The organism is Wocania ichthyoenteri Th78, from assembly GCF_000789235.1.
In the GTDB taxonomy this organism is placed as follows: domain Bacteria; phylum Bacteroidota; class Bacteroidia; order Flavobacteriales; family Flavobacteriaceae; genus Wocania_A; species Wocania_A ichthyoenteri.
In genome coordinates, this window is the sequence record NZ_KN525716.1 from 3,429,529 (window position 1) to 3,487,199 (window position 57,671).

Below are 57,671 nucleotides of genomic sequence, written 5' to 3' on the forward strand. Positions count from 1 at the left end.
AACTGGTTTTGAATGTGTAGTTAGTAAGGTAACAGGGCAAATAATCTCACTTAAAAAGAACAATAGCTTAGTTTTAAATGGTGGACCTTGGTTAATGGCATTGCCTTTAGATGGCGAAGGTTGCGAACCAGATCATGATGCCAATATACCTCCATTTAATGACTTAGCTGCAAACTGGAAAGCCACATCAGTCCAAGCCCAAAAAGAAGGAAGTGACATTAAAGTATCAGTAAAGGGAGCTTACAATGAATTTATTGGAGATTATACTTTAATGATTAATGCTAATGGCGAATTAACAATAGACTATTCATTTACAAGTAAAATTGATGTAAATCCAAGACAATGGGGAATGGTGTTTAACGCGCCAAAGAGCTACAACACGCTATTCTGGAATAGAGAAGGCAGATGGACGTCTTACCCTTCAAAACATATAGGGAGAACTTTTGGTGAAGCACCGATATTTTATGAAGGTGTACCCGATAAAATAAATCCTAGAGAAGAGCCTTTATGGCATTGGAGCATGGATTTTAATAAGTTAGGAAGTAATGATTTTAGGTCTACTAGAAGAAATTTTAATTATGCAGGATTAAAAAATAATAACGGTCAACAAGTAATGGCTATATCAAGTGATGCTACACAGCATTGGCGTTCATGGCTTAATGGTGATGATGTGCAATTTTTAGTTGCTAAATTTGTTACTGCGGGTAATGAGCTGTTTTTAGGAAGTTATTATGAACCAACCAGAGTTCCATTAAAAGTAGGAGATATCATATCTGATGAGATTAAAATTCAGATAAAATGAATTATCTTTCGCGAGCACATTAATATCATTAAACATTTAGAAAATCTAAATTCTAGATCATGACGAAGTAAAGTTGAATTATTAATGGCTGACTATGATAGTCATTTGGGGAAACAATTTTAATATCTCAGGCCAAAAGTTAAGGGTAAAACAAACAAGAAGAAATGATGTTGTTTTTGGAAGAGTAACATTAAATCATTAACCATAAAATAAATAATAGTGAAAATAACCGATGTAAAAGTTTGGCTCGTTGAGGGTGTTAAGTATAATTGGACCTTTTTAAAGATATATACAGATGAAGGTTTAACTGGAGTTGGAGAAGCTACTAATTGGCCAGGGAGCCAAATAGTAGAAGCAGCAGCGAAAGAACTTGGTCAAAGAATTATTGGATTAGATCCAATGAAAATTGATTTTATTTGGACAAAGTTGTATCGAGATATGAACTGGGTAGGGCCTTATGGTGCGAGCATGTGTGCTATTTCTGGTATAGATATGGCGCTGCTCGATTTAAAAGGAAAAAAATTAGGAGTTCCAGCCTATGATCTATTGGGCGGATCATACAGAACCAAAATTCAACTCTACGCCAACTATTGGTTTACAAATGGAGGTCATAATGTTGAAGATTACGCAAAACAAGCCGTTGAGGTAAAAAATGCTGGCTTTACTGGTTTAAAGTTTGACCCGTTTGCCCACACTAATTACTTTTATGGAGAAGATTTAGACACTAACCTATCTCTAACAAAATCACAACAAAATAGAGCATTCGAAGTCAGTAAATCGGTAAGAGAGGCTGTTGGCGAAGACATGGACATTATGATTGAAACCCATGCCATGCTTAATTTTAAGGTAGCAGTTACCATGGCAAAGCGTCTTGCGGAATTAGATATTACTTGGTACGAAGAACCTGCTGGACCAGAAAACCCAAATACTTTAAGAGCCCTTAGAGAACGAATAGATCCAAGCGTATCTATTTGTGTTGGTGAAAGACATTATACAAGACATGGGATAAGACCTATTTTAGAAAAACAAATTTGTGATGTGATTATGCCAGATATTACACGTTGCGGCGGACCATCAGAAATGAAAAGAATGGCAACCATGGCAGAAGCCTATAACGTGCTTGTAGCACCACACAATCCAAATGGGCCTTTATCAACATTAGCATCAGCTCATGTATGCGCTTCTATCCCTAATTTTTTTAGGCAAGAATTTATTTTTAAAGACGTACCTTGGAGAGATACAGTAATTGATCATCCTTTGGATATTCAAAACGGACAATTAATTTTAAGTAAAAGACCAGGATTAGGAGTTGATTTAATTGAAGAAGAAATGGAGAAACATTCAGGGATAAGAGAACATAGAGAAGGCTTTTATATTTAATTAAATAACAGAATTATGCTAGCTATCAATTTAAAAGGAAAAACAGCTCTTGTTACAGGAGTTAGTAGTGGAGTAGGGCTTGGTATAGCAAAAATATTGGCAAGAGCTGGCTGTAATATTTCTGGGTGTGGAACATCTGCTGAAAATTCAGAAGGTGTAGTTACTTTTTTTAAAACAATAAAAGAAGAAGGGACACAAGCTTTGTACACAAAATTAGATATAACTTCTAAGTTGGATCAAGAACTTTTAGTAAACAAAACAATAGCAGCTTTTGAAAAAATTGATATTCTCGTATCCAATGCAGGAGTGAATGTTTTTGAAGGAGCAGAACGTTGTTCTGAAAAACAATGGGACTTTAACATGGACCTAAATTTAAAAGCACATTGGGGGTTAAGTAGGTTATGTAAACCTTATTTAGAATTAAACGGTACTGGTGTTATTGTTTTAATGACTTCAAATCATTCTAATTATACTATACCGGGGTGTTTTCCTTACAATGTTGCTAAAACCGCTATAAAAGGACTAGTGCAATCACTTGCTATAGAATGGGGGCCAAAAATTAGAACCGTAGGAATTGCACCAGGGTTTATTGAAACGCCTGGTAACCAAAAATGGTTTGATAGCTTTCCAGACGCTGAAGCCGAAAGGCAAAAAACAATTGATTTACACCCGGTAAAAAAACTGGGAACAACAGAAGAAGTTGGACAATTTTGTGCATTTTTAGCTTCAGATTTGGCAACTTTTATTACTGGAACTACCTACTTAATAGATGGAGGTAGATCTGCACTCATGCAAGATACTTGATAATAAATACTTAGATATATTCTTATGAAAAGTAATGCGCTTATACTCATTTTATTTATAGCTGTTACAAGCTGTGATTTTTGGAATAAAGAGATTCCTGAAACAACTAATAAGTTAACTACTCAATCCTTAACCTTTAATAAGTTGCCAAAGTCTTGGGACGAGGCAATACCTTTAGGCAATGCGACCATTGGTGCATTGGTATGGAAAAAAAATAACAAACTACGGTTTTCATTAGATCGAGCCGATTTATGGGATTTGCGTCCTATGGAAAATTTAGAATTTGATAAGTGGAATTTTGAATGGGTTAAAACACAATGGGAAAATAATACGTATAAAAATGTACAAGACAAATTTGATGCGCCTTATGACAATTCACCAGCACCATCTAAAATTCCCGCTGCTGCATTAGAGTTTGACATTGAAGCTCTGGGAGAAGTTAAAAGTGTAGAACTAACATTAAAAGATGCATTATGTACTGTGACTTGGAAGAATGGTACAATTCTTAAAACTTTTGTGCACGCTACCAAACCCATAGGTTGGTATGAATTTTCTAATTTAAAATCAGATATAAATCCTAACATTATTGCGCCAGATTATGCCCTAAAGAAAGACTCTGGAGTAGAAAGTCCAGTTACAGGACAAGATTTACGTAGATTAGGTTATCCCAAAGGAGAAGTTTTAGAAAGTGATAATGAAATAACTTACAATCAAAATGGATGGAAAGACTTTAAGTATCAAGTGCATACTGAATGGAAAAAAACTGAGAATAAAATAACAGGAAGCTGGAGTATAAGTTCAGAGAAAAACAAAGATGACAAACAAACAGCTGCGAAAGAATTGGTTTCAGTTGCAACAAAATCAGGTATGGCAAATCAAATGAATTCCCACGAATCTTGGTGGCAGAATTATTGGGAAAAATCATCAGTAACCCTGCCAGATTCCATTTTGCAACGTCAATGGTACTTAGAGATGTACAAATTTGGTGCAGCAGCACGACAAGGGGCACCTCCAATTTCATTACAAAGTGTATGGACTGCAGATAATGGCAAGCTACCACCTTGGAAAGGAGATTACCACCACGATTTAAATACACAGTTAAGCTATTGGCCAGCATATGCTGGAAACCATTTAGATTTAGAACAAGGTTTTTTAGATTGGTTAAACGCTTATAAACCAGTATTTAAAAAATATACTAAGGAATTTTATGATGCTGATGGTATGAATATGCCAGGGGTTACAACCCTTACCGGAGAGCCTATGGGCGGATGGATTCAATATTCTTTTGGACCCACAGTTAGTGCTTGGATTGGTCAGCATTATTATTTGCATTGGAGGTATTCTTTGGATAAAATATTTCTAGAAGAACAAGCTTACCCATGGATAAAAGATGTTGCAGTGTTTTTAGATGAGATTTCGGTGCATGACGAACATAAAAAAAGACGATTACCATTAAGCTCAAGCCCAGAAATAAATGATAATTCAAGAGAAGCTTGGTTTCATGAAATTACTAATTATGATTTAGCGTTAATTCGTTTTACTTTTAGTAAAGCTTCAGAACTTGCTTTGGTTCTCGGTAAAAACGAAGAAGCAGATAAATGGAAAACTATTTTAAGCGAATGGCCAGAATATGCAGTTGATGATACAGGGTTAATGTTTTCTAATAAATTACCGTACAAGGAGTCTCACCGCCATTTTTCTCATTTAATGGCTATACACCCATTAGGTCTTATAGATGTTTCCAATGGTGCTCAAGATCAAGAAATCATTTCGAAAACTATAGAGAACCTTGATAAAGTGGGGTCTGGCTCTTGGGTAGGTTATTCATTTAGTTGGCTGGGGAATTTAAAAGCGCGCGCATTAGATGGGGAAGGTGCCGCTAAGGCCCTTACGGATTTTGCAACATCTTTTTGTTCAACGAATTCTTTCCATGTAAATGGGGATCAGTCAGGAACTGGAAAATCAAATTTCACGTATAGGCCTTTTACCTTAGAAGGGAATTTTGCTTTTGCTTCGGGCATACACGAAATGCTAATTCAAAGCCATACAGGTATCATTAATCTATTTCCTGCAATACCAAATTCATGGGAAACGGTTTCCTTTGAAAATTTAAGAACAGAAGGTGCTTTTCTTATTTCCGTAAAGATGGAAAATAGCAAAGTGAAAGAAGTGAGAATAATTTCAGAAAAAGGAGGGATGTTGAGATTAAAAAATCCTTTTGGTAAAGACAAGTTTACATTAAATGCCAAATTTATAATTCAAGATAATGTTATAGTTATCTCAACTATAGATGGTCAAAAAATTGATTTAATTTTGGAGCATTAAAATGATATAAGAAGCTTTAAGTTTATTCATATAGTTAATTCTATAACTTTTTTGCGTTAGTATAAAATTCAGAAGGTGATACTTTTTTGATAAGACGAAATTGTTTGTTAAAATGAGAAGGGCTATTATATCCACTTAAATAGGCAGCTTCTGTTATGCTATATTTTTCTTCATGGATTAATTTGCAAGCATAACCTATTCTAATTTCATTTAAAAAAGAAGTAAAAGTTTTATTGGTTTTATTTTTAAAATACCTACAAAAAGCAGTCTTGTTCATAGAAGCTTGTTTGGCTGCATCATCTAATGTTATTGGATCTGAAAAATTATCCATTACAAACTCAAAGACACGATTTATTTTTAAATCACTTTTAAATATAGTTTCTTTATATAATGGAGATGCCAATAACTTATATTCATTTGATTTTGATGCAATATGTAAAATTTCTAAAAATAATAAAAGGCGCTCCATACCATTAAGAGATAATAATTTTTTTATTTTTTTTATTAATATTTTTGAAGTTTTATTTATAAAACATATACCCATTTCAGCATTAATAAAGAGCTCTTTTAGTTTTTTTGATTCAGCCAAACTTAAAAAATCAGATCCTAGAAAGCTTGGTGAAAATTGTATTATTATTGAAACACACTTTGTTTTAACTTTATCAATATCCTGTGGAGGATTACTTCTCCATACATGAGGGAGTTTAGATCCTACCAAAATAACATCTCCTTTCGAAAAATTTTCAATAGAATCACCAATATAGCGTTCTCCTTCACCATTCAATATCACTACAAGTTCCAACATTTCATGAAAGTGCCAATTGTCATAAAAATGTGTTCGTTCATCTTTTCTGATATGGAAGGCTTGTTCAATTGATGAATTGATTTTTCTAAAATTTGCTTTCATAGAGGTTAAAAATTAATTTAAGCAAATATAGAGAATGTATTTGATAATAATAAGGAAGTAATACATCAATCCTTGCTATAATTTTGAAAAAGTATTATAAACATTTTATTAATACAGATATAATATCCTATTAAAAGAAGTTGTGATCTCTTTTCTTTATTGAATTAGTATCGAGAGCCTATATAACTATTATAGATAGTGATTCCATGTAGCAATAATATAAAAAGAATTATTTAAAAAACACTTAAAATAAATTTATGATACTAATTAATCAACGAACTAATTAAATAACTAAATATTAACTAAAGTATGAAAACAAATTTACTTAAATTTTTTACTTTGTTAGCTATATTCTCTGTTAGCTTGGGGTATTCCCAGAGTAAGAGTATTAGCGGCAAAGTCGTGTCTTCAGAAGGGCAATTGCCAATACCTGGAGTGAATGTGGTGATCAAAGGCACGCAGAATGGTACCACAACAGATTTTGACGGAAACTTTAACTTGTCAAATGTTTTGTCTAGTGAAATTTTAGTATTCAGTTACATTGGACTGAAAACACTAGAGGTTGAAGTAAATAATCAAACATCTTTTTCTATTTCTATGGAAGAAGATACATCTCAATTAGATGAAATAGTTATTGTAGGTTATGGTACTCAAAAGAAAGAAAATCTAACAGGTTCTATTTCAACAGTTAAACTGGATGAAGCTCAGAACAGACCTATTGCTAATTCTACTCAAGCTTTGGCGGGTAAGGCTGCGGGCGTTACTGTAACGCAAAATTCTGCAAACCCTGGAGAAGATGGAGCAACAATAAGAATTAGGGGAATAGGTACCTTGGGGAATAATAATCCATTAGTACTTATTGATGGTATAAGAGGGAGTCTTGGAAATGTTAATGTGGCAGACATTGAAACGATAACTGTTTTAAAAGATGCTGCTTCTGCTGCTATTTATGGAGCTAGAGCAGCAAATGGTGTGATATTAGTTACAACTAAAACTGGTAAATCGGGTAAAATGACAGTTAATTATAACGGTTATACTGGGATTCAAAAACCTACAAGATTAACAGAATATGTTACTAATTCTGTACAATTCATGGAGTTGCTTAATCAAGCTAAATTTAATGAAGATCCTACTTCTACACCTGAATTTTCTGATGCTGAAATTAATGAATTTAGAAACGGTACGGATCCTTACTTGTATCCAAACACAGATTGGCAAGATTTAATGTACAGAGATGCCAAAATCACAACTCATAACTTAAGTGTAAGAGGAGGTAATGAAAATACAACATATTCTTTTTCATTAGGGCATACAGACCAAGAGGGAATTGTATTAGGCACTAGCACTAAACAGTATACAGCGCGATTAAACTTAGACACTAAAGTGTCTGATAGATTTAATTATTCTATAAAACTATCTGGAAGGCATGACGATGTTAATCAGCCTATTGCTGGAGCTAGTACAGTAATTGGCTGGATTGAAAGAGCTAATCCAATGCAAAGCCCTCGTACGGAAGATGGAAACTATGCGTTTCCTTGGATTGGGTTCCCCAATGCTACACATGCACTTGCTGGAGCTTTGGAGGGAAAAAACCATAATGCATGGGATAACTTATTGGTTAATTTATCTGGAGAGTATGAATTGATTGAAGATTTAAAAGTAAAAAGCTCAATTGGTATAAATACATATCATAATCTACATAAGGTTTTTAGACCTCAAATAGACCTCGTTAATCCTAAAACTTTAACAGTTTCAAATTTGGGTGTAGCAGGAAATCCACTATCAGCTTGGAATGGTTATAATACAGGAAGAACTATAACATTTTTAACAACTTTAAATTATAACAAAACTATTGCTGAAAAGCACAATTTTGGTTTACTTGGAGGTTTTAGTCAAGAAACTACAAAAGCGAATCATCTATCCGCATTAAAAAATGGATTGCCAAGTAATGCACTACAAGAAATTGATGCTGGAGCTGATGACCCTGCAGCTTCTGGATATAGTATTGATTATGGACTTCAATCTTTTTTCGGGAGACTTACTTATGATTTTAATAGTAAATATCTTTTTGAAGCTAATGTAAGATATGATGGTTCTTCAAATTTTGGGCCAGGTAATAAGTGGGGTGTTTTTCCTTCTTTTTCAGCAGGTTGGAATATTTCAAATGAAGATTTCATGACTAATGTTGATTTTATTGACAATTTAAAAATAAGAGCTTCATGGGGACAATTAGGTAATCAAGCTATTGCTCCCAATCAATATAGTTCGATTTATAACTTAGGACGTATTTATTCTTATGGAGGCAGCTTAGTTGGTGGTGCTGCACAAACTAGCCTGCCAAATCCTGATGTAACTTGGGAAACTTCAACGCAAACTGATATTGGGTTAGACATATCATTGTTTAACGGTAAGCTTGATATAGTTGCAGACTATTATTTAAAAGATACTGAAGATATATTAAGAAGCATAAACATTTCTAGTGTAGTTGGAGGCTTATCTCCCCCAACAGTAAATTTAGCTTCTGTTAGAAATAAAGGGTTTGAGTTTTTGGCTGATTATAATAATACTATTGGTGATTTTGAGTATGGTATTAGTGCAAATTTCACTACTATCGATAATGAAGTTACAAAACTACCAACTCCACAAATAGGAGGTATTTCTAGACTTGTTGAAGGTAGTTCTATAAACGAGTTTTATACTATTAGAATGTTAGGCATCTTCCAAAATCAGGCAGAAATTGATGCTCATGGAGCTCAACCTACTGCACAGCCAGGAGATATAAAGTTTGAAGATTTTGATAATAGTGGTGATATTGGTGATGGAGATAGACAAGCTATGGGCAGATCTATACCAAAATTTACGTACGGTTTTAATCTAACTGCTGCTTACAATGGATTTGATTTTTCTATGCTTTGGCAAGGTGTTGAAGGCATAAATGCCATAACAGAAGAAGAGCAAAAACCTTTTTTTAATAGTGCAGGGATTCCAAAATTTTGGGTAGATAATGCTTGGACACCACAGAACCCTAATAATAGTTATCCAAGATTAGTTAGAGCAAGTAATTATGTGAATAATATCTGGAGAAATTCTTCATTCTTAATTCAGGATGCATCCTTTTTAAGATTAAAAAACATTCAATTAGGATATTCTTTACCTAGTAAGGTATTAGATAAAATAAAAATAGCTAAACTAAGAGTTTATGTTAATGCTACTAACCCGATAACAATCACTAAATATAGAGGATTAGATCCTGAAAAAAATCCTTTTGGGGGTAGAGGGTCTTATTCTAATGTTCAAGTATATTCTTTAGGTGTTAACCTTTCACTATAATTAAAAAAAATTGTGTCATTATGAAAACATATATAAAATTTATTTTGGGATTATCCCTTATATTAACCTCCTGTACAAAAGATGTCCTTGAGGTAGCTTCATCTACAAATATTTCATCAGAAACATTTTGGAAAACAGAAGCAGATGCTCGCTTAGCTTTAAATGGTATCTATAGTACTTTATCTGGCTTAGAGCAAAATTATATCTATTATGATGTAATGTCTGATAATGCTTATAACAATTATCCTTGGGAAGGCTATAAAGCAGTTGCAGATGGAACCCATGACGCCCGCGGACCAGGAGTAATTAGTTGGATATGGTCTGCTTGTTTTCAGGGTATTGGAAGGGCTAATGTGTTATTAGATAACATTGATAATGTGGAAGGGTTAGATGAGGACTTTAAAAATTCTTCTAAAGGAGAAGCTTTATTTCTTAGAGCATATTTTTATTTTAAACTAACAGACTTTTATGGTGGAGTTCCTTTGATTTTAGAAAGTCCAAAAATAGAACATTCTGAATTACCTAGAGATACAAAAGATGCTGTAGTAAGTCAAGTTATTACTGATTTAGATCAGGCATTTACTTTATTGCCTTCTAATCAATCAGAAAAGGGTAAAGCAACTAAGGGAGCTGCCAAGGCTTTAAAAGCAAGGGTTTTGTTATATAATAATCGTTGGTCAGAAGCAGCAACTGTAGCTCAAGAAGTAATGGGAATGGGATATTCATTATTCCCTAATTATAGAGACCTTTTTCGTGAGGCAAATGAAAACAATGAAGAAGTTATTTTTGATGTGCAATATAAGTCTCCTGAGCAAGGTAATTTTATAGAACTATACTTAGGTAGTTATACTGTTGGAGGTTGGTCTTCTGTGGTGCCATTACAAAATATGATTGATGAATATAAAATGACAGATGGAATGTCTATAGCAGATTCTCCTTTATATGACCCTGCAAATCCTTACGATAATAGAGATCCAAGATTAAAACAAACGGTTTCCGTACCAGGGGCTACTATTAACGGAATAGTAGGTCATGTGGGTGAATTTGGAGGATATATGTTTAAAAAATACACTGAATATGACGAAACTGGAGTGGTTTCTCCAACGCCTTACCCTACTAGAACAGGTCAAAATGTTATCATAATGAGATTAGCTAGTGTATTACTAACTTACGCTGAAGCTCAAAATGAAGCTGTTGGACCAGATACATCTGTATATAATGCGATTAATGCGATTAGGGCTAGGCCAAGTGTTAATATGCCCCCATTACCATCAGGGTTAACTAAGGAGCAAATGCGTGAAGCAATAAGACATGAGCGTAGAGTTGAGTTGCTTCTTGAAGGGACAAGATATTCAGACATAAGAAGATGGGGTATAGCTGAACAAGTAATGAATGGATTAGTAGATCCAGGTGGTACAAGAACATTTAATCCTAACAGAGATTATTTATTTCCAATTCCAGCTGCAGAGTTTGATATAGAAGGAACGGCATTACAACAAAACCCTAATTATTGATTATTTAGTAACCAAATTTTTTAGAGTTAGTTTTATTTGATAAAAATGAGGTTTGTATTTATACAGCCTCATTTTGTTTACATATTTTGAGGACAATTATTTTATTATGTATATAAATCGCAATTTATTATTGGGGTTCTGTTTGATGATTATATTTTCTTGTAAAAAAGAAGATAATAATAAATCTCCTATTGATAAAAATATTCCTAATTCTCTTTTTACAATTGTTTCTTCTAATATATCTAACATTAATTTTAAAAACGAGTTAAAGGAGTCAACAACTATGAATGGTTTGCTTTACGAATATTTTTATAATGGAGGAGGAGTAGCTGTTGGTGATTTAAATGGTGATGATTTACCTGATATTTATTTTATTTCAAATTTAAAATCAAATAAGCTTTTCTTAAATAAAGGAAATTTGAAGTTTGAAGATGTTACTAAAATTACATTGACTAAAGGTAAATATGGCTTTCCCACTGGAGTAACTATGGTAGATATTAATGCAGATGAGAAATTAGATATTTACATATCTAAATCAGGAAAATTCAATGATCCAAATAAAAGACGGAATGAATTATACATTAATAAAGGAAATAATTCTGATGGAATCCCAATATTTGAGGAGAATGCTAAAGAATATGGATTAGATTTACCACATTTTTCAACCCAAGCATCTTTTTTTGACTATGATAGAGATGGCGATCTAGATATGTTTCTAATTAATCATGGTATTTTATTATATCCAGATGAGGCTATTGAAGAATTAATGAATACCGAGTCAAAATTTCAAGGTGAACGTTTATTTAGAAATGACAATGGTAAATTTACCGATGTAACTACAAACAGTGGTATTATAAATAACTTAATAGGTTATGGTTTAGGGCTGTCAATAGGTGATTTAAATAATGATGGTTGGCCAGATATTTTGGTTGGGCATGATTACTCTGAAAAAGATCATCTTTATTTGAACCAAAAGAATGGAGCTTTTAAAGAAGTCATAAAAGAAACTACAGGACACATCTCTAATTTTTCAATGGGAAATGATATCGCAGATTTTAATAATGATGGTTTATTAGATTTTATTTCTCTTGATATGATGTCTGAACATAACTATGATATTAAAACAAGTATGAGTGGGATGAATCCTGATAGGTTTTATAAACATGTTAACTCAGGATTACATCATCAATATATGTATAATGCTTTGCAAGTTAACAATGGGGTTCATAATAAGTTGCCTAGATTTTCAGATATTGCGCAATTAGCGGGTGTTTCAAGTACAGATTGGAGTTGGGGACCATTATTCTTTGACATGGATAATGATGGATTAAAGGATTTATTTGTTGCTAATGGCATTAAAGGTGATTTTAGAAATAATGATTTTGTAAATTATAGAAAGAAAAAGCAAAAGGAGATATTACAACTAAAAAAAGAAGGAAAAAGCTTCGATCAACAAGCATATGTTAGAGATATTATCTCACATATGCCACAACGAAAAAAGATAAATTATTTTTTTAGAAACAATGGCGACCTTACTTTTAAACATGATAGTTTACAAGGTAAAAATAATATTGCAGTCAATTCTAATGGAGCTGCTTATGCTGATTTTGATAATGATGGAGATTTAGATTTGGTAGTGAATAATTCTGATGATAAATCATTCATTTATAAAAACAACACATCTGAGAAAGGGTTAGGGAACTTTTTGAAAATTAAACTAATAGGATCAGAGTATAATTCTTTAGGTATTGGATCTAGATTGATTGCTAAAGATGAAAACGGTAAACAGATATTAGAGCAATACCTCACTAGAGGGTTTCAGTCTTCTGTTTCCGAAATATTACATTTTGGTTTAGGTAAAAAAAATAATTTAAAAGAGTTACAGGTTATATGGCCAGATGGGAAAATTCAATATGTTAATAATATAAAAGCTAACCAAACAATTACAATAGATTATAAAGATGCTATAGCTAAAGAGTTACATATTGAAAAAACAACACCAATTTTTAAAGATATTACAAAAGATTCTAAAATAAGTTTTAAACATTTTGAGAATGAATTTGATGATTTTGAAAAAGAAAGTTTGTTGCCTCATAAAATGTCAAACTTTGGACCTAGTTTAGCCGTAGGCGATGTTAATAATGATGGGTTAGAAGATTTTTATTTAGGAGGTGCCAAAGGCTATGTAGGCAAATTATATATTCAAACAAGTAATAAAGATTTTGTTGAAAAGACAAGCAAAGTTTGGGATAAAGATATTAATAGTGAAGATATTGGAGCAGAATTATTTGATGTTGATAATGATGGTGATTTAGATTTATATGTTGTAAGCGGAGGAAATGAATTTAAGGAGAATGACATCAGTTTACAAGACAGACTTTATCTAAATGATGGTAAAGGCAACTATATAAAAGCACATGGTGTGTTACCTAAAATGCTAACCAGTGGTTCTGTTGTTAAACCTTGCGATTTCGATGATGATGGCGATACAGATTTATTTGTTGGAGGTAGGTTAATTCCTGGAAAATACCCTTATCCTGCTAAAAGCTATATTTTAGAAAATAAATCTGAGAGCGGAAAATTAATATTTAAAGATGTCACTGAAAAAGTAGCTCCATATTTTAAAGAATTAGGATTAATAACAGATGCTGAATGGGTAGATGTTACTGGGGACAATAAAAAAGACTTAGTTGTAGTTGGAGAGTGGACACCTATTTTAATATTTAAAAATGAAGAAAATAACTTTGTAAATATTACTGCAAGTTCTGGGTTAAATGATAAAACAGGTTGGTGGTATAGTGTAGCTTCTGCAGATATGGATAATGATGGAGATATGGATCTTGTGGTTGGTAATTTAGGTAAAAATTATAAATATAAAGCAAGTGTTGATGCTCCTTTTGGTGTTCACACTACAGATTTCGATAATAATGGAACTTTGGATATTGTTTTATGCTATTATGATTTAGGTAAAAACTACCCTTTGCGTGGGCGATCATGTAGTTCTGCTCAGATGCCTTTTATTAAAAAGAAATTTCCAACTTATAACGATTTTGGTCAAGCAACATTAGTAGATGTTTATGGGGATATTTTAGATAACTCGCTTAAATATTTAGCTACCACATTTGCTTCATGTTATATTGAAAACCTTGGAGATGGCACTTTTAATGTAACTGATTTACCTAATAAGGCTCAGTTTTCTTCTATAAATGATATCATTTTAGATGATATAGATAATGATGGGTTTAAGGATATTATATCTGTCGGTAATTTATATGCTTCCGAAATTGAAACACCAAGAAATGATGCAGGTTACGGTTTGCTACTAAAAGGTAATGGTCAGGAATATTTCACTCCAGTTTCATCAACAGAAAGTGGTCTTTTTATTAGAGGAGATACAAAAATAATGAAACCTATTAAGTTAGGAGATAGTATGGAACGGGGAATAATTTTTGCTAAAAATAATGATTTTATTCAACTTATTAATCTTAATAAATAAGTGGAGTTACTACATTTACTCGGACAGAGTTTTAAGACTGTTTACTTAAAAACATAAAAATAAGAAGAAGTCCATTAAGTTATCAGCGAGAAAGCGTTAAAAAAAATAGCAGATGAACTAGGGGTTCAAGTGCAACGTATTTATAAATAGAGAGCAGTTCAAAAAACAAATCCAACTTCAAAGATTATCCAAAAACCATCACCAGATATTCTTTAAAAGTAAAACAATTGCGCAAAGCACTTAAAGAAAAGGTTAAAACACTGCAATTTCATTACAGTTACTTTAGTTTCTATAAATGTTTTAGGTTTGTTGAATAGCAAACAACCGAAGTAATTTCCATTCGATAAGTAATTTAAGTTGTAACATAGTTTGAGCGACAAAGTATAGTTATCAAGTTCTCCAAGGCGATTTACAAAGTAGAAGTCTAGTATAATAGAAAGCGTTTGTATTCTTCTTTGGGATATAGAACACCATTTATTGAATACCTAAAGCAGCATTATAAATTAGTTTCAGTAGAACAAAAATAGAAGTTACTAAGTTCGACATTTCCTGAAAATCTCTTTTTTGAATAAAGAAAGTAAATGTCGAACGACTAGAATCAAATGATGTTTTAAGGTTTATTTTATTTTGCAGATATACAGTGATTTAGATAATAAAAAAGAGGACAATTTTCAACTAAATTGAAATTGTCCTCTCTAGTGGAGCCGGAGAGAATCGAACTCTCGTCCAAACAAGTAACCAAAGAGCTTTCTACACGTTTATTCTTTTCTTGAGTTTTCGATTATAAGCTGGTTAAAGACAACCCACTTATAACTTATCTTTTTTAGTTTCAAAAAGGCATCAAAGCGCTACCCAATCTATATTGACATTTACGATGCCTCAAAATGGAACGCCGCCAATCAAGGCTTTCCAGAGACATAAAGCTTGTACACCTTGTGTACCTAGGCTAATCTTACTATAAATTCAGATTATGCAGCTAAAGCGTAGTTATTCTCGCCGTTTAAAATTTGGTCTAGCCTTTTACGTGTTTCAATGCCATTACACGACGTGCTTACCATTCAATTAATCTCGCTGTCAAAACCAGTCGACCCCATTATTTTAATGAAATAGTAAATTTTAATTTATGTAATTGAATTAATCCCGAACTTGCTAGTGCTGAATTTATTTCAGTATTTCGGGAACTCATCAAATATAGTAAACTAATTATTTGGGCGTTACCCACTTTTGCTTTTAATGGCAAAAGTGCGTCAGGCTTTCGGCAGTCGCTTTTTTTATGAAAAATAAAAAAGAGCTCCAACAATGCCTCAATCCTTAACGTGGGCAGCAAAGGTATCAAAAAGTTTTAATAACTAAACAGATACATAATTATATATGCAAAATTTATACCAAATTAATATACCATTCACTAGTTGTCAGTTAATAAAAATTTTATCAAATTAGCACAAACAAATTAAACAATGCCTATAAAATTTGCTATTATAAAAGAACGTAAAAATCCACCAGACAGACGCGTCGTGTTTTCACCAGAAAAATTTGCAGAAACCAAAGCAAAATTTCCCCAAGGAGAATTTAAAGTCGAAGCGTCCAATATTCGTGTGTTTCCAGATAATCAATATAAAAACAAAGGATTTGAAGTTTTAAGTGATGTGTCAGATTGCAATGTTTTAATTGGTGTAAAAGAAGTACCCATAGAAAATTTAATACCTAATAAAAAATACTTTTTCTTTTCGCATACCATTAAAAAGCAACCTTATAATCGTAAGCTACTTCAAGCAATTCTTGATAAAAATATTGAGCTTTACGATCACGAAACCATTGTAAATAAAGAAGGTTTTAGATTAATTGGTTTCGGACGTTATGCAGGTTTAGTTGGTGCTTACAATGGGTTTAGAGCTTTGGGATTACGAGATAACTTATTCAACTTGCCAAAAGTAGAAACGCTTGCTGATTTAGACGCTGTTAAAGCAGAATTAGATAAAATTAAGCTTCCAAATATTAAAATTCTACTTTCCGGAACTGGAAAAGTAGCCCATGGTGCAAAAGAAATTTTAGATCATTTAAAAATAAAACAAGTAAGTGACGCTTTGTATTTAACATCAAAATTTACCGAACCTGTATATTGTTTGGTCGATGTTATGGAATACAGCAAACGTAAAGACGGTAAAGTAGGCGATAAGTGGGAATTTTATAAAGATCCAACAGGTTACGAAAGTAATTTTATGCCCTATGCAAAGGAAGCCGACTTTTTTATTGCGGGGCATTTTTATGGTAATAATGCACCATATTTATTTACTAGAGAAGATGCAAAACATCCCGATTTTAATATCAATTTAGTAGCCGATATCTCTTGCGATGTCGATGGTCCAGTTGCATCAACATTGCGTGCTTCAACTATTGCAGAGCCTTTTTACGGATATGATCCACAAACCGAAAGCGAAGTAACATTTAATTCACCAAATGCCATAACCGTTATGGCAGTCGATAATTTGCCATGCGAACTCCCAAAAGATGCTAGTGAAGGTTTTGGCAATATGTTTTTAGAACACGTAATTCCTGCGTTTTTTAATAACGATGCCGATGGTGTTTTAAAACGTGCCAAAATTACAGAAAACGGAAAACTCACTGAACGCTTTGTCTATTTACAAGGTTATGTTGATGGATTAGAATAAATAAATATTGTAAATGTCTAATATTCAAATAAATAAATTATCTTTCAATATTAATAACTAATCAAAATCAAAGTAATTATGAAAATTATGTATTCAATGTTGTGCTTAGCCTTATTAATTGTTGGGTGTAAAGCAGAACCAGACAATTCTGCTAATGAATTATTTGCAAAAAACTCAGAGACAATTTTGAAATCAATTTCAAATTGGGAAAATGAAACACCAGATTACTCAATTTATGCCGAAAATGCTGTGGCTTTAAGCACGCGCTTTGGAGCAGAGGTGGACACAGTAATGGTTCTTAGTGAAGAATCTAAAGCCAGTGATAAAGCATTCTTAGAAAGATTTGATTTTAAATTTTTAAATAATCCACCAGTTTTATTGCCAGGTGTTAATGCAGATACTAAATTGCCAGACGGTTCGGTACGTTATTATGGGGCTTGGGAAGTTACTTTATCAGCTACAGATTCTACCGAGGCTAAATCTGGAATTATTAAATTATATAATTCTTATGATTTTGATGCCAATGGGAAAATTATTTATCAACAAGGTTATGGCGACTACAGTGGTATAATGAATTATTTAAATGAATAATTGATATTTAAAAAATAAAATATAAAACCACCTATTTTTACTTTTTGGTGGTTTTTTAATTCCATATAGTTACTTTAATCTATTTGATTGTTATAAACTTGTTTAAACACCCAATATCCAACACTCAAAAATATTCCAAAGAGTATTGTAAATAACCAAGCTTCCTGATGCGCAAATGGTTTTATAGTTATGTTTATAACATCTACAAATAAATATTTGGGGTTGCTTAAAATCTCCCAAGAATTATAGCGTAAAAACCGCCCTAAATAAATACCAAACCCAGATAGGAAAATGGTTATTGTTATGATGTAGTTTACTTTCTTTTTGATTATGAAAGTTTGTAAAATAGTTTTCATATCGCTAATAGATAAATAGAATAGCACTAAACCATTTAAAGCAAAAGATATTATAACTAAAATATCTAACCATAATAAATGTGTGGTGCTTATTTTTAAATGCAATAAATCGGTTACTATATAAGGTGCATTAGGTAAAAAAAGCAGCCATACACTAAACCAAAGCACCAATACAAATTTATTAAGTTTGGGTACACTTACTAAATATGTGGTTATGACAAAAGGAATGGCTGCTAAAAACAAATTCCATACTAAAAACAAATAGAAGAAAGAGTGTGTTAACTTCATTCTAATCATTAATAAAATGATACTAAATAGCATGGAAACACTAACTAAAGCAAATGTTTTGAATCGGGATAAAAAGAGGTGTTTTATGTAATCCATAGTTTGTAAATTTTATATTCAAAAATTATTATGGTAATAATGCCAAGTGAATATGCAACTAAATCTGATGTGTGAAATGTGCTTCCTAAAATTACTTTCGCTAGGTAATTATCCTGTAAATTAAATAGTTCGAGATAGTTTGTTAACTGTAAAAACTCTATAACGAAGGCAATCATTAAAGCTGAAATAGCAATTTTGAAATGGTGGTCTTTTATGAAGATTTTGAAGAAACAATAGAGTAGAATAACACAGAGAAAATCGCCAAATGTGTATCTTATAAAGCCTGTTTCTAGGAATATAGCTATAAGTGCTTCTGTAATAAAGAGAAGCAAAGCAATTATGAAGTATGTGCTACTGAATCTCATTTTATAAAAAATTTATTAATAAATAGAAGTATATAATGGCGATTGGAATATTTGCTAATACTATGCCTATTGTTTTTAGTATTTCCCACTTATCTGTATTTCCTACTAAGCCAAATAATAAGACTAGGAGTGATATGGTATTAATTATTACTGCGGATATTATGAATATAATGCCTATTTGAATTAGATTATTTGAATTGAAACGGTATAGTTGTAAAGTGAGTAGGATAGTTCCTATTACAAGGCTTAAAACAGCTATGGTTTTACTGGTTGTTATAAAATGTTTCATATAGTTACAATTTGCGTAAGGGATTGCAGTGGATAGCCCATAGCCCGACGAAGGAGGTACGAGGACTTGGAACTAAACATTTATGTTCATGAATTCCAAAATTTATAATAAAGTGTATGAATAAAAGCGCGGCCCCGATTTTTCATCGGGGTAACGCCCAAATAATTAACTAATAAAATTATCCGTTGTTCCAATCTATTTTTCGTGATACAAACATGACGATAGCTAGGATTAGGAATAGCCCAATGCTGCCTACTAAGAGTGCATAATTTTCTAATTGGATGATGACGTAAATGAATGTGTATAAAGCGGTTAATGATAGCCCGATAAATATGGGGAATTTGATGGTTTTAAGGATGGATTTTGAGTAAAGTGTAATGAGGCTGATTACCGAAACGCCAGCAATTAAGTAAGCTTTTAGGAAATTACTATGTTCTGATATGGATACTAATAGCGTGTAAAACATGGTGAGTGCAAGCCCGATCATTAAATACTGAAACGGATGTATATTTATTTTGCTTAGGGTTTGGATTAGGAAAAATACAAGAAAGGTTAAGCCTATAACGAGGAATCCGTATTTGGCGGAGCGTTCACTTTTTTGGTATTCATCAACAGGAATCATAAAATTGACTCCAAATGCAAATTCTTTTAAATCTGGAATGTTATTGAAATGTTCTTGTGAGAACGGGCGATTGAGGTCTAAAATTTTCCATTTGGCATTAAAGCCTTCATCTGTGATTTTATCTTCATTGTATGGTAGGAATTCGCCAAAGAAGTTAGCTGTTTTCCAGTTTGATTTTATTTGTGCTTCGGTACGTTTGCCTGTTGGAATAAAGCGAATTTGTTTGCTTCCTTTGATGTTGAAATCGATATTAAAAGCTAAAGGTTTTTGAAAATTGAGTTGGTCTGCTTTGATGTTCTTTGATTCTAGGGCATGCAAAACAACTTCGTTATACTTATATGTTTTTTTTCCATTGTATTTTGATGTGAGTTGATACGCCGTATTGTTTAGTTTTAAATTAGCTTCGTTTACACCTTTGACGTTAGAGGACTGAATGATGATTTTTGCTTTGTCCCATAGAATGTCCTGGTCTTTGATTTCAATATCACTGAAATCTGGTTTCAGGAAAGCTCCCGTAATATTCATGTTACTATTGTAAACGGCAGTTGTGTAAATACCACGTTTTTTTGTTTCGGGGTTTATGTTGGTACTGATGTTTAAGTTTTCTGAAAAGAAATAGGCGTTGCGAATTTCTTCTATAGTCTCAGTGTATACTTGTTTTGTTTTTTTATCTGTTACTGTTTTTTGTTTGTATGTTTTGTATGGTACTTTTAAAATAGGCCCGTAAATGAGGACTTCGTTTCCCCATTGTTCGTTTATTTCTTCTATAACTTCGGTTTGCCTGAATGAGCGTTCTTGAATTAAATTTTGAATAAAGAACAAGGGGATGAGGAGTACAAAGGTTAAGAAACCTACCATAAGCATTCTTGCTGTGATAGATGTTTTTAGCCAATTTCCGAATTTGTTTTGCTGAGGTTTTTGTGATTCTTCCATGATATATAATTTAAAGTACTTTGAATTACAAAGTAAGTTGATAAAAAAAATGTTATTGTTTATTAATTAATTTTTCGAGGGCGTTTATGTGTTTTTTAAATTCTGCTTTTCCTAATGTTGTAGTAGAGTAGCGGGTGTTAGGTTTTCGTCCAATAAATTGCTTTTCTACTTTAATGTATTCCACTTTTTCTAAGGCTTTGGTATGGCTTGCTAAATTACCATCTGTAGTACCTAAAAGCTCTTTTAACATATTAAAATCGGCATATTCATTCACCATTAGAATGGACATGATGCCTAATCTAATTCTGTGATCGAATGCTTTATTTATGTTGGTTATTATGCTCACTTTTTATAGTTCAAAGTTATTAGTTTAAAGTTACTGAAACTGACAACTATTATTTATCATATTTAAAATGCATCCAAGTACCGTAAATAATATGCATAAACCCAAAGCCTATTACCCAAAGCCAGAATCCGTAACCAGGGAATAGTGCTGCAATAAGCCCTAAGACTATTTGGATAAACCCTAAATACTTGATGTCTCCTATGCTGTATTTAGAAGCGTTTACTAATGCTAATCCATAAAAAATAAGCATTAAGCCTCCTGTATGTCCGTACTTTCCTTGGCTGAGGATAATTAATATATAAAGGCCACCCGCAACTAAAGGAATTAAAAAATTGAATACTAGTCTACGTGAAGTAGCATCCCAAATTTTTGCGCCGTGTTTTTTAGCTTTTCTTGTGGTTAATATTATTCCTGTAACTATACTAAAAAGGGCTACCATTAGTAATATTAATATACATAATCTGAATATTGTTCCATCTAGAATTAAATACCCTCTTACTGAAGTTGTAACTAACCAGTAAGCTATACCTGCACCAATTAATGCATAAATACCAGCAAGTATACCCGATAAACCACTAAGTGAAATAAAACGTGATGATTTATCCATCATGTTTTTAATCTCGCTAATGTCTTTTAAATAATCTTTTGATTCCATTTTAAAGTACTTTGAATTGCAAAGTAAATAAATATTTTTAAATTGCCATCATAATTTTTTGTTAAGTTTAAATAGAATGATTTTTTAATTCCACCTTTAATCCAATAGAAGCTTTTAGATTGTTATATATTATTAAGTGAGAATTCTTTTTATTACTGAACTTTATTTTGGAGAAAAACTGTCCTTCTTTATTCTTTTTTATTTTAAGTTTTTTTACTGAAGAATCGTTTTGATATTTATAGTGTAGAATGTTTCTTTTTGGAATTTTATCAAAAAGCAAGGTTATAATTTTTTTCTCATTTGAAACATAAATTGTACCGTCATGAGTTTTGGAAAGACGAAAATTTGCGTTAAAATAGTCAGAATAAAATATTGGAGTAGAAAAAAAAGTCTTTTTACTTATGGGCTTAGCTAATAATTGCCATTTCTGCTCTACAGGAAAGTGATGATTTATTAATGCTTTTGGGTTTGTAAAAAAGTAAAAATCATTAAATTTTTTTATGAATTTTTTTGTTGATGTATCTTGATAACCAGCAGCCCAAGTTACATCAACTAATTTCCATTCATTATTTACCTTCACAATATTCCACGCATGATCTTTATGTGTTTTATTGGCATCAATATCGCTAATATTAGATTTTGTAACTCCATAGATTACTTTAGATTTAACACCTAATTTTTCACCTAATTTTCTATATAAATGTGCATACCCAAAACAATTTGCTTTTCTAGATTTAAAAACATGATCAACTATTTTTGCTTCTCTTTTTTTTATCGTTCTTAAGCGCTGATATTCAGATTTATAAATTGCTATCATATTATTGTTATATACAACATTATAGTTGTTATTATATACAATATTTAATGCCACCCAAGTAAATGCAGCTCTTGTTTTCTCTTCATCTGTATTAAAATCATTAGAAATTCTAAAACATAGAGCATCAATGTTTTTATAATCTGGATAATTTGATACTTTTTTATCAATGATGTTATAATCTATTCCAAAACTATATAGTGAAATGAATAAGAATAAAATGTAAAAAAATAATCTCATATATTAAATATACATAAATTTGAAGAATGAAACCAGTTGACGAATATTTTATCAACCAAAAAGAACCCTATCAATCTATTATGCTTTATGTGCGTAGTGTTATTTTAGATACGCTACCAGAAGTAGAGGAGCGCTATAGCTATAAAATCCCATTCTATAATATTGGTAAAAAACCAATGATTTATTTGAACATCTTAAAAGGAAAAGATTATGTTGATGTCGCTTTTGTTCAAGGTATTTTATTTGAAAAAGATTTCCCAGTTTTGAAAAATGATAACAAACGGAAGCAAGTACGTTCTATTCAACTAAAATCTATAGAAGATTTAGACCACAAAAATTTTGTAGCGTTATTGCAAGTAGCAGCTCAGCAACTTAAAAAAAGTAAAAGGGCTTGGTTTATTTAGATTGAAAGTTGATTTTGAGTAACTTTTGAGGTTCTCAAAACCTAGCAGGATAATAGCGTTTTTATATGTATTTAAAGGCTATTAATCGTTTTTCTAATGGCAACTAAATTGGTTAATAATCCTTCTAAATTACCCAAATGCAACATATTGGCACCATCACTTTTTGCATTTGCAGGATCGAAATGCGTTTCAATAAATAGTCCATCAACATTATTTACAATACCAGCTCTAGCAATGGTTTCTATCATATCTGGTCGACCACCTGTAACACCTGCACTCTGATTTGGTTGTTGTAACGAGTGTGTTACATCTAAAACGGTTGGAGCAAATTTTCTCATAGTAGGAATACCACGAAAATCTACAATCATATCTTGATAACCAAACATAGTACCTCTATCTGTTATCCACGCTTTATCACTGCCAGCATCTTTTACTTTTTGCACAGCGTGTTTCATAGCTTCTGGACTCATAAATTGCCCTTTTTTTAAATTGACCACTTTCCCGGTTTTGGCTGCGGCAACAACTAAATCGGTTTGACGCACTAAAAAAGCTGGAATTTGTAGTACATCAACATATTGTGCAGCTAAAATGGCATCATTGGTTTCATGAATATCGGTAACCGTAGGCACATCAAACTTCTCAGAAACTTTTGCTAGAATTTCTAATGCTTTTTCGTTCCCAATTCCTGTAAAACTATCTATTCTACTTCTATTTGCTTTTTTAAAACTACCTTTAAAAACGTATGGAATTTCTAATTTATTGGTTATGCTAACTACTCTTTCGGCAATTCTAAAAGCCATGTCTTCACTTTCAATAGCACAAGGGCCACATAAAAGAAAGAAGTTGTTAGCGTGAGTATGCTTTATTTTTGGAATGTCTTGAAGATTCATAAAAATGGTTTCTGCAAATTAAAGCTACAAAGGTACTATTTGTAAACGTAAGTTTTATGTATAAGTTTAATTATCCATTTGTGGTTGCATTAGGGATAGAAACCCTTCGACTACGCTTAGGATAAATTCAATCTTTTTGTCTGGTTTAATAAGGTTTAATAATATGTAATTTAATGAAAAATGAGATACTAAACTTAGTAGAATACTTTGAGATAAAAAGATATAATGAATAGTTAGACCTTTTTGTAAATGAGTTAGTTATACTTCTATCAAAGCTTAAATTTTATAGCTATAAGAGGAAAAGCCCAAATAAAATATAAAATAGCTTAAATATATAAAAAATAAGTACCTTTGCACGCTTAAAATAAGGGAGCGCACATTATGGCTAACATTAAAAACATTGCAATTATTGCACACGTAGATCATGGTAAAACAACTTTGGTTGATAAAATTATGTACCACTGTCAGTTATTTCGTGAGAACGAAAACACAGGCGATTTAATTCTAGATAATAACGATTTAGAGCGCGAACGCGGTATTACTATTACATCTAAAAACGTTTCTGTAATTTATAAAGATACGAAAATTAACATTATAGATACCCCTGGTCACGCCGATTTTGGTGGAGAAGTAGAGCGTGTATTAAACATGGCTGATGGTGTTTTGCTTTTAGTTGATGCTTTTGAAGGGCCGATGCCACAAACGCGTTTTGTATTGCAAAAGGCGATTGATTTAGGCTTGAAACCTTGTGTGGTTGTCAATAAAGTTGATAAAGAAAATTGTACGCCAGATGAGGTACATGAAAAGGTATTCGATTTAATGTTTGAGCTTGGTGCAGAAGAGTGGCAATTAGATTTCCCAACCGTTTACGGTTCGGCAAAAAACAATTGGATGAGTGATGATTGGCAAAATGAAACAGATAATATTGAGCCTTTATTAGATATGGTAATTGCCCATATTCCAGCTCCGAAATTGCCGGTAGGTAATACGCAAATGCTAATTACGTCTTTAGACTTTTCGTCATTTACAGGGCGAATTGCTATTGGACGTTTAACTAGAGGCGAATTAAAAGTAGGACAAAATATTTCGTTAGTAAAACGAGATGGTTCTATTGTGAAAAATAAAATTAAAGAGCTTCATGTTTTTGAAGGACTTGGGCGTTTAAAAGTAGAGGAAGTTCAAACAGGAGATATTTGTGCTATCGTTGGTCTTGAAGGTTTTGAAATTGGTGATACGGTTGCCGATTTTGAAACACCTGAAGGTTTAAAAACCATTGCAATTGATGAGCCTACGATGAGTATGTTGTTTACCATTAACGATTCACCTTTCTTTGGAAAAGATGGGAAGTTTGTAACATCACGTCATATTAAAGACAGATTGAATAAAGAATTAGAAAAGAACTTAGCATTAAGAGTTGAAGAAACCGATAGTGCTGATAAATTTATGGTTTTTGGTCGTGGCGTTTTACACTTATCGGTTTTAATTGAAACCATGCGTCGTGAAGGTTACGAGTTACAAATTGGGCAACCACAAGTAATTATTAAAGAAGTAGATGGTGTAAAATGTGAGCCAGTTGAAGAAATGACTATAGATTTACCAGAAACTGTTTCTGGTAAAGCAATTGAAATGGTAACGCTTCGTAAAGGTGAAATGCTAAGTATGGAGGCGAAAGGTGATAGAATGGTTTGTGAGTTTTTAGTGCCATCTAGAGGCATTATAGGTTTGCGTAATCAATTGTTAACCGCTACAGCTGGTGAAGCCATTATGGCGCACCGTTTTAAAGAATATCAACCCTTAAAAGGAGGTATTCCAGAGCGTCAAAATGGAAGTTTAGTATCTATGGAAAAAGGACAAGCTATTCCTTATTCTATTGATAAATTACAAGATAGGGGTAAGTTTTTTGTTGATCCAGGTGAAGATATTTATGAGGGACAAGTTATAGGAGAAAACTCTCGTGGTGATGATATGACGGTTAACGTAACAAAGACTAAAAAGTTGAGTAATGTACGTTCGTCTGGGGCAGATGATAAGGCTAAAATTGTACCAGCTATAAAATTTAGTTTAGAAGAAGCTTTAGAATACATTCAAAAAGATGAGTATGTTGAGGTTACACCAAACTACTTGCGTTTACGTAAGGTCTTTTTAACAGAAGTTGAACGTAAAAGAAATAAATCAATCTAATTGATTACATTAGTACAAATTCTTTAAAGAGAAATTCTAATAGAATTTCTCTTTTTTTATGGCATTAATATGGAGTTATTAGGCATTACAGCTACAGAATATATTGGCTATTTAGCATCGTTAATGGTGTTAATATCTTTTACAATGAAAAACGTAAAAAAGTTACGTTTTGTAAATATGGCAGGTTGTATTTTATTTATAGTTTATGGTTTTTTAATGCCAACAATAAGGATTGGACTACCAATAATTATTGCAAATGTTGCAATTTTATGTGTTAATTTATATTATTTGTTTTTAAAGCGGGAGTAGAGTGAGTTTCTATAAATCATTATTCTTCAGTTTTTCTTATCTATACTAATATTAAGCTATATACGTTAAATGATTTTGTATATTTGAATCATACAGGAAAGAGACACAATTTTCTTGTATTTATCTAAAATTGCATTAAAAATATTAACCTTTTTAAGAAAAGTAAATTCATATTAATTGAAAAAATTAATAGATTATATAAATAACAATGTTTTAATAAAAATTACCTCGCTAAAAACTGCTGCTATTTTTACAAGAATGATTGCAGGTATATTAACATCAAAAGCTATTGCTGTTTTTATTGGAGCAGAAGGGTTGGCTTTAATTGGTAATTTACGCAATTTTGTTAACTCCATTCAATCGGTTGCAATATTAGGTTTTTATAAAGGAGCGGTAAAGTATATAGCAGAATATAAAGATAATGTTGTTAGGTTAAGTAAAACAATTTCTACGGTTTATTACATTGGCTTTGTTTCTTCAATTTTAGTATCACTTTTATGTTATTTTAATGCGGAAAATATTAATAATGTTATTTTTCCAAATTATAGTAATTATGCTTATGTAATTAAAATATTTGCTATTGTGCTCCCTTTTTATTCATTGAATATGTTTTCGTTTTCAATAATGAATGGCTTTTCAAAGTATAAAATACTAATCATAATAAATATTATTGGTCAAATTTTGGGCGTCTCTATTGCGTTACTTTTAATTTATCAAAATAATATAGATGGGGCTTTAATTTCGGTTGCAATTGCAGAGTCATTAATATTTTTAATCACCTTAGTAGGTATTATAAACCGACGTAGTTTAACGCCACTTATACAAGTAAAGCATATAAGCTTTAGTTATTTTAAACGATTAAGTTCATATTCAGTTATGGCATTATTTTCGGCTGTTTTATTACCCATAGTAGCTTTAGCTATTCGGTCATATATGATTGAGAATATTGGTTATAAAGATGCGGGCTTTTGGGAGGCTATGACGCGGATATCTAAATATTATTTAATGCTCGTTAGCTCCTTAATCGCTCTATATATATTACCTCGATTTTCTGAAATTGATAATGTTAAAACTTTTAGGAAAGAAGTTTTTGGATTTTACAGAACCGTCATACCAATATTGGCTTTAGGTTTGTTATTAATATATTTATTACGACCCTTTATTGTAGCTATTATTTTCTCTGATGAATTTAAACCCGTTGAAGACTTATTTTTATGGCAATTGTTAGGAGATTTTTTAAAGGTCTTATCGTTAGTTATTGCATACCAGTTTTTAGCAAAAAAAATGTTTTGGCACTATATTGTAACTGAGGCATTCTTAATTATAATTTTGTATACAACAAGTGTTTATTTTATTAATATGTTTGGTTTAAAAGGTGCTGTAATTGGTCATTTTGTTAGTTACTTAATGTATTATAGTGTTATTTTATTGATATTTGGAAGCTCTCTTTTTGGAGTGGATAATAATGAAGGCCGTCAAGCTTAAAATGTAATAATTAATGTTAAAACTGATAAGGGAGCAGCTAAAAAGTAGTGTTTTATTTAAAGCTATTTCTTTTAACTCATTAGGTGTTTTAGCGAAATTAATTACTGGATTTGCCATATCTAAATTTATGGCTGTATTTATTGGACCTTCAGGTATGGCCATATCTGGTAACTTATCAAACTTTATGCAATCTTTAGAAAGCTTATCTTCATTAGGGCTTCAAAATGGCATAATTAAATATATAGCAGAATCTAAAGATGATAAGCTTCAATTTAAAAAAGTAGTTTCTGCTGGGTTTTTAATTTCGCTTGGCATAGGTATATTAACATCGTTATTTCTTTTTTTGTTTTCTGACTCATTAAGTCAATTAGTATTTAGTACGCTTAAATATTCTATTTTGTTTAAAACATCGGCGGTAATAATGCCTTTTTATGCTTTGCACATTTTCTTTATAGCCGTTATAAGTGGATTAAAAAAAATTAAAGATTTAGTTATAATTAATATCATAGGATATTTGCTTTCCGCATTATTAATCATTTTTTTAATGAACAGAAACCAGTTAGACGGCGCGTTACTTTCAATTGTATTAACACCCTTAATCCTTTTTTTATCACTTTTAATAAAGTTTAAGTTAGTAAATAAAGTAATTAGAAACATTAGTTTTATTTCAACTTCAAAACCTTATGCATTAAAAATTATATCTTTTTTTTCAATGACTTTGTTTTCAGGAGTTATGTTTCCTTTTATATTTTTGTTAATCAGAAATCATATTATTGATACTGTTGGAGTTACTGAAGCAGGGTATTGGGAAGCTACAAGAAAACTATCTAATTATTATATGCTGTTTGTTTATACATTGTTTAATATATATTTATTGCCAACATTATCAGAAGATGTAAATAACACAAAGTTTAAAAATACGGTTTTAAATTTTTATAAGGGTATATTGCCAATAGTTTTATTGGGTTTTATAACCATTTATTTCCTTAGGTTTTTTATAATAAGAGTTGTTTTTACTGACGAGTTTTTAAGTATGCAAGAATTGTTTGGCTGGCAATTAATTGGAGATTTTTTTAGAATAGTATCGCTTACAATAGCGTATCAATTTTTTGCAAAAAAAATGATACACAAATATTTAATATGCGAAATAATATTGATGTTATTTATTTATTTGTCAAGCATCTATTTAGTAAATTATTTAAGTGTTTTAGGCGCCGTTAAAGCCCATGCTTTTAGCTATATATTTTATACCTTGCTTATGTTTTATGTTTTTAAAAATGAATTATTTAAGAGACATGTTGCTGAATAACAAGAGTAAAAAAAAACTTATCATAGAATTATTATTTTTAATTTCTATAATAATTTCTTCAGCTTTTGAATTAATATTTAGTGAATTTGGGTATCAAAGATTATTAAATTTTACTGAAAATATATTATTTGCATTAATTTTAATAATACCGCTTAGTTTTTTAAATAGTAAAAAACCATGCTTTTTTTATTTCAATATAGTATTTGTCTTTTTTAACATTATATTGTTTTTTGAAACTTCCTACTATTATATTTTTAATGTAGATATATCACCATCTGCTATTTATGTTTTATTAGAAACAAATAAATTTGAAACTAAAGAGTTTCTTTCTTTTTATTTGGATGGATATATAATTGTTTATGGTCTCTTTTTACTTCTGCTAGTTATTATAAGTGTTCTGGCAGACAACAAAAAATTGTTATATGTTAAAAAATCGGCACTTGGTACTAAACCACTAGTGCTAAGTTTAATTATTGTTTTATTTGTTTTAAAAGCTACACCATTAAGGCATCAAAACTTACCTTACTTATTGCTAAAGTCTTTTTATGTAGTGTATTATGAATCTGGTGTTATAAATGCTAGTGCTTATAAAAGTGAAAAAGGAATTTTTAATCACACAGAAACAGCAAATAATAATAAAAAGAAGTTATATGTTGTAATAATAGGGGAGTCCACCACAAGTAATAATATGTCGTTGTATGGTTATAATAGAAAGACAAACCCATTGCTATCAAAACAAGAAGGTTTAAGTGTTTTTAAAGATGTTATAAGCCCGCATGCCGGAACAACAGCCTCCATAACTAAAGCTTTTAGTTTGCAAGATTACGAACAGTCTTCAACAAGCCAAGGTTCCATTATACAGCTTTTAAATGCAGCAAACCACGAAACTTATTGGGTGTCTAACCAAGAGCCTGTTGGGTTTGCCGAAACCGATATTACTAAAGTTATCAAAGCTTGCAAGAATAAAATTTATTTTTCTACCAAAAGCTCTGAAGACACACGGTTATACGATGATGTGATTTTTGATAAATTAGATGAGGTGATTAACAAAAAAGAAAACAACAAAATTCTTTTTATACACTTACAAGGCACTCATATTTATTATAAAAACAGATATCCAGAACGTTTTAATGTTTTTAAAAATAATGTTAACAATAAAATTATATCTAAAGCGCATGATTTTGAAATAATTAATGAATATGATAATGCTGTTTTGTACAACGATTATATCGTTAATACCATAATCCAAAAAATAAAGCACACAAATAACGAAAGCTTTGTGCTTTATTTTTCAGATCATGGTGAAGAAGTTTATCATACCATAAAATTTGTTGGGCACAATGATGATGTTGGCACACTACCAATGTTTCAAATACCTTTTATGCTTTGGCAATCTGAAACCTTTAAAAAAAATAATTCTATTGAAATTGATTTAGATAGGCCGTACATGACAGACGATTTATTTCATAGTATTGCCCATTTATGCGATGTTAGTAACAAGCACGTAAATTTAAAAAAGAGTATTTTTAGTAAATCATTTAAAAAAAGAAAAAGAATTATTTTGAATAATAAAGATTACGATTCGCTATACGTTATTGAAAATAAAAAGAAAAATTAAGGTTTTATGAAGGTGTGTATCGTAACAACTTCTTTAGGGCTTGGAGGAGCAGAAAAGGCTGCTGCAATGCAATCTATCATGCTTACCAAATTGGGTTATCAAGTTCATATCGTCTTAATTTCTAATATCATAGTATTTAACTATAAAGGAATCATTTTTAACCTCGGCGAATTAAAAGACAAAAACAACACGTTTATTGGAAAAATCAAAAGGACATTTTTATTCAGGAAATATTTAAAGGATAATAAATTTGATGCTATAATAGACAACCGATTAAGAAGTAATGAACTATTAAACGAAATAGGGGTTTGTAAGTATGTTTACCGAAACTTTAAAGTTTTATATGTGGTACACAGTGCTTCTTATAAAGAAGAAATCTTAAAAAGCACATATTTAAAAAAATGGTTATTAAGTAAAGCCTTTAAAATAATAACAGTAAGTGAAGGATTGCGCGTGTTTTTAAAACAATTTTATAATAACAATACATTAGTGTGCATTGAAAATGCTGTAGATGTCGAAGCTATAAATTATGTGATAAACCAACCTTTTGAAATACCATATAAATATATTTTATTTTGTGGAAGATTTGATGAAAAATGTAAAAACATTAAATTGTTAATTAGTGCATATAGTAAATCTAAAATTTTCAATAACGGTATCAAATTAATGCTTGTAGGAGAAGGTGACGATAGGGAAATGTATGAGGAATTGGTGGCTAATTTAAACATAGCAAAGTATGTCGAATTTAAGCCATTTACAATCAATCCGTATGTTTATATGAAGCATGCAATAGCAACCGTTTTAACAAGTTTTTATGAAGGATTCCCTTTGGTTTTAGTAGAGTCTTTAGTCTGCGGCACACCCGTTATAGCCATTAATTGCGAAACGGGACCATCAGAAATTATAGTAAATAATGTTAATGGTTTATTATTAGAAACCTACAATGAAGATGAACTAAGTTTTGCTTTACAGAAAATTACAAATGAAAAAGACACTTTAAATAAGTTTAAAGCAAATGCTGTAGAAAGTATTCAAAAATTTAATTTTACAAGCATTTCAGAAAAATGGAAAAATATATTTGAAAACCATTAATGTTTTGATTAAAAAAAGCAGTTATTAATAGGAAAGGGCTGTTAGTAATTTAACTATTTGTAAGAACTCAAGTTAACATGAAAGCTTCTTAAAAAATATTTAAGGCGAAACATAAGTTTTAAAAAAAATGAATTCGTTTGAAGTAAAAAACGTTGTTTCTTATTCAAATTCTGTTTGTCCAAGTTTTTTAAAAAATGTGCTTGCTGCTTTTTATTATTGACTAACTTATATTGAAGTACAATAGAAAATCGATTTAAATCCAAATACTTCTTTAATGACGGGTTGTTTTTGGCAGCTTCTTCATATTTGTCTAAATCTAGAAATTGACGCAAATTCGTGTTGGATTTAGAAACTCTATTGTCTGCATGTAGATTGTATATGGCTGTAACTTGATTATTAAAAGCGACTTTATATTGCAAGGCAATTTGTATCCATAAATCGGTATCTTCACCAGCGCCAAGTGTGATTTTTTCATCAAAGCCCCCAAAGTTTTGCAAAACGTTTTTTGGAACGATCACTGCCGATGTCCAAGCAATACAACTCACAAAACTAGATTCAAAATAATTTTCTACAATACCTACCCAGTTTTTTGGAATGTTTAAATAGTAAGATTCTATTTTTATATTATAATTTCTTTTTTCGTAAGCACTTGCGTACAGTCCACAATTTGGAAAGTTTTCAATCATATATTTTTGTAATTCCAAATGGTTTGATAGCCATAAATCATCCGCATCTAAAAATGCTATGTAGTTGGTAGATGCTTTAGAAATACCAAAATTTCTAGCATGCGAAACGCCTTGATTTTCAATAGTAAAAATAGAAATTCTAGAATCTTCTACTTTGTTAACCTCTTCAACGCTATTATCTGTACTCCCGTCATCAACAATAATAACCTCAAAATCTTGAAAGGTTTGATTTAAAACACTTCTAAGGGTGTCTTCTATATATTTTTCTTTATTATATAAAGGAATTATAACTGAAAAAAAAGGAGCCATTTTAAGTAAGTTTTCGATAAAAAAGAGTGTGTTCTTTAACTATTTTTTATAAATCTTATTATTAGTAGCATAATTAACTTTTACGCTGTACCACCTCATAAACCGCATTGTCATCACATTTTAAGGTTTTACTTGGGTATTTAAGTAACAATGCATAATCGTGAGTTGCCATTAAAATAGTGTTGCCGTTTTTATTAATGTCTTGTAAAACCTCCATGACTTCAACGCTAGTTTGCGGGTCTAAATTTCCAGTAGGTTCATCGGCAAGTATTAATTCTGGGTTATTAAGTAAAGCTCTTGCAATGGCAATACGTTGTTGCTCGCCACCAGAAAGCTCGTGCGGAAACTTAAACCCTTTAGTTTTCATATCCACTTTATTTAATACTTGCTCAACTCGCGTTTCCATGTCGCTTTTATCTTTCCAACCAGTAGCTTTCAAAACAAATAATAAATTATCGTTAACCGTTCTATCTGTCAGTAATTTAAAATCTTGAAAAACGACACCTAATTTTCGTCTTAAAAATGGAATCTCTTTTTCTTTGAGGGTTTTTAGGTTGTAATCTACAATATACCCTTCGCCTTCGGTTAGAGGTAAATCACCATAAAGTGTTTTCATAAAGCTACTTTTTCCAGTGCCTGTTTTACCAATTAAATACACAAAATCACCTTTGTTAATTTCTACATTAACGTTGGCAAGCACCAAACTATCGCCTTGGTAAATTGAAGCGTCTTTTAATTGTAATATGGGATTCGACATAAATAGCAAACGTTTTAAGTTTCGTAAAAGTATTGTTAAAAACACCAAATTCCAAACCTAAAATTCCAAATCTAAATAGGCGTATTTGTTTAAGAGTTCAGTCTTTTTTAATATTTAATAACTCGGTTTATAATTATGGCACGATTATTACGTTATAAGTTTCATATTAAATTATCTTTGATTTTAAATTAAAAAACGAATCGTTAATGACTAAAAATAATATTGTTTCCCTCTTGGTAGCCATAAGTTTTAGTTTCCAAATTATGGCGCAACAGTCTGCCACTTATACAAGTAATTTGGTAGACTATCAAAAAGCTCTTTCACTATTTAATAATCAACAATATCTCGCTGCTCAATCATTGTTTAGAAGTATTAAAAAAGATGCAAAAGAAGACATTTTGCAGTCTGATTGCGCCTATTACATAGCTAATTGTGCGGTAAGACTCAATCAACAATCAGCAGATCAGTTGGTAGAAAATTTTGTAAAAGATTATCCAACAAGTACAAAACGAAATACCGCTTTTGTTGATGTCGCCGATTATTATTTTACAAACGGTAAATATCCACATGCCAGAAAATGGTACGATAAAGTAAATGAAGATGCACTTGCTAAAAAAGAAAAAGAAAAATTCAATTTTAATAATGGATATTCTGCCTTTGCGGTTAAACAATATAAAACCGCTAAAAAATATTTAACACGTGTTGAAAACTCTCAAGAATACGGGGCGCAAGCAAAATATTACATAGGTTTTATGGCTTATGAAGGTGATGATTATGATAAAGCTAATGAGTATTTCGATCAAGTAAGCGACCAAGAACGTTACAAAGAAAAACTGTCTTATTATCAAGCAGATCTTCATTTTAAATTAGGGAAATTTGAAAAAGCTATCGAGTTAGCAAAAGAAAGATTAGAAACTGGTGATGGCGCCGAAGTATCAGAGCTCTCAAAAATTATAGGTGAAAGTTATTTTAATTTAGAACAGTATGCTGAAGCGATTCCGTATTTAACCGAATATAAAGGAAAAAAAGGAAAACGAGATAGAAATGCAAAGTGGAATAATACTGATTTCTACCAATTGGGTTATGCGTATTACAAACAAAAAAATTACGAAAAAGCCATTTCAGAATTCAATAAAATTGTTGGTGGTAACAACGCTATTGCTCAAAATGCCTATTATCATTTAGGTGAAAGCTATATCAATTTAGATAAAAAACAAGAAGCTTTAAATGCCTTTAGATATGCATCGCAAATGAGTTTCGATTTAAAAATTCAAGAAGATGCGTGGTTAAATTATGCTAAAATTAGTTATGAAATTGGTAATCCTTATCAGTCGGCACCGCAAGTTTTAGCAGGTTATTTAGATAAATATCCAGAAACTAATTATAAAGAGGAAGTTGAAACCCTTTTAATTGACTCTTATATTACGTCTAAAAATTATAAAGAAGCACTAAAGTTATTAGAAGGTAAAAAGAGTTTTGAAAATAAGGTTGCGTATCAAAAAGTAGCATTTTATAGAGGTATTGAGTTGTATAATGACACACAATATTTGGAGGCAGAATCTCTTTTCGATCAATCTTTAAGTGAACCAAGAGATCCAAAATATACAGCTAGAGCTACATTTTGGAAAGCCGAAGCGGATTATAATTTAACAAACTATGATGATGCTTTGATTGGTTTTAAGCAATTTGATGCAATAAGCAACGCATCAGAAACACCAGAGTTTTTTAATATCGATTATAATTTAGGATATACTTACTTCAAGCAAAAAAAATACGATCAATCTACTATTTATTTTAATCAGTTTGCATCTCGTAGAGATGTAGATCGTGTAAGAGCAAACGATGCTTATTTAAGATTGGGCGACGGTTATTTTGTATCGAGTCAATATAACAATGCCATAAAAGCTTACGAAAAAGCGATTGAAATGAATGAAATCGATTCAGATTATCCGTTTTTTCAAAAAGCAATTAGTGTGGGTTACATTGGGCAATCTTCAAAAAAAATAAAAGATTTAGAACAGTTTATTGAAACCTATCCGAAATCTAAATTACGTGACGATGCGATGTACGAATTAGGAAATTCATACGTAAAAGCAAACGAAAAAGATAAAGCGATGCAAATGTATAATCGTTTAAGTAGCGAATATAAAATGAGTTCTTTTGTCCCAAAAGCGTTGTTACGTCAAGGTTTGGTATATTATAATGATAGTGAAAATGAACAAGCATTAGGTAAATTTAAAAATGTAGCTAGAGATTATCCGGGAACGCCAGAAGCAATTCAGTCAGTTGCAACAGCACGTTTAATTTATATCGATTTAGGTCGCGTAGATGATTATGCACGTTGGGTAAAAACCTTAGATTATGTTGAGGTTACCGATGCCGATTTAGATAATGCGACTTACGAAGCTGCCGAAAAGCAATATTTAGATAATAATACAGATAAAGCTATCAAGCAATTTAATGGCTATTTAAATGAATTTCCTAACGGACTACATGCTTTACAAGCGCACTTTTACGTCGCTCAGTTATATTACAAAAAAGATTTATTAGCTAACGCAGCACCACATTATAAATATATTGTTGAAGCATCGCAAAGCGAATATACCGAAGAAGCTTTATCGCGTTTATCGCAACATTATTTAGAAAGTAAAAGCTGGAATCAAGCCATTCCGTTATTATTACGATTAGAGCAAGAAGCAAACTTCCCCCAAAACGTGGTATTTGCACAGTCTAATTTAATGAAAGCTAATTATCAATTAGAAAATTATAATGAAGCGGTGTCTTATGCCGAAAAAGTACTAACAAATTCAAAAATTGATAATAAAATTAAAAGTGATGCGCATATTATAATTGCACGTTCTGCTATTAAAACTGGCGATGAGGATCGAGCCAAAACTGCTTATGCTAAAGTAGAAAAAGTTGCTACTGGCGAAATGGCAGCAGAGGCATTGTATTATAATGCTTATTATAAGCATAAAGAAGGTAAGCATGCAGCATCAAATAAATCGGTTCAAAAATTAGCTAAAGATTTTTCAGGCTATAAATATTATAGTGCCAAAGGGTTAGTGCTTATGGCTAAGAATTATTATGCTTTAAATGATGCGTTTCAAGCAACTTACATATTGGAAAGTGTTATTGAAAATTTCGCTGAATTTGATGATGTTGTAACCGAAGCAAAAGAAGAATTACGTCAAATAAAAGCTGAAGAAGCCAAAACAAATTCATCAATCGAAGCCGAAGAAAACTAGAAAAAGTATGCAATTTTCAGTCTCAGTATTCAGTCCCACTGTAACTGAAATTTACAGTTTTTAGAATTGAAATTTAAACAAATATTAGTGAATTCGTGGCGAAAAAATCGTCAATCATAAATCAAAAAAATCAAAACCTATGCGAAAGCACACAAAATATATTTTATTAGCCATTGTAACGTTAAGTGTAACAACTGTTTTCTCCCAAAACAGAAAAAACGATACCATCAATACAGGTGTTATAGATGTAGTAAAACCTTATACACCATCAATTTCTGATGCTTTTAAAGTAAAAGAAATTCCATCGATAGATGATGAAGAAACAGCGACAAAAAAAGAAATTAAGTACAACATTTTTTCATTTCCAGTGGCTTCAACATTTACACCTGCAAAAGGAAAGGCAGCTGTAGTTGAAAAAGCCAAACCTGTTAAATTATATGATAATTATGCCACTTTAGGTTTTGGAACCTATACTACTATTTTAGGAGAAGTGTATTTGAATCATGCTATAAGTAGAACCGAAAGTGTTGGTGGTTATGTTAGTCATCATTCATCACAAGGCGGTATTGAAGGTTTGTCATTTGATGATAATTTTTCAACGACTAAAATTAATGCAAATTATTCAAGTCGATTACGGGATTTAGCGTGGAATGTAGAAGGTGGCTTTCAACAACAAATGTATAATTGGTATGGTGTGCCAGAATCTCAATTAACGCAAGCACAAGCTAATAATATTGAAGTAGAGCATTCGTTTTATAGCGCACATTTTGGAGGTGATATTACATTCGAAAATACTTATATTAATTCTGGAAGTTTCTTTTTTAGACGTTTTGGAGATAATCAAGGTTCAGGTGAAAATAGGTTTATAGCTAAAGCGAAAATCGATATACCAATTAACGGAGAAGAAATTTCAACCGACTTTAAATTCGATTATATAAACGGAACATTCGATAGAAATTATACTTCAAATAATGAATTAAGACACGGTAATTTTCAAATAGGAGTTTCTCCAACATATCAATTAAAAGAAGATGATTTAACGGTTAATTTGGGCGTTTCAGTATCCTATTTAAGAGATTCTGAAACTAAGGAAAACAACATTTATTTATATCCAAATATAACCGCAACGTATAGATTGGTTAACGATGTATTAATTGCTTACGGTGGTATTCAAGGAGAGTTGATTCAAAATTCATATCATGGGTTTGCAACTGAAAATCCGTTTGTATCACCAACTTTAGTAGTTATGCCAACCGATCAACAATACAATGCCTATATTGGTTTAAAAGGAAAGCTATCAAGTAACATGAGTTATAATATAAGCGGGCGATATTTAGCTGATAGGAACAAAGCATTGTTTAGAAATAATGAAATTACCTTAACAAATGAAAATTACACTTACGGAAATTCTTTTGGAATGGTGTATGATGATGTGGATACCTTTGGCGTTGCAGGGGAAATAAACATTGATGTAAACAGAAATTTTAAATTAGGACTGAAAGCTGAATATTTTAAATATACAACAGATACTGAGGCTGAAGCGTGGAATTTGCCAGATGTAAAAGGTTCACTATTTTTGGATTATCAAATAAACGAACATTGGTTTGCAGGAGCCAACCTAATTTATACAGGAGAACGTAAAGATCAGTTTTTCTTAAATGATGGCATGACAGCTACTACGCCATTCACCATGGTTTTAGATAGTTTTTTTGATGCTAATGCACATTTGGGGTATCATATAAATGATAAAATTTCGGTGTTTGCAAAAGCTAATAATATTAATAATAAAGCATATCAGCGTTGGCAAAATTTTCCAGTACAAAGCATTCAGTTTTTAGCTGGTGCTACTTTTAAGTTTGATTTCTAACGTCATTACGAGGAGTGCAACGACGCGGTAATCTTTAAAATTGAAACTTATACTTATATGGAAAAACTACTTTTCATACTATCCTTATCTTTCAATCTTTGCATTTCACAAAGTAAAGTTCAAGTATTAAACCTTTCTGAAGCAGCACTAGAATTAACAAACCAAAAAGTAACTTACGACCCAAGTTATTTTTCAATCGATTATCCAAATGGCGATGTACCAAATGATAAAGGTGTTTGTACCGATGTTATAATTAGAGCATACAGAAAACTGGGTATCGATTTACAAAAGGAAGTCCATGAAGATATGAAGGCTAACTTTAATGTGTATCCTAAAATATGGGGTTTAAAATCTACCGATAAAAATATCGACCACAGACGCGTTCCTAATTTAATGACTTATTTTGAGCGACAAAATGTAGACAAACCCATCACCAAAAATGCAAACGATTATAAACCTGGAGATGTGGTTTGTTGGAATTTAAGAGGAGCAACAACACATATTGGTATTGTGGTTAATAAAAAATCAAAAGATGGTAAACGCAACTTAATTGTCCATAATATTGGTGCAGGTCAGGTTTTAGAGGATTTCTTATTTGATTTTAAAATTATTGGGCATTATCGGTTTAACCTTTAAGCTTAACTCAACCGCGCCAAATAATCAAAATGATCACCTTCTAAAATCAATTCACATTTAAGTCCCACAGAAGTACATACGGTTAGTAGCATATTAAAATCTAAATACAACCATTTCATTGGTAATTCTTTTTCGCCTTTATAACTCAAAAAATAATCGAGTTCACCATAGTAGTTTGCATTCATATCTTGCCAAAAACCACCATCTTCATCTTCGTACATATATTTAATATCCGACGAATCGATTAAAATTTGCCCGTTTGGTTTTAAAAGACATTTTATATGAGATAAGTGTTTTGAAACTTGTGATAACTCTTGAAAAATGCCTGTACCATTCATTAATAATAAAATGGTATCAAACTTATCGGTTTCATCTAAAATATTTTTTATTTCAGCATGTAAAATACCACGTTGTTTCACAACTTTAATAGCACCTTTTGATATATCGATGGCTTTTACTTTTAACCCTTTTTCTTGTAAATACAAACTATGATTTCCTGCACCACATCCCACATCTAAAACCGTACCTTTTACTAATTTAAGCGCTTTTTGTTCCAATTTTGGCATCTCTTTAAAACCGCGAAACAAATAAGGCAGAGGCAATGCATCATCATCAGAAATATTGGTTGAAGTCATAATATCTTCGGTGTAATCTCCGTTTTGATAATCTAATAAAGCGTTCCCGAAAAGGTCTTTCATATTTTACGTCATTGCGAGACTTTTTTAAGTCGTGGCAATCTGTTAGTTAAGTGTTTCAATTTTAAAGATTACTTCAGTCATACTTTCCTCGTTATGACGAAAATAGTATTTTTACACCATGCAAGACATCATAAATAATCTTCCAAAGTTCGCCAAAGATAAGCATAACGAAAACAAAAAATTCTTCGCTAAGCTAAAAAAGAAACCACCTAAAAATTTAGATTATGTCATGCAAGAATTGCACGAAACAGAGTTTGAAAAAACCGATTGCTTAACCTGTGCAAATTGCTGTAAAACCACTGGCCCATTGTTTACAGATAAAGATATTGATAGAATATCGAAACATTTTAAACAAAAACCACAACAATTTATAAATCAGTATTTGCGAATTGACGAGGATAATGATTATGTTTTACAAACTGTTCCGTGTACGTTTTTAGGCACAGATAATTATTGCTCAATTTATGAAGTGCGACCAAAAGCATGCAGGGAATTTCCACATACCGATAGAAAAAAGTTTCAGCAAATTTCTAATCTCACCCTAAAAAATGTAGCGATGTGTCCTGCAGCTTTTAATATTGTTGAGGAAATGAAAAAAAGAGTTAAGCTTTAACTTATAACTTTTCATTATATTTAATATCTAAATTCTTCCTATTGGAAACTTTATTGCAATATTTTGAAACTATTCCTCCGCTACATCGGGGACTAATAATTGTTGGAGGTTTAACTTTTTTCTGGCTTTTAGAAGGTGCGATGCCTTTGTTTAATTTCAATTATAAAAAATGGAAGCATGCCGTTCCCAACATATTTTTTACCATAACTACTATACTTGTTAATTTACCTATGGCATTTCTTTTATTAATGTCTGCAGATTGGGCAATCGCCAATAATTTCGGAATTTTAAATTGGTTACCAGACATGTCTTTGGGATTATATATTCTTTTAGGAGTGTTTTTAATGGATTTTTTCGGAGCCTATTTACCCCATTTAATTGAGCATAAAGTACCACCGTTGTGGATGGTGCATTTGGTACACCATTCCGATCATAAAGTGGATGCTACAACGGCTAACAGACACCATCCCATTGAGAGTATTATTCGTTACACATTTACGTTAATTGGTGTTATAGTTATAGGTGCACCAATTGGAATAGTTATGTTGTATCAGTCCTTATCAATTGTTGCTACACAGTTTAGTCATTCAAATATTAAGCTACCAAAAAAGGTTGACAAGTTAATAAGTTATGTGTTAGTATCTCCAGATATGCACAAGGTGCATCATCACTATAAAATGCCCTATACAGATTCTAATTACGGCAATATCTTTTCGATTTGGGATAGACTGTTAGGTACGTATATGGAATTAGATACAGATAAAATTGTTTATGGAGTTGATGTATTTCCAGATGAAAAAGAAAATAGTAATATTAAAGACTTGTTGAAACAACCGTTTCAAAAATATAGAAAACCAACATCCAAATTAGATGATTAATAAGTCTAGATTTATTTTAATTTTCTTTTTTTGTAATTTTCTTATGAATTGTAACGAATCAAAAACTATAGATATTCAAGGACATCGAGGTTGTCGTGGTTTGATGCCAGAAAATACCATTGAAGCTTTTAAAAAAGCCATCGAATTAGGCGTGCATACTTTAGAGTTAGATGTAGCAGTTTCAAAAAATAATATAGTAGTGGTTTCTCATGAACCGTTTATGAGTAGAACTATTTGTTTGGATGTGGAAGGTATAGAAATACCTAAAAAAGATGATAAAAAATACAATCTATATCAAATGACTTTTGATAGTATTAAGCAATTTGATTGCGGCACAAAACAACACCCTAAGTACCCAAATCAACAAAAAATAAAAACCTATAAACCTTCATTGGATGAGGTTATAAAAATTTCAAAACAGTTAAACTCGAAAATTAGGTTTAATATTGAAATTAAATTTAAGCCAGAATATGAAGGTGTTTTTACACCAAACCCGAAAGTTTTTGTGAGTTTAGTTTTAGATGTTGTTAATAAAAATAACATATTTAATGAAACCAATTTACAGAGTTTCGATTTAAATATTTTAGAAGAAATTAAAAAGCAGTCTCCTAAAATGAAAGTAGCACTTTTGGTTGGTATAGAAGATGATATTTGGAGTAAAATAGCATCGATGAGTTATTTACCAGAAATTGTAAGTCCGTATTACAAACTTTTAGATTCTAAAATCGTTAGAAATTTACAGGCTGAAAACTTTAAAGTCATTCCGTGGACGATCAATAATAAAACTGATATGCAACAGATGATTGATTTTAAAGTAGATGGAATTATTACAGATTACCCAGATAGATTAATCCAAATTATTAATAAATAACAGTCACTTAGAGTGATTCCGATTTTTTTTTATTGGAATTGTACTTCGGCAAGCTCAGCTGAACTATAGAGAAGTTAATCATAAATCAAATACTTCACTCTAATCCTTTTAAAAGCAATTAAATCGCTTTGCCATGTTTCTTTAATAACTTCTTCGCTTAAACCAGCTTCAATTTGTTTTTGAAGTTTTTCAGTTCCAGCATGTTTTGTAAAGCCACTAGTAAGAAAAAATAGAGATTTATCAGTTGTGTTTTTATAAGCTTTTATAATCCATTTAAGTGTCATAATGCCCTTAATTTCTTCATCTTTTAAATCTTCTCCATAACAAAGTTCGTTTTTATGTTTAGGGATTTTAGCACCAAAATTAGTAACAGGCGTATAAGTAAACTTAAGATTTTCTTTGTCTAAAAAGGGTGCGCCATAGCGTTGAAACTGAAATTCCGTACCACGACCAGCATTTACATTTGTGCCCTCAAAAAGCCCTAAACTTGGGTATAGTTTTATAGATTGATCGTTTGGTAAATTTGGCGAAGGCCTTATTGGTAAGCTATAAAAAGTGTTGTGTGTATAATGCTTAACAGGTATGATGACGATATTACATTTTAAATCGTTTTCTAGCCATTTTTCGCCATTTATCATGTGTGCATATTCGCCAATAGTCATACCGTGTACTAACGGAATTGGGTGCATACCTAAAAAACTTTTGTTTTCAATCTCTAGAGTAGGGCCATCAATATAATGTCCATTTGGGTTCGGTCTATCAAATATTATAAGTGGGATTTCTGCTTCAGCGCAAGCTTCCATAACATAGTGCAATGTAGAAATATAGGTGTAAAAGCGAACACCAACATCTTGAATATCAAAAATCATAACATCTAAATCTTCAAGTTGCTGTTTTGATGGCTTTCTGTTTTTTCCGTGAAGTGAAATAAGAGGTAAATTGGTTTTAGTATCAATATCATCTTTAACATGCTCACCTGCATCGGCAGTACCACGAAATCCATGTTCTGGCGCAAATACTTTTTTAATATTAATATTTAAAGCCATTAAAGAATCAACTAAATGCGTGTATTCGTCATTGCGAGCCTGCACTGAGCGCAGTCGAGGTTTGGCAATCTGTTCGTTATCAAGTGCTTCATTTTTAAAAATAACAGAAGTCTGATTCGCAACAACACCAACACGTTTGCCTTTAAGTAATGGTAAATAGTTTTCAGTTTGATTAGCACCAACAATAATTTTTTTGTCATCCTGAACTTGGTTCAGAATCTCATTATGATTAGTACTCGAAGAATCTTTAGATCTCGATTTACTTCCACAAGAAATCATGATTAAAACAAATAATAAAACTGTATTTTTGAAAACATTAAACGACAACATATAAATTGAATTACGAGTTTTTTATAGCTAAACGCATTATTGGCAGTAAAGCGTATAAAAGTAGCATATCGGCTCCAATAATAAAAATTGGTATTGCTGCTATTGCTATTGGTATGGTGGTTATGATGATTGCTATTGCAACTGGCATAGGCTTACAACAAAAAATTCGTGATAAAGTAGTAGCATTTAACGGTCATGTTACTATAACAAATTACGATAGTAATAATTCGCAAGAAAGTGTATTTCCAATATCAAAAAAACAAGAGTTTTATCCAGAGTTTAAATCGGTTGAAGGCATCAGTCATATCCAAGCCGTAGCTACAAAATTTGGGGTTATTCGTACTGAAACCGATTTTGAAGGAGCAGTTTTAAAAGGCGTTGGAAACGATTATAGTTGGAGCTATTTTAAAGAATTTTTAATTGAAGGTAGATTGCCAGATTATAGTGGTAACCGAAACGAAGAAGTTTTAATATCGAAATATTTAGCAAACCGATTGCAGTTTAAATTGGGCGATAAATTTCAAATGATATTTAAAAAAGAAGACCCCAATAAACTCCCAAACATCATCACATACAACATTGTTGGTATTTATAACTCTGGATTTCAAGATTTTGATGCACAATATCTTATTGGGGATATTCGCCATTTACAACGTATCAATAAATGGAAAGACGACCAAATAGGCAGTTTCGAAATTTTTATAAACGATTATAGTGAGTTGCAAAGAAAAGGCATCGAAATTTATCAAAACACACCATCAACATTAAACACCCAAACCATAGTCGATAAGTATTATTCCATTTTAGAATGGATTAAAATTTTCGATAAAAACATATATGGCATCATCGGCATCATGATACTCGTAGCAGGCATTAACATGATAACCGCGCTACTCGTTTTAATATTAGAACGCACCCAAATGATAGGCGTTTTAAAAGCCTTAGGCAGTAACAATTGGAGCATCCGTAAACTATTTATTTATAACGCCTCGTACCTTATTTTTTTAGGATTATTATGGGGTAATATGTTAGGTTTAGGCATCTTATTTGCGCAAAAATACTTCAAAATATTTCCGCTCGATCCAAGCGTGTATTACGTGTCCGAAGCCCCAGTTTACATCAGTTTAAGCTACATCATCTTACTAAATATCGGCACACTCATTCTATGTTTGCTCATGCTTTTAGTGCCCTCGTACATCATAACAAAAATATCGCCAGTAAAAGCCATTCGGTTCGAATAATTAATTTGAGCGTTTTAACACGCTTTCACTACTTAACCTTTTTTGCAGAAAAAGCAAAAAAGATTTCAAACATTTAGCCAGCCGTGAGCACTGTCGAACCGTTCAATCCCTAACGCAAACTTGAATTCATATTAAAATTTTAGTATTAACATTAACTTATAAAAATAGTCGTAGCAAAACCTTAAATTTGCAGCTATGAGACGAGCTTAATTAAAGATTTAAAAATTGACTAAATATTTCAAAGGCGAACACATTTCACCTTTAAAAAAATATAAAACCAGAAATGAAATACGCTAAAAACATACTAGAAACCATTGGGAACACACCACTGGTTAAACTAAATATACTAACAAAAGACTTACCATGTTTGGTTCTGTCAAAATACGAAACCTTTAATCCAGGCAATTCTACAAAAGATAGAATGGCACTAAAAATGATAGAAGATGCCGAAGCCAACGGACGTTTAAAACCAGGCGGTACTATCATTGAAGGCACATCGGGCAATACAGGTATGGGATTAGCTTTAGCGGCTATTGTAAAAGGGTACAAATGCATCTTCGTCATTAGCGATAAACAGTCCAAAGAAAAAATGGATATTTTACGAGCTGTGGGGGCAAAGGTAGTGGTGTGTCCAACAAATGTTGAACCAACTGATCCACGAAGCTATTATTCGGTTTCAAAACGATTGAGCGAAGAAACACCAAACTCTTGGTACGTTAATCAATACGATAACCCAAGTAATGCGGCGGCACATTATGAAAGCACAGGTCCAGAAATATGGCAACAAACCGATGGTAAAATTACGCATTTTGTGGTGGGCGTTGGTACAGGAGGTACCATTTCTGGTGTTGGTAAATATTTAAAAGAGCAAAATCCAAATATTAAAATTTGGGGTGTAGATACTTATGGTTCGGTGTTTAAAAAGTACCATGAAACTGGAGAGTTTGATGAAAATGAAATTTACCCATACATCACCGAAGGTATTGGCGAAGATATTTTACCTGAAAATGTAGATTTTAGCCTTATCAATGGGTTTACCAAAGTAACCGATAAAGATGCCGCTATTTACACGCAAAAACTAGCCAAAGAAGAAGGGATGTTTTTAGGTAATTCGGCAGGTTCTGCTATAAAAGGCGTGTTACAATTAAAGGAACATTTTACAAAAGACGATGTTGTTGTGGTACTATTTCACGATCACGGAAGTCGATACGTTGGTAAGATGTTTAATGATGAATGGATGCGCGAACGCGGATTCATTGAAGACGAAAAAACCACAGCTGAAGATCTTGTTAAAAATACAGAAAATCAAGCCTTGGTAACCGTTAAAACAGAAGAGTTAGTATCGCATGCTATTGAGCGCATGAAAAAATATAAAATATCTCAAATACCAGTTGAAGATTCTACAGGATTTGTTGGTGCTATTGACGAAGCCGATCTGTTACGCATGTTTATTGAAAACAAAGATATTTCAGATTTACCAATAAAAGATGTGATGCATAAACCATTTCCGGTAGTAAGTAAAAACACAGCTATCGAAGATATTTCTAAACTATTTAATAGAGATAATAATGCGGTTTTAGTAAAATTAGAGGATGGTACACATCAAATTATCACGAAGTACGATATTATTAGTGTTTTGTAGTTAAAGGTAAGTTTTAAAGGTTTATTAAATAGTATTGTTCGTCCAGATCTTTGATTTTAAACACTTAACTTTCGGTTTGTTCAGTTTCTTTGGGTTTTTAATTTGTTCCAATTCAGATGGCACAGACTAAAGTTAATAGACAACTAACTTACTCAAAAGTTTTCTTATGCGATGTAATGGAACACTCTTTTTTGCTTGGGTGGTACCTTTGGCGTAAAAGTGTGTGGAATGGTAATTTATAGATTAAACTTCAATGCTTTCTAAAACTTTTTTCTTTTTATAATTTCGTCCGTACCATAGTAAAACTCCAGTTACAGGTAAAGTTGCGGTTAATAAGCTAACCAAAAAAGCAATAATTTTACCTGCGATTCCACCTATTGCCCCAATATGTATGTCATAATTCATTCGTTGAATTTTTTCGGCTATTTTTGCATTTTCGTATTTTCCATATATACTTGGTGTTTCAATTTCCTCTAGCGTGTTTTGGTCAAAAAAGCGAAAATCGGAATCATAGTAAAGATCTTTGCTGTTAGATACTTCAACGTAAATGCTTTCGTCTGCTGTTTGTGGGTAATGCAATTCAAATCCTTTAGCTTCTGGGTTTTCTTTTTGCAGTTTTACAATCAAAAAATCCATTGGAATTGTATTGCCATTTGCTATGTTTTCGCTCTGATTTTCAGGTATAATGAAACGCGCTTCTTTTTCGCCGCCTGTAGATTTGTAAACTACATATTTCAGCCAATTGTAAGACATCATTGAACCTGTAAAAGCCAAAATCAAAGCAAGAGAACAAATGTAAAACCCAATAACAGTATGTAAATCAAAATTTTTGCGTTTCCAACGTGTGGTTTTTTTCCAATCAAATTTTAAGCGTTGTTTTAGGTTTTTCCGTTTTTTAGGTAGCCAAATAATGAAACCAGAAATGATAATGAGAATAAAAATTAAAATGGAAACACCAACAACCTGTTCGCCAATGGTTTTAGGAAGCCAAAGACGCATATGACCTTTTAAAATGAAAGCAAAAAATCCTGAAAAATGGTCATCGACTTGAATTACTTCTCCTGAATATGGATTTAAAAATACACTTTGATAAAATTCAGGTTCTGCATCATAAAAAATAACTTCGATTGCGTCGTCAGCTTTTTTAAATACAGTTCCGTGAACTGTATTATTTGGGAATATTTCTTGTGCTAATTGTTTTGCTTTTGTTGGTGTTAAAATAGGCTTGTTTTGTGGCGTTACCGTTTTGTAATCATCATAGAGACTTTCAATTTCATCTCTAAAAGCCCAACAACAACCGGTTATAGCTACAATAAAAACAACTAAACCTGTCGCTAAACCTAAATATTTGTGTAATTGAAAAATAATTTTTTTAGTGGTCATTATTTTAAATTTATAAAAAAGAGCAACCTTTTAAAAAGTTGCTCCTTAACTTGGACTAATTAAAACTTATATGAAATGTTTGCAAATAAAGCTCTTGGCATTTGAGGATTGATTGTTGTCCAACCCTTATAATACTCTTTGTTAAATGCATTATTTAGCTTTAGACCTATTCTATACTTCTCTGCTTGATAAAAAACTGAAGCGTTTACAATCGTATAACTCGGTAAAATAAAATCGCCTGTTGATGCATAATTTATTGCAAAACGTTCACTTGCTCCGTTAAATCCAAAACCAAGACCAAAACCTTCTAAACTGCCTTCTTGGAATTCATAGTTTGCCCAAAAATTATATAACGTTTCTGGTCCAGCTTCAAGTGGTCTTCTGTTTAAAATTTCTGTATTATCTGATTCAGAAGTTTCACTATCATTATTGCTATAACCTGCTCTGATATTTAAACCTTTAATTGGATTAGCGTTTATTTCAATTTCAAATCCTTTGCTTACAACTTCTCCACCTTGTATTTTGTTGAAAGGTGAAGATGGGTCAGTAATTACACGGTCTTTTACTTTAATATCATAATAGCTAATCGTTGCATTTAGTCTGTTATTAAAAAGATTAGTTTTTATACCAAATTCCATTTGATTTGCCTGTTCTGGGTCAAAGGTTTGTAAAGTTTGCGGACCATCATCAGGATTTCCAACCAATTGAGGTGCAACATTTGTAAAACCATTTTGGTAGTTTCCAAAAACAGATAATTTATCTTTTATGGGTTGATAAACAATTCCGAATTTTGGTGATAAGGTAGTTTGGTCATAATCATCATCAGGATTTGCTAAATCTCCTTCATTATCAAAGCGGTCTAAACGTAAACCAACCATTGCCGAAAGATTATCGGTAATATTTAGCACATCGGACACATACAAACTATATATGTGATATTTTGATTTTACATTACTAACACCTTGCGATGCTAATACTGCATCTACACCAGAAGTTGAAAGTGGAAACGTATCGGTTTCTACATCTGCTGTAAAAGGGTTATCTCCATTTGCACCTCCATTTGGTGTTACATTGCCGTAAAAGGCATATCCTGTGCTATTGTTGGTTTGTGTTTCATTAAAATAGTCAAGACCAATCACAACTCTATTTCTTAATGATGCAATTTTGAAGTCGCCAATAAAGTTTTGTTGAATATCGGTTGTTTGTGTATTGGCATTTTGTTTATTGATAAATCTTGAATATGTATTTGCTTCTAAAATTTCAAAATCAAATAAGTAGGAATAATAGCCTTTTGTTGATGTTGAACTTTTAGAAAGTAAGGTTTGAGATTGCCAAGTATCGGATAATTTATAATCCATTTCAATTCTGTAATTCTGTGTTGGGTTTTGTAAAGTTAAATCGTTGCTTGTAAACGATAACTTGTTATTGTAACCCAATTCATCAAGATTTGAAGCCGCTGTCGGCGCACTTCTGTTTAAGAATAAAAAGGTTGGATTGGTTTGTTCTGCTTGTGTAATTTCTCCATAAAAAGAAAAAGAAAGTCTGTTATTTACTTTATACGATAAAGACGGTGCTACAAAAAAAGATTTTCTAAAACCAGCATCTTGAAAACTTTGCTCAGAAGTGTAAGCTGTATTCAACCTAAAATATAAATTATCTTCTTTACTCAACGCCGTATTAAAATCGCCCACAATTTGATTAAGTCCATAAGTTCCAGAAGTAAAGGATAATTCTCCACCTGTTCCAACATACGGTTTCTTTGTTACAACATTTATTAGCCCACCATAAGAACTTACTGCATTACCAAATAAAGTGGCAGAAGGTCCTTTTAGTACTTCAATACGTTCAATGTTTGCTGGGTTAATTGTTCCGTTTGTTAATCCGGGTAAACCGTTAACTAACTGTGGTTGCACAGAAAAACCACGAAGCGAATAATAACCAGCCCCATCACCACCTCTACCGGTTGAAGACCAAAGCTGTTCAATACCAGTAGCATTTTTTAAGGCATCATCAAAGTTTGTAACTACTTGTGAGTTTAAAAGTTCATTTGTAATTGTGCTATAAACTTGTGTGTTTTCAATATCTTTTAATGGAAGTTTAGAAACATAAGCAGTCTTTTTTCTAGAAAATTTATTACGACGTTCTCCTTTAACAATAACTTCACTCAAAATTTCATTTCCTTCATACAGTGTTATTGTTTCTAATTTTATGTTTTGATTGTTTGTTATAGAGATTGTAACTTCTCTTGTTTTAAAGCCTAAATATGAAACTGAAAGTACGTAATTTCCGTTTTCTAAATTACTGATTTCAAAATCTCCATTTTCGTTAGTTTGTGTTCCTTTTGAAGTATTTTTCAGGTAAACGTTTACTCCTAAAAGCGGTGTTTTATTATTGTCTGTAACAGTTCCTAATATTGTTCCGTTTTGTGCAAATACTAAATGAGTTATAAGAAATAATGTTAAGATTGGTAATAGATTTTTCATTTGTTTTTATTTAGACTTAATATAAATAGTGAATTTTTGACAAATATATATTCGTCTTTTGATATATGCAATTTATTTAGAATAAATCTAAATAATAATTTTTAAGAGATTGATTTTCTGTTATTAGCAGCTTGTTTTTTTATTTTGAAGACGAAAAGTAGCAAAGGCTAAGAAATTATCTCGCAGAGTATTTTTTTTTGCTCTTGCGGGAATTTAGCACTAAATTTTCTGAAAACTTTTTAAGAGAAGAACATTCCAAATAAGCCCTTTTCTACAGGTTTTTGATGTTCTGAATGTGATTTTTATATGGTGAACAACGACTTGATATGTAATAGTTTTAATGTTTTATATCTAATATTAAACAAATTAGCTAATTTGTTTTTACAAAATTAAGTAATTGAAAATCAAAGTAATTATTTAATCTATTTATGTTTTTTCCTAGGTTTACTAGGTTTTGCTAAAGGATTAAAATCTAAGCATAAATCTAAATAACGAGATAAATCAACTTCGGTATCAAAACCACCAGGTGTAACAAAAATATATCCACGCATAGGGCGACCTGTAAAATCCATTGGTAAACAATGTGTATTGTTTATCTCGTTTGCATAAGCTGTTTCACCAATTCTAGCCATAAGCAGACTGTCTCCAAATTTTTTATCGGTATGAATACCACAAAGCATTTTGTTATCAACTTTAAAACACAAACCTCCCATCATTTTTAGTTCGGTAAAGGTTACTTGCTTTTCTTTTAGTAATTGTCGTATTCTGTCAGCTAAAAATTCTTCGTATGCCATTAAGTGGTTTTTAATAGTTACTAATTTAGACTAAAATTATTTTTATATCAATAGATTTTATGAAATTATAAACATTTTTAATAGTTTCACGCATCTTTCTTACATTAATAGTTTTAAACTAACTAATTATATGGAACAACTTAAACAACTAGCTGCCGATTTTTCTAGCGCAGTTTGGGGATTACCTTTACTTATTCTTCTTATTGGTGGTGGATTATATTTATTAATTCGGTCAAAATTTGGAACGTTTCGTTTAATTGGTCATGCTATTCAAGTGCTTCGTGGTAAGTACGACGATCCAAATGATCCTGGACAAATTAGCCATTTTCAAGCTTTAACCACAGCATTGTCTTCTACTATTGGTATGGGGAATATTGCTGGTGTTGCAGTGGCTATTTCTATTGGCGGTCCAGGAGCAGTTTTCTGGATGTGGGTTAGTGCCGTAGTTGGTATGTCGACTAAGTTTTTTACTTCAACTTTAGCTATTATGTTTAGAGGGAAAGATAGTAATGGTGAGTTACAAGGTGGTCCTATGTATTTTATTATGGAAGGTTTGGGGAAATCTTGGAAACCTTTAGCTGTTATGTTTAGTGTTTGTGGTTTGGTTGGTGCTTTGCCCGTTTTTAATGTTAATCAACTCACGCAAGCAGTTAATGATATTTTACTTGCACCTAATGGTGTTGAAGTTGGATTTACTTCTAATTTAATTGTTGGTTTGGTATTAGTTGGCATTACTGCTGTAGTTATTCTAGGTGGTTTAGGGCGTATTAGTAAAACAGCGTCTAAACTTGTGCCCTCAATGGTATTGCTTTATTTTGTTTCTGTTATGATTATTTTGGTTGTAAATATTGAAGTTGTCCCTAAATATTTCGCCATGATTTTTACTGATGCTTTTGCTGCTAATAATTTTAAAGGCGATGCTTTTTTTGGTGGTCTTGTTGGAGGATTGATTTTACTAGGAATTAAGCGTGGTGCGTTTTCAAACGAAGCGGGAATTGGTACGGCGCCTTTAGCTCACGGTGCTGCAAAAACCGATGAGCCTGTTCGCGAAGGTTTAGTGGCTATGCTTGGGCCAGCAATCGACACTTTAATTGTTTGTACACTTACCGCTTTAGCTATTTTAGTAACTGGTGTTTGGGAAACCACTTCAAATAATGGGGTGAGTTTAACAGCATCTGCTTTTGCAGAAGCTATGCCAGGGTTTGGTAAATATTTATTGTTAGTCTGTATTGCAGTGTTTAGTATATCTTCATTGTTTTCGTTTTCATATTATGGTTCAAAATGTTTATCGTTTTTAATTGGCGCAGATAAAATGCATTATTACAATTATTTTTATATCGCGAGTATTATTTTAGGAGCTACAATGACGTTAGATATGATGATAAACCTTATTGATGGTGTATTTGCTTTAATGGCTATTCCAACCATGTTATCTACTATAATATTAGCTCCAAAAGTTGTAAAAGAATTAGCAGCATATAAAGCACGTTTAAAAGAAAATAAATTATGACCAATCAAGAAAAACCCAAAGCATACTGGAAAGAAAACATCAAAATTGTACTCATACTTTTAACCGTTTGGTTTTTGGTGTCTTTTGGGGCTGGTATTATATTCAAAGATGTTTTAAATGACATTAAAATAGGCGGATTTAAACTCGGGTTTTGGTTTGCACAACAAGGCTCGATGTATGTGTTTGTCACCCTTATTTTTATATATGTTAGATTAATGAATAAATTGGATAAAAAATATGGTTATGATGAATAGTTTATTGATAGCAGAACAGATAAGCGTTCAAAATTGGACCTATATTTTAGTTGGCATTACTTTTACTTTATACATTGGTATTGCTATTTGGTCTAGAGCAGGATCTACAAAAGAATTTTATGTTGCTGGTGGAGGTGTTTCACCTTTAGCAAACGGTATGGCGACAGCTGCCGATTGGATGAGTGCTGCCTCTTTTATTTCTATGGCAGGAATTATATCCTTTGCAGGGTACGATGGTGCAGTATATTTGATGGGTTGGACAGGTGGCTATGTTCTACTTGCATTATTGTTAGCACCTTATTTGCGAAAGTTCGGAAAGTTCACGGTACCAGATTTTATAGGTGATAGGTATTATTCAAATACAGCACGTACTGTTGGTGTTTTTTGTGCACTTTTAGTGTCGTTTACTTATGTAGCAGGACAAATGAGAGGCGTAGGATTAGTGTTTTCTCGTTTTTTAGAAGTCGATATTAATACTGGTGTTATTATTGGGATGCTTATTGTTTTGTTTTATGCTGTTTTAGGAGGCATGAAGGGGATTACATATACGCAAGTTGCACAATATTGCGTATTGATATTTGCATTTATGGTGCCTGCTATTTTTATTTCCATTCAAATGACAGGAAACCCCATTCCTCAATTAGGGTTTGGTAGCGAGTTAGCCGATGGTTCTGGAACTTATTTATTAGATAAATTAGATGGATTAAGTACAGAATTAGGTTTTACTGAATATACCGAAGGCTCAAAATCTTTAATCGATGTATTTGCTATTACGTTAGCTTTAATGGTTGGTACAGCGGGATTACCACATGTTATTGTACGCTTCTTCACGGTAAAACGAGTTAAAGATGCTCGTAAATCAGCTGGAATTGCTTTGTTACTTATTGTAATACTTTATACAACGGCACCAGCAGTTGCTGTTTTTGCAAGAACAAATATGATTGAAACCGTTTCAAATCAACCTTATGCAAATGCACCTGAGTGGTTTAAAAAATGGGAGACGACAGGTTTAATCACCTTTACTGATAAGAACAATGATGGACTTATTCAATATGTAGCCGATAAGTCTAAAAATGAATTGGTGGTTGATAATGATATTATGGTATTAGCTAATCCAGAAATTGCACAATTACCAAATTGGGTAATAGCTTTGGTAGCAGCAGGAGCATTAGCAGCTGCATTATCAACAGCTGCAGGATTATTATTAGTTATTTCTTCATCTGTTTCTCATGACTTGATTAAGAAAATGATAAACCCAAAAATATCTGAAAAAGGGGAATTAATAGCGGCTCGTTTATCAGCGGTAGTTGCGGTTTGTGTTGCGGGATATTTTGGGATTAATCCTCCAGGATTTGTTGCAGCAACTGTAGCATTGGCATTCGGTTTAGCAGCGGCCTCATTTTTTCCAGCTATAATTTTAGGCATTTTTTATAAACGCATGAATAAAGAAGGTGCTATTGCTGGTATGGTTGTGGGAATCTTAACCATGCTATTTTATATGCTGAAGTTTAAATTTGACTGGTTTGGTGGTGGAGAAAAGACTGATTGGTGGTTTGGTATTTCACCAGAAGGATTTGGTACGGTAGCTATGGTCCTAAATTTTATAGTATCTATTACAATAATGAAGTTTACACCAGAGCCACCAAAAGATGTTCAAGAGATTGTTGAGAATATTAGAATACCAAGTGGAGCGGGAGAGGCTACGCATTAATTAATTGAGAACAGTTTTGATTATGTGTTTACAAGCCTTACCTTCTTTTTTACAATTATAAAAACAATTACAGACAGTATTCCAAAAATCGAAAACCCAATAAACAATGGTAGTACCGAAGTAGTAACAAAATTACCAATGTAGTTTGCAATAGGTACAGCCATTACCGTAGAAATAAATCCGTTTATTGCGGCTCCAATACCAGCAATATGCCCCAAAGGTTGCATGGCTAAGGCACGTAAATTTCCGAATAAAAAACCGACAGCAAAAAACTGTAGTGCAAAAAATCCTAATAAAATGGCAATACTTGGATTTTCACCAGATGAAAATATAACAACATATAAAACCGAAATAACAGCGTAAGCTATACATGAAACGTAAGCAATTTTCATCATGCCATATTTAACCACAAATCTGCTATTTAAAAATGTTGCTAAACCAACAGAGATAGCTAAACTCGCAAAAATATAAGGAAACATATCTGCTAAATTATATTGCTCTTGAAATATTTGTTGAGAAGTACTTAAATACACCATGAAAGAGCCCGTTATAAAGCCAGATATGAATGTAAATGCTACAGCATCTTTGTGTTTGAAAAACTCTTTTGTACCATCAATAAAAAGATGACTTGTAAATTTAATACGCTTGTCTTTTTCCAATGTTTCTGGTTGTCGTAACCAAAACCAAATCATAATTAAAACTCCAAATATTAAGTTGAAATAAAATACCGATTCCCAGTTGTAAAGATGAATTAAAAACTGACCTAAAGTTGGAGCAACTACCGGAACTAAAATAAAAAACATCACCACAATTGATAATATTTTTGCCATATAATTACCACTGTAAGAATCTCTAATCATAGATATACTTAAGCTTCTAGGAGACGATAACCCGACACCTTGTAGTATGCGTCCAAGTATCATCATTTCAAAACTTTTAGTAGTCACGCAAATAATACTTGCAATTATAAAAACAACAAAGCCAATGTACACAATAGGTTTTCTTCCAAAGCTATCAGATAATGGTCCAAAAATAAGCTGTCCAAAACCCAAACCCAAAAAAATCATGGTAATAAGCAGTTGGTTATTAGCAGGATTTATAACGCCTAAAGCACTTCCTATTTCTGGTAAAGCAGGTAATAAAGCATCAATAGATAAAGCCACGATAGACATTAATGAGGCCATTAAAGCTACAAATTCAAACTTGAAAGTGTTATTGTTTTGCATTAGGCAAAAATAGAGTAATTTTGTAGAGCAAAGTCAAATATCAATGTTATTAACCAATATCAATATTGTTAAATTTTATATTAATAAAGCATGTGTACAGAAACCTTAATAAAAATTTTTAATAGGGATTTAAATAAGTTAAAAATTGAAATTGAGTCTTATAAAGATGAAAAAAACTTATGGGTTTTAAAAGATGATATTAGCAATTCTGCTGGTAACTTATGCTTGCATGTTGTTGGAAATCTTAATCATTTTATTGGTGCAGAATTTGGAAACACAGGCTATATAAGACAAAGAGATTTAGAATTCTCACTAAAAAATGTGCCAAAAACAGATATAGTAAATCAAATAAATGAGGTTAGTTTAATTGTTGAAGAAACTTTAAAAACCTTAAATCCAAACGATTTGCAAAAAGAATATTCACGTCGTGTTTTTGAAGATAAAATGACTACAGAATTTTTCTTAATACATCTAGCTACGCATTTAGCATACCATTTAGGGCAAATAAATTACCATAGACGGTTATTAGATTTATAAGCTGTTTTTGTTTTTATTCAAATCAATTAGGTATTTAAAAACTTACCTTTGTAGCTTAAAGAAAATCTTTTATGTCTTTTAAAAAATTAATTGAACCATTAGCCGATACACTTAACTATAAAGGCTTTAAAGCACCTTTACCACTTCAAAAACAAATCTTATCTAAAATAAAAGGAGGCGCAAGTTTATTTGTAATAGCTCCAGATGGAAGCGGTAAAACTTCAAGTTTAATTATTAGTGTTATTCAGAAATTAAAAAAAGCTGTTGAAGATGCTCCAAGGGCTTTAATTTTTGTAAAAGATAAACAAGCTGCTTTAAATTTAGAATTAGAATTTAATGCCTTTAAACGCGGAACAGACTTAAGAGTGTATTGTGCTTACGATGAGCATGATATAGATATACAGCGTGATGAAATTTACGAAGGTACAGATATAGTAATAGCTACACCTAAGCGCTTAAATAAGTTGTTTTACCTTAACGGAATTAATTTGAATAAGTTGCAAATATGCATTGTTGAAGATGCCGATTTTTTATTTAGAAATAATAATCTTGCTGAAGTTACGCGTACTCCCGAAAGTATAGGTAAATGCCAATATCTTGTTTTTGCATATAAATTTGATAATCGTTTCGAGCGATGGCAAGAATCTTTTATGTATAATGCTCAAATTGTTAAGGCTTAGCTAAGACTTATTTACCTTTTAATGATTTTTGCTTAAAGTTTGCGTAACTGTTAAGTCACTTTTAAATAGTGACTTTGCAAAAAAAACATGAACTTATTTTTAGCCATTTTTGGAGCTCTATTTTCTATTATGAATCCACTCGGAACTGTGCCTGTTTTTGT

The 57,671-nt window shown here is 31.7% G+C and carries 46 protein-coding genes and 1 other RNA gene (2 of these 47 only partly in view); 30 read left to right on the top strand and 17 right to left on the bottom strand.

Annotated features, from left to right (window positions below; translation table 11 throughout):
- The 4 genes from RG22_RS14905 to RG22_RS14920 all read left to right on the top strand — a co-directional run.
- Nucleotides 1-802, top strand: the final stretch of a protein-coding gene (locus RG22_RS14905; RefSeq protein WP_034044696.1) for a glycoside hydrolase family 2 protein. 2,603 nt of this gene lie to the left of the window's left edge; the window shows 802 of its 3,405 coding nt (coding positions 2,604-3,405); the start codon falls outside the window, past its left edge; it ends in the stop codon at nucleotides 800-802.
- Nucleotides 803-1,021: 219 nt separating this feature from the next.
- Entirely contained in the window at nucleotides 1,022-2,182 is a 1,161-nt protein-coding gene (locus tag RG22_RS14910; protein WP_034044698.1) for a mandelate racemase/muconate lactonizing enzyme family protein, read from the top strand.
- A 15-nt stretch (nucleotides 2,183-2,197) separates the two neighbouring features.
- A complete protein-coding gene (locus RG22_RS14915) occupies nucleotides 2,198-2,986 on the top strand; it encodes an SDR family NAD(P)-dependent oxidoreductase (protein WP_034044700.1) in 789 nt (262 codons plus the stop codon).
- 24 nt (nucleotides 2,987-3,010) lie between these two features.
- Entirely contained in the window at nucleotides 3,011-5,311 is a 2,301-nt protein-coding gene (locus tag RG22_RS14920) for a glycosyl hydrolase family 95 catalytic domain-containing protein (protein ID WP_034044702.1), read from the top strand.
- Between the two features lie 40 nt (nucleotides 5,312-5,351).
- Here RG22_RS14920 and RG22_RS14925 read toward each other — a convergent pair whose 3' ends face one another.
- Nucleotides 5,352-6,218 carry an AraC family transcriptional regulator gene (locus tag RG22_RS14925; RefSeq protein WP_034044704.1) on the bottom strand — a complete coding sequence of 289 codons (867 nt, stop codon included), beginning with the start codon at nucleotides 6,216-6,218 and terminating at the stop codon, nucleotides 5,352-5,354.
- A gap of 309 nt (nucleotides 6,219-6,527) precedes the next feature.
- Here RG22_RS14925 and RG22_RS14930 point away from each other — a divergent pair, with 309 nt between their 5' ends.
- From RG22_RS14930 to RG22_RS14940, 3 genes are all read left to right on the top strand, one after another.
- The gene (locus RG22_RS14930; protein ID WP_081997743.1) at nucleotides 6,528-9,548 is read left to right on the top strand and encodes a SusC/RagA family TonB-linked outer membrane protein; all 3,021 of its coding nucleotides are present in this window, start codon (nucleotides 6,528-6,530) and stop codon (nucleotides 9,546-9,548) included.
- A 20-nt stretch (nucleotides 9,549-9,568) separates the two neighbouring features.
- Nucleotides 9,569-11,062 (top strand): RagB/SusD family nutrient uptake outer membrane protein, encoded by a 1,494-nt coding sequence (locus RG22_RS14935; RefSeq protein ID WP_034044706.1) that lies wholly within the window; start codon nucleotides 9,569-9,571, stop codon nucleotides 11,060-11,062.
- A 106-nt stretch (nucleotides 11,063-11,168) separates the two neighbouring features.
- On the top strand, nucleotides 11,169-14,558 hold the full coding sequence (locus RG22_RS14940; RefSeq protein WP_081997744.1) for a VCBS repeat-containing protein: 3,390 nt from the start codon (nucleotides 11,169-11,171) through the stop codon (nucleotides 14,556-14,558).
- Nucleotides 14,559-15,254: 696 nt separating this feature from the next.
- Here the strand turns inward: RG22_RS14940 and ssrA are convergent.
- Nucleotides 15,255-15,650, bottom strand: a transfer-messenger RNA (tmRNA) gene (gene ssrA, locus RG22_RS17710).
- Nucleotides 15,651-16,021: 371 nt separating this feature from the next.
- Between ssrA and RG22_RS14945 the strand changes: the two genes are divergently transcribed.
- Together RG22_RS14945 and RG22_RS14950 are read left to right on the top strand one after the other, a co-directional pair.
- Nucleotides 16,022-17,227 carry an NAD(P)-dependent oxidoreductase gene (locus RG22_RS14945; protein WP_034046168.1) on the top strand — a complete coding sequence of 402 codons (1,206 nt, stop codon included), beginning with the start codon at nucleotides 16,022-16,024 and terminating at the stop codon, nucleotides 17,225-17,227.
- 78 nt (nucleotides 17,228-17,305) lie between these two features.
- Nucleotides 17,306-17,818: a hypothetical protein gene (locus RG22_RS14950; protein WP_034044710.1), complete on the top strand. Its 513-nt coding sequence runs from the start codon at nucleotides 17,306-17,308 to the stop codon at nucleotides 17,816-17,818.
- Nucleotides 17,819-17,892: 74 nt separating this feature from the next.
- Here the strand turns inward: RG22_RS14950 and RG22_RS14955 are convergent, their stop codons facing one another.
- From RG22_RS14955 to RG22_RS14980, 6 genes are all read right to left on the bottom strand, one after another.
- Nucleotides 17,893-18,558 (bottom strand): DUF1361 domain-containing protein, encoded by a 666-nt coding sequence (locus tag RG22_RS14955; RefSeq protein ID WP_034044712.1) that lies wholly within the window; start codon nucleotides 18,556-18,558, stop codon nucleotides 17,893-17,895.
- Complete coding sequence (locus tag RG22_RS18295) at nucleotides 18,546-18,923, bottom strand: ribosomal maturation YjgA family protein (protein ID WP_034044714.1); 378 nt, start codon at nucleotides 18,921-18,923, stop codon at nucleotides 18,546-18,548. Before RG22_RS18295 ends, RG22_RS14955 begins: the two co-directional genes overlap by 13 nt.
- 467 nt (nucleotides 18,924-19,390) lie before the next feature.
- Entirely contained in the window at nucleotides 19,391-20,767 is a 1,377-nt protein-coding gene (gene creD, locus RG22_RS14965) for a cell envelope integrity protein CreD (RefSeq protein ID WP_034044716.1), read from the bottom strand.
- Nucleotides 20,768-20,819: 52 nt separating this feature from the next.
- The gene (locus RG22_RS14970) at nucleotides 20,820-21,113 is read right to left on the bottom strand and encodes a winged helix-turn-helix domain-containing protein (RefSeq protein ID WP_034044718.1); all 294 of its coding nucleotides are present in this window, start codon (nucleotides 21,111-21,113) and stop codon (nucleotides 20,820-20,822) included.
- Between the two features lie 49 nt (nucleotides 21,114-21,162).
- Complete coding sequence (locus tag RG22_RS14975) at nucleotides 21,163-21,768, bottom strand: hypothetical protein (protein WP_034044719.1); 606 nt, start codon at nucleotides 21,766-21,768, stop codon at nucleotides 21,163-21,165.
- 67 nt (nucleotides 21,769-21,835) lie between these two features.
- Nucleotides 21,836-22,822 carry a transglutaminase domain-containing protein gene (locus tag RG22_RS14980; RefSeq protein WP_034044721.1) on the bottom strand — a complete coding sequence of 329 codons (987 nt, stop codon included), beginning with the start codon at nucleotides 22,820-22,822 and terminating at the stop codon, nucleotides 21,836-21,838.
- Nucleotides 22,823-22,848: 26 nt separating this feature from the next.
- On the opposite strand from RG22_RS14980, the gene RG22_RS14985 reads away from it, so the two are divergent.
- Complete coding sequence (locus RG22_RS14985; protein WP_034044723.1) at nucleotides 22,849-23,226, top strand: DUF1801 domain-containing protein; 378 nt, start codon at nucleotides 22,849-22,851, stop codon at nucleotides 23,224-23,226.
- A 71-nt stretch (nucleotides 23,227-23,297) separates the two neighbouring features.
- Here the strand turns inward: RG22_RS14985 and kdsA are convergent, their stop codons facing one another.
- Nucleotides 23,298-24,116: a 3-deoxy-8-phosphooctulonate synthase gene (kdsA, locus tag RG22_RS14990; protein WP_034044725.1), complete on the bottom strand. Its 819-nt coding sequence runs from the start codon at nucleotides 24,114-24,116 to the stop codon at nucleotides 23,298-23,300.
- 381 nt (nucleotides 24,117-24,497) lie between these two features.
- Between kdsA and typA the strand changes: the two genes are divergently transcribed.
- From typA to RG22_RS15020, 6 genes are all read left to right on the top strand, one after another.
- Nucleotides 24,498-26,297, top strand: a complete 1,800-nt coding sequence (gene typA, locus RG22_RS14995; RefSeq protein ID WP_034044726.1) for a translational GTPase TypA — start codon at nucleotides 24,498-24,500, stop codon at nucleotides 26,295-26,297.
- Between the two features lie 69 nt (nucleotides 26,298-26,366).
- Nucleotides 26,367-26,606: a hypothetical protein gene (locus RG22_RS15000; protein WP_034044727.1), complete on the top strand. Its 240-nt coding sequence runs from the start codon at nucleotides 26,367-26,369 to the stop codon at nucleotides 26,604-26,606.
- A gap of 177 nt (nucleotides 26,607-26,783) precedes the next feature.
- Nucleotides 26,784-28,091 carry an O-antigen translocase gene (locus RG22_RS15005; RefSeq protein ID WP_034044728.1) on the top strand — a complete coding sequence of 436 codons (1,308 nt, stop codon included), beginning with the start codon at nucleotides 26,784-26,786 and terminating at the stop codon, nucleotides 28,089-28,091.
- Nucleotides 28,092-28,104: 13 nt separating this feature from the next.
- On the top strand, nucleotides 28,105-29,400 hold the full coding sequence (locus tag RG22_RS15010) for an O-antigen translocase (RefSeq protein ID WP_034044729.1): 1,296 nt from the start codon (nucleotides 28,105-28,107) through the stop codon (nucleotides 29,398-29,400).
- Nucleotides 29,369-31,018, top strand: coding sequence for a phosphoethanolamine transferase (locus RG22_RS15015; RefSeq protein ID WP_162183656.1), 1,650 nt, complete (start codon nucleotides 29,369-29,371; stop codon nucleotides 31,016-31,018). Before RG22_RS15010 ends, RG22_RS15015 begins: the two co-directional genes overlap by 32 nt.
- Before the next feature lie 6 nt (nucleotides 31,019-31,024).
- Nucleotides 31,025-32,110: a glycosyltransferase gene (locus RG22_RS15020; protein ID WP_034044732.1), complete on the top strand. Its 1,086-nt coding sequence runs from the start codon at nucleotides 31,025-31,027 to the stop codon at nucleotides 32,108-32,110.
- A 53-nt stretch (nucleotides 32,111-32,163) separates the two neighbouring features.
- Here RG22_RS15020 and RG22_RS15025 read toward each other — a convergent pair whose 3' ends face one another.
- Nucleotides 32,164-33,105, bottom strand: a complete 942-nt coding sequence (locus tag RG22_RS15025) for a glycosyltransferase family 2 protein (protein WP_034044734.1) — start codon at nucleotides 33,103-33,105, stop codon at nucleotides 32,164-32,166.
- Nucleotides 33,106-33,178: 73 nt separating this feature from the next.
- Complete coding sequence (locus RG22_RS15030; protein WP_034044736.1) at nucleotides 33,179-33,862, bottom strand: cell division ATP-binding protein FtsE; 684 nt, start codon at nucleotides 33,860-33,862, stop codon at nucleotides 33,179-33,181.
- Between the two features lie 206 nt (nucleotides 33,863-34,068).
- On the opposite strand from RG22_RS15030, the gene RG22_RS15035 reads away from it, so the two are divergent.
- From RG22_RS15035 to RG22_RS15045, 3 genes are all read left to right on the top strand, one after another.
- The gene (locus tag RG22_RS15035) at nucleotides 34,069-37,110 is read left to right on the top strand and encodes a tetratricopeptide repeat protein (RefSeq protein WP_034044738.1); all 3,042 of its coding nucleotides are present in this window, start codon (nucleotides 34,069-34,071) and stop codon (nucleotides 37,108-37,110) included.
- 139 nt (nucleotides 37,111-37,249) lie between these two features.
- Entirely contained in the window at nucleotides 37,250-38,977 is a 1,728-nt protein-coding gene (locus RG22_RS15040) for a TonB-dependent receptor (RefSeq protein WP_034044739.1), read from the top strand.
- Nucleotides 38,978-39,034: 57 nt separating this feature from the next.
- Nucleotides 39,035-39,613 (top strand): DUF1287 domain-containing protein, encoded by a 579-nt coding sequence (locus RG22_RS15045; RefSeq protein WP_034044741.1) that lies wholly within the window; start codon nucleotides 39,035-39,037, stop codon nucleotides 39,611-39,613.
- Between the two features lie 2 nt (nucleotides 39,614-39,615).
- Here RG22_RS15045 and RG22_RS15050 read toward each other — a convergent pair whose 3' ends face one another.
- Nucleotides 39,616-40,311 (bottom strand): class I SAM-dependent methyltransferase, encoded by a 696-nt coding sequence (locus RG22_RS15050; protein WP_034044744.1) that lies wholly within the window; start codon nucleotides 40,309-40,311, stop codon nucleotides 39,616-39,618.
- Between the two features lie 118 nt (nucleotides 40,312-40,429).
- Here RG22_RS15050 and RG22_RS15055 point away from each other — a divergent pair, with 118 nt between their 5' ends.
- From RG22_RS15055 to RG22_RS15065, 3 genes are read left to right on the top strand one after another with little or no spacing between them, the layout of a single operon-like run.
- On the top strand, nucleotides 40,430-40,924 hold the full coding sequence (locus RG22_RS15055; protein WP_034044745.1) for a YkgJ family cysteine cluster protein: 495 nt from the start codon (nucleotides 40,430-40,432) through the stop codon (nucleotides 40,922-40,924).
- Nucleotides 40,925-40,965: 41 nt separating this feature from the next.
- Nucleotides 40,966-41,802 carry a sterol desaturase family protein gene (locus RG22_RS15060; RefSeq protein WP_034044746.1) on the top strand — a complete coding sequence of 279 codons (837 nt, stop codon included), beginning with the start codon at nucleotides 40,966-40,968 and terminating at the stop codon, nucleotides 41,800-41,802.
- A 43-nt stretch (nucleotides 41,803-41,845) separates the two neighbouring features.
- Nucleotides 41,846-42,673 carry a glycerophosphodiester phosphodiesterase family protein gene (locus RG22_RS15065; protein WP_034046170.1) on the top strand — a complete coding sequence of 276 codons (828 nt, stop codon included), beginning with the start codon at nucleotides 41,846-41,848 and terminating at the stop codon, nucleotides 42,671-42,673.
- Between the two features lie 74 nt (nucleotides 42,674-42,747).
- On the opposite strand, the gene RG22_RS15070 is transcribed toward RG22_RS15065, so the two are convergent.
- Entirely contained in the window at nucleotides 42,748-43,998 is a 1,251-nt protein-coding gene (locus tag RG22_RS15070; protein WP_420804781.1) for an exo-beta-N-acetylmuramidase NamZ family protein, read from the bottom strand.
- Nucleotides 43,999-44,054: 56 nt separating this feature from the next.
- Here RG22_RS15070 and RG22_RS15075 point away from each other — a divergent pair, with 56 nt between their 5' ends.
- Together RG22_RS15075 and RG22_RS15080 are read left to right on the top strand one after the other, a co-directional pair.
- The gene (locus RG22_RS15075; protein ID WP_034044750.1) at nucleotides 44,055-45,290 is read left to right on the top strand and encodes an ABC transporter permease; all 1,236 of its coding nucleotides are present in this window, start codon (nucleotides 44,055-44,057) and stop codon (nucleotides 45,288-45,290) included.
- 283 nt (nucleotides 45,291-45,573) lie between these two features.
- Nucleotides 45,574-46,932: a pyridoxal-phosphate dependent enzyme gene (locus RG22_RS15080; protein WP_034044752.1), complete on the top strand. Its 1,359-nt coding sequence runs from the start codon at nucleotides 45,574-45,576 to the stop codon at nucleotides 46,930-46,932.
- Between the two features lie 243 nt (nucleotides 46,933-47,175).
- On the opposite strand, the gene RG22_RS15085 is transcribed toward RG22_RS15080, so the two are convergent.
- From RG22_RS15085 to RG22_RS15095, 3 genes are all read right to left on the bottom strand, one after another.
- Complete coding sequence (locus RG22_RS15085) at nucleotides 47,176-48,315, bottom strand: PepSY-associated TM helix domain-containing protein (protein ID WP_034044755.1); 1,140 nt, start codon at nucleotides 48,313-48,315, stop codon at nucleotides 47,176-47,178.
- A gap of 59 nt (nucleotides 48,316-48,374) precedes the next feature.
- Nucleotides 48,375-50,798 (bottom strand): TonB-dependent receptor, encoded by a 2,424-nt coding sequence (locus RG22_RS15090; RefSeq protein WP_034044758.1) that lies wholly within the window; start codon nucleotides 50,796-50,798, stop codon nucleotides 48,375-48,377.
- A 422-nt stretch (nucleotides 50,799-51,220) separates the two neighbouring features.
- Nucleotides 51,221-51,592: a hypothetical protein gene (locus RG22_RS15095; RefSeq protein WP_034044761.1), complete on the bottom strand. Its 372-nt coding sequence runs from the start codon at nucleotides 51,590-51,592 to the stop codon at nucleotides 51,221-51,223.
- 130 nt (nucleotides 51,593-51,722) lie between these two features.
- On the opposite strand from RG22_RS15095, the gene RG22_RS15100 reads away from it, so the two are divergent.
- The 3 genes from RG22_RS15100 to RG22_RS15110 are packed head-to-tail and all read left to right on the top strand — an operon-like array spanning nucleotide 51,723 to nucleotide 55,067.
- Nucleotides 51,723-53,102: an alanine/glycine:cation symporter family protein gene (locus tag RG22_RS15100; RefSeq protein ID WP_034044764.1), complete on the top strand. Its 1,380-nt coding sequence runs from the start codon at nucleotides 51,723-51,725 to the stop codon at nucleotides 53,100-53,102.
- The gene (locus RG22_RS15105; RefSeq protein WP_034044767.1) at nucleotides 53,099-53,356 is read left to right on the top strand and encodes a DUF4212 domain-containing protein; all 258 of its coding nucleotides are present in this window, start codon (nucleotides 53,099-53,101) and stop codon (nucleotides 53,354-53,356) included. Before RG22_RS15100 ends, RG22_RS15105 begins: the two co-directional genes overlap by 4 nt.
- A 19-nt stretch (nucleotides 53,357-53,375) precedes the next feature.
- Nucleotides 53,376-55,067, top strand: a complete 1,692-nt coding sequence (locus tag RG22_RS15110; RefSeq protein ID WP_034046171.1) for a sodium:solute symporter family protein — start codon at nucleotides 53,376-53,378, stop codon at nucleotides 55,065-55,067.
- A 20-nt stretch (nucleotides 55,068-55,087) separates the two neighbouring features.
- On the opposite strand, the gene RG22_RS15115 is transcribed toward RG22_RS15110, so the two are convergent.
- On the bottom strand, nucleotides 55,088-56,293 hold the full coding sequence (locus tag RG22_RS15115) for a multidrug effflux MFS transporter (RefSeq protein WP_034044770.1): 1,206 nt from the start codon (nucleotides 56,291-56,293) through the stop codon (nucleotides 55,088-55,090).
- Between the two features lie 90 nt (nucleotides 56,294-56,383).
- Between RG22_RS15115 and RG22_RS15120 the strand changes: the two genes are divergently transcribed.
- The 3 genes from RG22_RS15120 to RG22_RS15130 all read left to right on the top strand — a co-directional run.
- The gene (locus RG22_RS15120; protein WP_034044772.1) at nucleotides 56,384-56,830 is read left to right on the top strand and encodes a DinB family protein; all 447 of its coding nucleotides are present in this window, start codon (nucleotides 56,384-56,386) and stop codon (nucleotides 56,828-56,830) included.
- A 71-nt stretch (nucleotides 56,831-56,901) separates the two neighbouring features.
- Nucleotides 56,902-57,510: a DEAD/DEAH box helicase gene (locus RG22_RS15125; protein WP_034044774.1), complete on the top strand. Its 609-nt coding sequence runs from the start codon at nucleotides 56,902-56,904 to the stop codon at nucleotides 57,508-57,510.
- Between the two features lie 87 nt (nucleotides 57,511-57,597).
- On the top strand, nucleotides 57,598-57,671 hold the beginning of the coding sequence (locus RG22_RS15130; protein ID WP_034044776.1) for a MarC family NAAT transporter. 562 nt of this gene lie beyond the right edge of the window; the window shows 74 of its 636 coding nt (coding positions 1-74); its start codon is at nucleotides 57,598-57,600; the stop codon falls past the right edge of the window.

Bases quoted from the DNA above. Each gene is read 5' to 3' on its own strand.
- RG22_RS14920 (WP_034044702.1), top strand. From the start codon at position 3,011: ATGAAAAGTAATGCGCTTATACTCATTTTATTTATAGCTGTTACAAGC.
- RG22_RS14940 (WP_081997744.1), top strand. From the start codon at position 11,169: ATGTATATAAATCGCAATTTATTATTGGGGTTCTGTTTGATGATTATA.
- RG22_RS15045 (WP_034044741.1), top strand. From the start codon at position 39,035: ATGGAAAAACTACTTTTCATACTATCCTTATCTTTCAATCTTTGCATT.
- RG22_RS15035 (WP_034044738.1), top strand. From the start codon at position 34,069: ATGACTAAAAATAATATTGTTTCCCTCTTGGTAGCCATAAGTTTTAGT.
- RG22_RS15010 (WP_034044729.1), top strand. From the start codon at position 28,105: ATGTTAAAACTGATAAGGGAGCAGCTAAAAAGTAGTGTTTTATTTAAA.
- RG22_RS14935 (WP_034044706.1), top strand. From the start codon at position 9,569: ATGAAAACATATATAAAATTTATTTTGGGATTATCCCTTATATTAACC.
- RG22_RS15065 (WP_034046170.1), top strand. From the start codon at position 41,846: ATGAATTGTAACGAATCAAAAACTATAGATATTCAAGGACATCGAGGT.
- kdsA (WP_034044725.1), bottom strand. From the start codon at position 24,116: ATGAATCTTCAAGACATTCCAAAAATAAAGCATACTCACGCTAACAAC.
- RG22_RS15085 (WP_034044755.1), bottom strand. From the start codon at position 48,315: ATGACCACTAAAAAAATTATTTTTCAATTACACAAATATTTAGGTTTA.
- RG22_RS15105 (WP_034044767.1), top strand. From the start codon at position 53,099: ATGACCAATCAAGAAAAACCCAAAGCATACTGGAAAGAAAACATCAAA.
- RG22_RS15120 (WP_034044772.1), top strand. From the start codon at position 56,384: ATGTGTACAGAAACCTTAATAAAAATTTTTAATAGGGATTTAAATAAG.
- RG22_RS15070 (WP_420804781.1), bottom strand. From the start codon at position 43,998: ATGATTTCTTGTGGAAGTAAATCGAGATCTAAAGATTCTTCGAGTACT.
- RG22_RS18295 (WP_034044714.1), bottom strand. From the start codon at position 18,923: ATGAGATTCAGTAGCACATACTTCATAATTGCTTTGCTTCTCTTTATT.
- RG22_RS14975 (WP_034044719.1), bottom strand. From the start codon at position 21,768: ATGGAATCAAAAGATTATTTAAAAGACATTAGCGAGATTAAAAACATG.
- typA (WP_034044726.1), top strand. From the start codon at position 24,498: ATGGCTAACATTAAAAACATTGCAATTATTGCACACGTAGATCATGGT.
- RG22_RS15095 (WP_034044761.1), bottom strand. From the start codon at position 51,592: ATGGCATACGAAGAATTTTTAGCTGACAGAATACGACAATTACTAAAA.
- RG22_RS15100 (WP_034044764.1), top strand. From the start codon at position 51,723: ATGGAACAACTTAAACAACTAGCTGCCGATTTTTCTAGCGCAGTTTGG.
- RG22_RS14930 (WP_081997743.1), top strand. From the start codon at position 6,528: ATGAAAACAAATTTACTTAAATTTTTTACTTTGTTAGCTATATTCTCT.
- RG22_RS15055 (WP_034044745.1), top strand. From the start codon at position 40,430: ATGCAAGACATCATAAATAATCTTCCAAAGTTCGCCAAAGATAAGCAT.
- creD (WP_034044716.1), bottom strand. From the start codon at position 20,767: ATGGAAGAATCACAAAAACCTCAGCAAAACAAATTCGGAAATTGGCTA.
- RG22_RS15125 (WP_034044774.1), top strand. From the start codon at position 56,902: ATGTCTTTTAAAAAATTAATTGAACCATTAGCCGATACACTTAACTAT.
- RG22_RS14985 (WP_034044723.1), top strand. From the start codon at position 22,849: ATGAAACCAGTTGACGAATATTTTATCAACCAAAAAGAACCCTATCAA.
- RG22_RS15090 (WP_034044758.1), bottom strand. From the start codon at position 50,798: ATGAAAAATCTATTACCAATCTTAACATTATTTCTTATAACTCATTTA.
- RG22_RS15020 (WP_034044732.1), top strand. From the start codon at position 31,025: ATGAAGGTGTGTATCGTAACAACTTCTTTAGGGCTTGGAGGAGCAGAA.
- RG22_RS14925 (WP_034044704.1), bottom strand. From the start codon at position 6,218: ATGAAAGCAAATTTTAGAAAAATCAATTCATCAATTGAACAAGCCTTC.
- RG22_RS14950 (WP_034044710.1), top strand. From the start codon at position 17,306: ATGAAAATTATGTATTCAATGTTGTGCTTAGCCTTATTAATTGTTGGG.
- RG22_RS14980 (WP_034044721.1), bottom strand. From the start codon at position 22,822: ATGAGATTATTTTTTTACATTTTATTCTTATTCATTTCACTATATAGT.
- RG22_RS14915 (WP_034044700.1), top strand. From the start codon at position 2,198: ATGCTAGCTATCAATTTAAAAGGAAAAACAGCTCTTGTTACAGGAGTT.
- RG22_RS15025 (WP_034044734.1), bottom strand. From the start codon at position 33,105: ATGGCTCCTTTTTTTTCAGTTATAATTCCTTTATATAATAAAGAAAAA.
- RG22_RS15030 (WP_034044736.1), bottom strand. From the start codon at position 33,862: ATGTCGAATCCCATATTACAATTAAAAGACGCTTCAATTTACCAAGGC.
- RG22_RS15000 (WP_034044727.1), top strand. From the start codon at position 26,367: ATGGAGTTATTAGGCATTACAGCTACAGAATATATTGGCTATTTAGCA.
- RG22_RS15080 (WP_034044752.1), top strand. From the start codon at position 45,574: ATGAAATACGCTAAAAACATACTAGAAACCATTGGGAACACACCACTG.
- RG22_RS15040 (WP_034044739.1), top strand. From the start codon at position 37,250: ATGCGAAAGCACACAAAATATATTTTATTAGCCATTGTAACGTTAAGT.
- RG22_RS15050 (WP_034044744.1), bottom strand. From the start codon at position 40,311: ATGAAAGACCTTTTCGGGAACGCTTTATTAGATTATCAAAACGGAGAT.
- RG22_RS15015 (WP_162183656.1), top strand. From the start codon at position 29,369: ATGAATTATTTAAGAGACATGTTGCTGAATAACAAGAGTAAAAAAAAA.
- RG22_RS15115 (WP_034044770.1), bottom strand. From the start codon at position 56,293: ATGCAAAACAATAACACTTTCAAGTTTGAATTTGTAGCTTTAATGGCC.
- RG22_RS14955 (WP_034044712.1), bottom strand. From the start codon at position 18,558: ATGGATTACATAAAACACCTCTTTTTATCCCGATTCAAAACATTTGCT.